The organism is Sphingobacterium anhuiense (assembly GCF_042686355.1).
Taxonomy (GTDB): domain Bacteria; phylum Bacteroidota; class Bacteroidia; order Sphingobacteriales; family Sphingobacteriaceae; genus Sphingobacterium; species Sphingobacterium anhuiense.
This window is the reverse complement of record NZ_JBHUPE010000018.1, coordinates 1-57,671: the sequence shown is the minus strand read 5'-3', so window position 1 is coordinate 57,671 and position 57,671 is coordinate 1. Positions and strand designations below refer to the sequence as shown.

Below are 57,671 nucleotides of genomic sequence, written 5' to 3'. Positions count from 1 at the left end.
AAGTAAGGATAGGGGTTTATAACGCAATATCTTCATCGTTTCTTCAGTACCATGAGCGAAACTGTGTAAGACAAAAGCGATGGATGCAACCAAACCTCCGACAAAACCACCTCCAGGGTAATAATGTCCTCTTAATAAAAGGAAGAACGAAAATAAAAGAAGTATAGGCAACAAATATTTTGACGCTGTTTGTAAAATAGTACTTTTCATATTATTCTTTCTCCGATGATTTTAAACGTAATTTTAATAAGCTGTACACACCTAATGCAGCGATCGATAATACAACAACTTCAAACATGGTATCAAAGCCCCTGAAGTCAACAAGTAGTACATTTACGACATTTCTACCTTTCGCTAATAGATATGCATTTTTACCATAGAAGTCACTGATGGCAATATTCGTAGGAACATGTAGCACGCGAATGGCGACCATAGCTAAGATTATCCCAAATATGATGGCAACTACCGCATCCCTTATCAGTACTCTTTTGTTGGCAAGATTTAGAAATGGCGGTAATTTAAAGAGAACAAGGACAAATAGAACTACTGTTAGCGTGTCTATTGTAAATTGTGTCATAGCCAAATCCGGAGCACTGTAGAATACGAAAAGTAAACATATACCGTATCCAATGACACTAGTTGAAACTACAGCAGTTAGTCTTGAAGAAGTGCTCAAGGTGAGAGCGACAGCTCCAAATACGATCAGAATCGTAACCACTTCGTATACGCTTACTGCTGATAGTAGTTCCCAGTTGATATGTAGTGGACCACCAAGGTAAAGTTGATAAGCTAAAAGAACCTCTGCAAATATGATGATCTTCAATAGGTAAGAGCGAAGATATCCGTTATGGAAATAATGCGAATAACTTGTCGAGAAATTGTAAATGGTCTGATAACATTTTTCAAAAATGGTAATGGGTGCGATGAAATTTAATTTTTCAATCCATTTTAATTTATGTTCACTTGGCTTATTGATAAAATAGATAACTGTGCCCAGTACGATAGTTATGGCACTTAATAGCAAAATAGTATTAAATCCATGCCATATTTTAAGTTGAAAATCACTTTTAACGGACATGATACTATTTACGGTTGGTTGTGCGATCAGATCGCCAATAAAAGTTGGGAAACAACCAAAAACGACTCCTAAGAGTGCAAGTATAAACGGAGGTATCCAAAGCGATTTTGCAGGAAGTTTTATTTTCTCAAAATTTTCAGGAAGTTTCCCAAAAAATGGTTTGATACCAGCCATGAAACCCGCAGATACCAATAGAATATTTGTTATCAGTGCCGCAGCAGTAAGGTAAATAGCTAAATGTTTTTCACTATGTAATGTTGCTTCATATATTAAATCTTTCCCAATAAATCCAAATGTTAAAGGTACTCCGGCACTGGATATAGCGGCTAAAAAACCAGCAATTGCCACAGGTAATAAAACCTTTCTCAAGCCTTGCAGTACAGAGAGGTCCCTAGTGTGGGTGGCGTGATCAATAATACCTGTAATTAAAAATAATGTTGCTTTATATAGTGCATGCACAACAATAAAAACGGAGGCAGCGATGATGGCATCTTGAGTACCAAGACCTAATAAAAAAACTAAAATACCTAATGCTGATATGGTCGAATAAGCGAGTACGCCCTTCATATCAGTTCTAAAAAGAGAATGAAAAGCTCCATATAGCATTGTGATTCCACCAATAATCATGAGACTATACGTCCACGCTGGATTATTACCTAAAATGGGATAAAAACGTGCAAGTAGGTAGATGCCCGCTTTTACCATAGTTGCTGAGTGCAGGTAGGCAGATACTGGTGTAGGCGCTTTCATAGCGCCAGGTAACCAAAAATGAAATGGAAATTGTGCAGATTTGGTCATAGCACCTAAGATGATCAAACCTAAGATATAAGGAAATAGCTGATGCTGCTGAATAAGTTGAGCCTTACTTACGAGCTCGGAGATGGAATAGGTATTGGCAATATTGCCGATTAAAACAAGACCTGCCAATAAAAAGAAGCCTCCTAGTCCAGTTACGCTTAATGCTGTCAGGGCACTTTTTCTTGATTCTATTTTTTCATTATTAAAACCAATCAAGAAGAACGAGCTGATGCTGGTCAGTTCCCAGAAGGTAAATAATAGAAAAATATTGTCAGACAGTACAAGGCCGAGCATAGCTGACATGAACATACATAAGTATCCAAAAAAGCGATCCACATAAGGATCATCTTTTAAATATGATTTAGCGTAAAAAAATATGCAGGTTCCGATTCCGGTGATTAATAAAGAAAATAGGAGTGATAATCCATCTAGTCTAAAATCAAAATTTATACCTAGCGAGGGTATCCAATCAATATGCTGCACATATGATTTATCCCAATTTATTAATGGTAAATATTGGAGATAATAAAGAAATAAAAGTAGCGGTATGAATGCGAGAATAATTCCCCATTTAGTTTTTACGAATTTGCCAAATGGAACAATAAGGCTCGATGTTATTAGTCCTATTAGAACGGTAAATAGCATTTAGTCTTTGTTTTTAATATTTGTGAAAGGCTACAATATAAGAAAAATTGACGATTTTTTAGTCTTGAAATCTAAACTTTGACAAAAAAATAATTTAAAAAGACTATAGTATTTAACAAAATTTAACATTAACTTCGTTTTACAGTAACATGCTAATCCGTTTGCCGACAACTTAAATATTACTTTCTTACTTCACTAGATTTTGTGTTTTTAAATGAACAGTAACGTCCATAAACAATTATTTGAAGAACATTATAGAAGCCTATGCCATTTTGCATGGAAGCTATGTGGGGACGCTACAGAAGCTGAAGATCTGGCACAGGATGCATTCATTTCTTATTATAACCATGAAGATCATATTTCTACACATCAGGGTGCTATAAAGAATTATCTTTATACTTCTGTGCGGTATGCATTTTTAAATAGCAAGCGGAAAGAAAGGGTTGTTGAGAAGTATTGGTTAAATTCTCCATTTAACGAGTGCAGTCACGATTCTTTAGAATTAAGTATTATTCATTCGGAAGTTATTGCAGAAGTGTATAAAATAGTGGAAAGCATGCCGGTTGGTTGTCAGGTCGTATTTAAGATGGGTTATTTCGAAGGATTAAGTAATCAGGAGATATCTAAAGAATTAAATATAAGTATCAACACGGTAAAAACGCAGAAACAACGTGGGTTAAAAACAATTATGAAGAAAATGAATCCTGAGTTTTTACCCTTAGCGTTGATTTTTTACAGCATGTTCCGATAAATGGTTCTCCGCCTTTTATATAAATCCTCCTCAAATTGATTTTTCTCTTAACGGTATTTTATTAGTAAAAAGTAAGTTATTTTGGTGATATCGTATCTCTTATGAATCGCCGTTATATATTTATGTTAATGGTATTATAATCCTGTTTTATTTTATTATTTCAAGAAATTTATTTCTTTTTCAAATTGTTGTCACCCATTAGGGCGGGCAAAGTTTCTTTATTATATATTATGAAGAGTAAACCTTTTATTATTGCTGAAATCATCAAAAAATCTTTAGTCGGGGAACTGTCTAATGAAGAAAAAACTGTGCTTGAAAATTGGATAAACTTAACGGATGAAAACAAAAAATTGTACGATAGTTTTAAGCAATCCCATAAAGTTAAAGCTGATTTAGAGTTTTTAAGATCAATTGATGTTAATCAAGCGTGGAATAATTTAGAAAATAAACGGGAGAGCGACGTAAAGGTAAAAAGTAATTTTAATCTTAAAATTTGGATCCCATTAATTGCGTCATGTTTTATTTTATGTTTTTATATTTTTTATTTTAAAGAGAGTTCAATACAGCCTGATACCAAGATTATAGCGATTCAATCAAACATTCATAAGAATGATGTAAATCCTGCATCCAATGAAGCTGTTTTAATTCTAGACGATGGAAATACACTAGATTTAACAACCGTTCATAGTGATTCCATTGGAACAAATATCAAACTTAAAAATGATCAGTTGGAATATGTAAAAGGAATGACTTCGGAAGTGGCCTTGAAGTATAATACCCTCATTGTACCCAAGGGAGGATACTATAAAATTGAACTTTCAGATGGTAGTAAAGTTTGGCTAAATGCAATGTCAAAATTGAAATTTCCAGAATTGTTTTCTAGTGGAGAGCGTCGTGTTGACTTAGAAGGAGAAGCTTATTTTGAAATTTCAAAAGATGCCAATCGTCCTTTTATAGTGCATACTGAAGGAACTGATGTAAAAGTTTTAGGAACTCATTTTAATGTCGATGCATATGGAAGTGTCGTGAGAACAACCTTGAAAGAAGGAAGAGTAGAGGTTGCAAGTGCAAGTAGAACGATGATATTAAAGCCTGGAGAATTTTGCGAATCTTTGGATGGTTATCTGAAAAAAGGTTTTGCTGATCTTGATCGGGACTTAGCCTGGTATAATAACGAATTTTATTTCAAGAAGGATAATCTTCAGTCTATCCTCAACCAATTATCCAATTGGTATAATGTAGAAGTACAATTTAATAAGACCGTTAACAAGAATAAAATGATCACAGGCTCTATAAGCCGTGATGTAAAACTCTCTCAAGTATTGGAGATGATAGAATATGTAAGTGATATTAAGTTTAAAATAGACGGGAATAAATTAATCGTAAACAATAAATAATGAATATGGAGAACTGATACTAGAATCAATAAGTCAATAAAAGAGTACAGAGATGTTGCAGCATCCCTGTACCTATTCTTAATTAAGAAGCTAACCAGATAAAATTAACTCTTTAACCAAATGTAAATGTATGAATAACTTACCATTTGGCAAAAAACGACCTTGGGATTCTCAAGACTCGTTATTTTGCAAACCTATACGTATTATGAAAATTAGTACCTTTTTAATGTTTGCTTTTGTTACCGGTGTTCAGGCTAATGGTATCGCACAAAAGGTCAATCTTAACCTTAAAAATGTTAAGATTGAGGATGCGTTGTCTGCTATAGGCAAACAAACAAAGCATCGCTTCCTTTACAGCAATGATGTCACAAAAGGGGCAAAACTTATTAATTTAAACTTGAAAAATGTGAGTCTAGAAGACGCACTTGAACAAGTTTTAAATGAAAACAATTACTCGTATAAAGTAATTGCCAATACGATTACGATCAATAATATTGTAAAAAATAGTGATAAGTCATCTGAAGTGTCATCTCAGAATGCTGTTACAGGTACAGTAAGAGATAAGGATGGTAAATTATTAAGTGGGGCTAGTATAACGGTGAAGGGAAGCTCCGTCGCCACTCAAACAGATGAAAGAGGTAATTTTAGAATTAATGCTCCAGAGAATGCTGTTTTAATAATTCGCTATGTCGGATATAAAGTTGAGGAAGTATCGATATCATCAAGATCTACGATTAGTATTACTTTAGAATCCTTAGATAATCAATTGGACATTGTCGATGTTGTATCCACAGGTTATCAAAATATTAATCGTAAGCTCTTCACTGGCGCAGCTACAGCATTAAAAGGAGCAGATGTTAAGCAAGATGGTATAACAGATGTAAGTCGTATGCTTGAGGGGCGAGTTGCAGGTGTTTCAGTGCAAAATGTTTCAGGAACTTTTGGAGCAGCACCAAAGATACGGGTGAGGGGGGCGACCTCTATAACTGGAGATAATAAACCTTTATGGGTTGTTGACGGTGTAATCTTGGAGGATGTTGTTAACATATCTAATGAGCAATTATCATCTGGTGATGTAAGTACTTTAATTGGATCGTCTGTTGCGGGAATTAATGCCGATGATATTGAGAGTTTCAATATTCTAAAAGATGCCGCAGCAACTGCTCAGTATGGAGCACGTGCCATGAATGGTGTAGTTGTAATTACGACAAAAAAAGGAAGGATCGGTAAACCGTTAGTTTCATATACAGGAAATTTTTCAACTTATTTAAAGCCGAGCTACGACAATTTCAATATTATGAATTCCTCGGATCAAATGTCGGTGTATTCAGAGTTGGCGCGTAAAGGATGGCTGAATCATTCTAGTGCATCTAGAGCCACAGACGGCGGAGTTTTTACTAAAATGTATCAACTTATTAATACCTATGATGCAAGCAGTGGACAATTTGGACTAGCTAATACTCCTGAAGCTCGAAATAAGTTTTTATCGCGTTACGCTACAACAAATACAGATTGGTTTGATGTTCTTTTTAAAAATTCACTTATTCAAGAACATGGTATTAGTGTGTCTTCAGGATCAGAAAAATCACAATTGTATTTTTCAACAAGTTATTTAAACGATAACGGATGGGCAAAGGGAAATAAAGTAGAACGTTATACATCTAATGTCAATGCTATATTTAATTTGACAGATAAACTTTCTCTGAACTTTATTACCACGGGATCTATTCGTAATCAACAAACTCCGGGCACAATTGGACGTGTTAGTAATCCTGTAGAAGGAACTTATTCTAGAGATTTCGATATTAATCCCTTTAGTTATGCGCTTAATACAAGCCGTACTTTAACCGCCTTTGACGAAAATGGTAATCGAGAAAATTTTACAAGAAATTTTGCTGACTTTAATATTCTTAATGAGTTAGATAATAATACACTCGATCTTAGTATGTTGGATTTTAAATTGCAAGGAGGAGGTGGTTATAAATTCTCTAAGCACTTTAAATATGATTTATTGGCTTCGATGCGATATGTTAAAAGTGGGAATGAACATAAAGTAAGAGAAAACTCGAATATGGCCAATGCTTATAGAGCAAATGGTGATTCATATATTCAAGAAAATAATCGATTCTTATTCCGTGACCCAGAACATCCAGAGTTACAGCCTGTAGTTGTGCTTCCATATGGAGGATTCTACAATACAACAGATGATTTCTTAAAATCTTATATGGTTCGAAATTCAGTTGAATATGATAATACTTTCAATGAAAAGCATTTATTTAATGTTTATGCATTTCAGGAGACACGAATAGCAAATCGGCAGGCACGAAGTATGATCGGATATGGCTACCAATTTGACAAGGGTGGTGTTCCTTTTATAGATCCGAATATTGTTAAGCAATCTGTATTAAGCAACCTTCCTTATTTTTCAATGAATAATAAGTATGACCGGTTTTCTGCCTTTATGACCAGAGTTGCATATTCATTCGATGGTAAATATTCTTTCAATGCCACGGGTCGTTATGATGGTTCCAATCAATTGGGCAGTTCGGCAACAGCTAGATGGTTACCAACTTGGAATATATCAGGAGCTTGGAATGTGGATGAAGAAGATTTCATGAAACATCAAGATATTGTGAACAGATTAACTGTGCGAGCAACTTATGGTTTGACTGCAAGTTTGGGAAATGCAACAAATTCTGCGTTAGTGCTAAGAAACGGAAGTGCCTTACGCCCTTACATATACGAGACAGAATCTGTAATGAATATCGAGTATATTGAAAATAAAGACCTAACATGGGAAAAACAGTATGAAACGAATATTGGTTTCGATCTTAGTTTCTTTAAAAGTAAGTTAAATTTAACGGTTGATTTATATAATCGAAATGGTTTTGATTTAATAAGTCCTTTAAGAACTTCAGGTATCGGTGGACAATTTTTGACCACTGCCAATTATGCGGACATGAACTCTAAAGGTATTGAGGTTACGTTGAGTGGTCCCATCATTAAAAATGATGAATTCAGTTGGAGAAGTAATTTCAACTTTGGATATAATAAAAATAAAGTAACAAAGCTTTCCAGTCCACAAACTATCTTCAATTTAGTAACAGCTGATGGTGGACCTCAAGAAGGTTTTCCATACCGAGGATTATACTCAGTGGACTTTACCGGTTTAAACCCAACGACAGGAATACCTGAATTTATAAATGAAAAGGGAGAGAAGAGTATGGATGTTTATATGCAAAGTTTGAATGCAAGTTATTTGAAGTATGAAGGTCCGACAGATCCAAAATTGACAGGAGGTTTTTATAATACTTTGAGTTATAAAGGCTTTACTTTTAATGCTTTGTTGACATTCTCTGCTGGAAATAAGATTAGATTAAATCCTGCTTTTGCAACTCAATATTCAGATTTGGATGCTATGCCAAATGAATTTAAAGATCGATGGACTTTACCGGGTGATGAGCTTATCACCAATGTTCCATCAATTTTGGATGTCGAAGCTGCAAACAACATTGCAGGAACATACCCTTATAATACCTACAATTATTCAAATGTTCGTGTTGCCGATGGTGGTTTTATTAGATTGAAGCAGTTAGCACTTTCTTACGCATTACCGGCTTCAACATTGAAATCTTTTGGAGCGAATAATGTTTCTTTAAGTTTAGTCGCGAATAATTTTTGGTTGATCTATTCCGATAAGAAATTAAAAGGCCAAGATCCAGAATTTTTTGCTTCGGGAGGGGTGGCTTTACCTATTCCTAAACAATATACGGTTTCTTTAAAAGTTGGATTCTAGTTTAAATTGAAAGAAAATGAAAAAATATAAAATATTTATATATATAATAGCGCCAAGTTTATTTCTGTCTGTAGGTTGTAATAAATTTTTAGAACACCAACCAGATGATCGGACAGAGCTAACAAGCCCAGTCAAAGTAGCGGAGCTGTTAGCAAATGCGTATCCTCATGGAAATTATATTGCTTTTGCAGAAGCTATGAGTGATAATGCAGGAGATAAGGGAATAAAAGAGCGTCTTTTGCCGAATTCATCACCATGGAATTATATTGATCAGATCGATGCGGAATCTGAAGACACTCCTTCATTTTATTGGAATGCATGCTACAAAGCTATAGCTGCTGCAAATTATGCTTTGGAAGCTATAGAAAAAGCTGGTAATACTGCGGAATATTCTTCGAGCAAAGGCGAGGCTTTAGTTGCGCGTGCGTATGCACACTTTATGCTGGTTACTTTCTTTGCGAAACCCTATGATCCGGCAACAGCTTCGTCATCTCTAGGTATTCCTTATGTAATATTACCACAAAGAACCGTAGAAGGTGACTACAATAGAGGTACTGTGGCTTCTGTTTATGAGCAGATTGAGAAGGATTTAGTTGAGGGAATACCATTGATTCAAAATAACAAATATAGAATTCCGAAATATCATTTTACTACACAAGCTGCTCATGCTTTTGCTACACGTTTTTATTTATTCAAGCAAGATTATCAAAAAGTAGTCGATCACGCAAATTTGGTTTTTCCAGGGTCTACTGCTGTTAATAATTTGAGAGATTGGAATACAACATATACCGGACTTGGGTATTATGAGTTACAAGCATTATATACGAATTCGACTGAACCAGCGAATTTATTATTGCAAGAAGCAGCATCATATTGGGGCAGGAGCTTCGCTGGCTATAATTATGGGTTAAGTTCTGATGTTAGGGCAACTGTGTTTAATGCTTCGAATAATCCGTCACGCAAAGCTTTGGCCATGAGTACTAAAGTTTTTGGAGGTACGGAAACGGTTTATAATATTCCGAAATTTAAAGAGCATTTTGTAAAACAAACGATCAATGCTACCTCAGGTGATGGTTATAATATGGTCCCTTTATTGACAAGTGAAGAGGTTCTATTTAATAGAGCTGAGGCTAATGCACTGCTAGGAAATAGTACACAGTCAATAGCAGATCTGGATTTGTATTTGTCGAAAAGAATTGTAGGCTATTCTGTGGCTGTAGATAAATTTACAGAAGCTAAAGCACTGGCATTTTTTCCTACATTATCTATTAAAGAAGCTTTAGTTGGTACAGTTTTAAATTTTAAGCGCATGGAATATATGCACGAAGGATTAAGATGGCTGGATATTCTTAGAAATAAAATCGTTGTTGAGCATGTAAATATAAATGGAAAAGATAAGATTGTTTTAGGAGCCGATGATCCGCGTAGACAAATCCAGATTCCTCAAGATGCAATTGCTGCAGGACTAGAAGCAAATCCTCGTTAATTCTAATAATAAAATTATGAAAAAGACATTATTTAAAATATCATTATTTGCTTGCATTGTTATTTTTCTAACGGGATGCAGTAAAGATGAAAAATTAACATCTGATATCGTTGGGCTTGGAGGTGATACATGGGAAAAAGGACCTATTGATGAGTGGATAAGTACCAATTACACCAATCCGTATAATATAGAGGTTAAATATAAATGGGATCGTTCTGAATTAGGAGAAATCTATAAGAACGTTGTGCCGGTAAAAGAAGAACTTGTTATACCCGTAATGGATATTATAAAGAAAACTTGGATAGATCCATATATTGCTATAAAAGGAGAAGATTTTATAAAAACATATAGTCAGAAACAGTTTTATCTGGCAGGTAGCCCTTCTTATAATAGCAACGGTACGATTACTTTGGGTACGGCAGAAGCAGGGCGTAAGATTGTTTTATTAGATTTGAATACATTTGATACCAAAAATAAGGCCGCTGTTAAGCAGATTTTGCATACTATGCATCATGAGTTTGGTCATATTTTGAATCAAAATATTGCTGTAACGGCCGATTATCAACGAATAACCCCAGCTGACTATACGGCTACTTGGTTCAATATTTTCAGAGGTGCTTATTCAGCAAATCCGGTAGAAGATAAAATTTTATATGAAGCAGATTTTTGGGGGAAAGGTTACATAACTCCATATTCTAGATCTAATAAAGATGATGATTTTGTAGAAATGTTGGCAACTCTTCTAGAAGGCGGAGAAGCTAATTTTAATAACATCATCAATAATCTTTTTATTTATGATGGTTTGTATATCAAGCGTAACGGAAAAGGTATTTATGAAGAAAATAGTGATGCCAGAGCTAAATTATTAAAGAAGAAAGCTATAGTAGTGGCCTATATGAAAGATAGCTGGGGCATTAATTTAACAGATTTACAGATAAAGACCCAAGAAGCAATTGATTTAAGCTCTCCTGTTGCCGACTTCAATAGTTTATTAGGTCCAGGAAAAACGTATAGTAGAATTGACATTAATCCTCAGAAATTAACAGGATTATCATCCAGCTTCTTAACTGCATATGATAATGCAAATACTGGTTTGCAAAATGGAATGGGATTATATATCGATAATATTTCATTGCTTTTTACTACGGCAAACAGAATGACACTCCGTGTTAACTTTATGGATCCTACAATTGCATTAGGTGCCGGTTATAATGCTGATTTTACTTTTACCACTACAAATAATAATGGAGTACTTTCATTAACTTATACAAATCCACAACCAACAAATGGTAATGCAAGAGCAATTGAAGCGTCAATTCCTTCTTTATTAGCCTATTTCAATAATCAAACTTTTCATGTGCGTTGGGTGGAAGATATTATTCCGCAATCTAAAAGTATATTTGGAGGTCTTGTGAAAACAACTAATCCTAATTCTTATTTATTTGGAACATTGTAATAATTTAAAAATAACAAGATGAAAAAACATTTATTATATTTTTTCTTTTTTGCAATGGCATTCAGCTCATGTAAAAAAGAAAGTACAGAACCTATTATAGGAGATGTCGATGAAAGGTTATCAGAGGTTTTAGCTTCGTATCAAGATCAGTTAATTGATGCTGAATTTGGATGGAAGGGCTATTTGTTGACTGATAATGAAACTCCAGCAACTTTTTTGTTCAAATTTAATGATAAAAACAGAACAGTAATGGCAGCGGACTATAAACCTACTGAGGTAGAAAGTTCATATCGTCTAAAAGCTTTGCAAAGACCAACCCTAATGTTTGATTCCTATTCAACACTACATTTAATTGCGGATCCAACATCAAGTGTTTTTGGAGGTGAGACTGCAAATGGTTATTTTTCTGATTTTGAATTTGCCTTTTTATCAGCAAGTGCTGATACCATAAAATTAGAAGGTACTTTCAATAAAAGTAAACTGATATTGATAAAATCAAAATCTGCTGAAGAAAGTGATGCTGTATTTACTTCGTTGCAAGAGGTTGGCAACACTTTGTCAAAGCTTAAAACTTATTTTAAGAGATCTACTATTGGAGGTATTGAATGTGAAATAAAGTTGGATGGTCTAGCTCAGATTTTAGCATTTTCTTATTTAGAGGGAGAGGTATTGAAAACTGTGAAATCAAATTATTATGTTTCTGGTAAAAATATAGCATTATATGAGCCGCTAGTTATTGGTAGTGCAACTGTTTCCGAATTGAAAGATATAAATTTTGTGACAAACACAGGTATGATAAATGCGGTGATTAACGATGACCCTGTTCAGATCAAAGAAGCCATAGAACCTATGAGTTATGACAAATCTGCTGTTGAGAGATTTTGGAGAGATGGTAGACAATTAAGTTTTACCCCCTGGGTTAAAGATGGGATAAGTGATTACCTCAATGATGCTAGTATTACAGCGGGAACTGGACTCAATCAACGAGTAGCATGGTTCGGTTATGGTGATGGCTTTGATTTAATTGGTTATGCCGCGAGTTTTCAATTGAGATTTGGAGTTGCCATTTCTTCTAATATTGATAAAACAACTGGACTGATCAAATATGAATATTATGGTGCTTTGGGAACTTTACCCCCTGCATACCGCAATATTATTCTTCAAACAGGACTTGATTTTACAGATCCTAAAGGTCTTTATGTAATAGAGACTGGAATAAATAAATATGATTTGATTTCAGCCACTGATGCTAGAAAATGGCTTAGCTTTGAACCGTTGTAAAACAAGATCTTGTTTAAAAGGTAGTTCTTTTTGGACTACCTTTTAAATTGATTAAGATAAAAATATATAATTGATAACCTTTTTCCAATTTGCAATTAGTATTTTGTATATCGCTGAATCTATTTTAGAATAGAATATTAAATGTTGAATCTTGATGTTATAATGAAATTATAAATTAATTTCAATTTGTGGCATCCATGATTACTTTAATTATTGATTATGATCATTTTTGAAGAAAAACAGAAACTTCCTAAATTTATTCTGATTATATATAGTATTCAATATGTGGTATTAACACTATATTATTTAAAAATGGGTCTGATGCCAGTGCACTATCATTTTCCAGCGATAATCATAGGTTTTTTATTATTTGGTTGCAGATCTAAATTAATTTTGAACGATGATGGTATTCTAACAAATTCTTTTTTTTATTTTTTTAAGAGAAAGTATGATTTAAAAAATACTGACAGTTGCAAATTTGCTAACATATCTGCTTTAGGTAATTTTGGTGGCTGGGGAATAAGATTTAGTAAGAATTATGGTTGGTCTTACATTTTTAGTTCAGATAATATTGTTACTTTCTGTTTTGAGAATAAGAAGAAAGTCACCTTTTCAATACAGAATATAACTAAACTAAAAACAGCGTTAACTAATTTGGATATTTATTTTGAATAGTTCTCACTTTTGTATGCGCAGATATCTTTTATGATCAAGGTGAGGATTTCGATTCGAAGGTCTATTATAATTGATTTTTTCAAGCTCTCATTTCTATATTATTTTTCTTTGGAGCGCTTTATTTTTTTCTTGAGAGAATATAGGTGAAAAGATCTAACTAAAGAAGCCTGCGCATGCGCAGGCTTCTTTAGTTAGAAATATAATATAATTACTTACTCATTTTTTCTGCACCTTCAATGATTGCTTCAACTACAGCTGGATCTTGAAGAGTGGAAGTATCTCCCAAATTGGATCTTTCACCTTCAGCAATTTTTCTAAGAATGCGACGCATGATTTTTCCAGAACGTGTCTTAGGAAGATCAGATACAAATTGGATGATATCTGGTTTCGCGATAGCACCAATTAATCTTGTAATAGTCTGCATAATATCTTTACGTGTACTTTCTTCATCAATATGATGATTGGCGATAACGTAAGCATAGATACCTTGTCCTTTTACTGGGTGGGGGTAACCAACAATAGCTGATTCTACAACATCAGAGTGCATATTGATTGCATTTTCTACTTCAGCAGTTCCGATGCGGTGTCCAGATACGTTTAATACATCATCCACACGACCTGTAATTTTGTAATAACCCTCAGGGTTTCTATAACAGCCATCACCTGTGAAATACATATTTTCGTAAGTTGCGAAATAGGTCTGACGGCAACGCTCATGATCTCCCCAAGTGGTACGTAACATACCTGGCCATGGGAATTTGATACATAAATTTCCGGAAACATCATTTCCTTCAATTTCTTTTCCATTTTCGTCCATAAGCGCAGGCTGAACCCCTGGTAATGGTAACATCGCATATCCAGGTATAGTTGGTGAAATACCAGCCATCGGAGCGATTAAGATACCTCCATTTTCAGTTTGCCACCAAGTGTCAACAATTGGAGCTTTTCCTTTACCAACTTTGTTGTTATACCAGTGCCAAGCTTCCTCATTGATAGGCTCACCAACAGATCCCAGTTTGCGGATACTGCTCAAATCCTTTCCATCAATGTACGAATCTCCAAAGGCCATCAGTGAACGGATAGCTGTTGGTGCTGTATATAAAATATTGACTTTATATTTATCAACGATATCCCATAAACGGCCAGCGTCAGGATAGGTTGGTGTACCTTCAAACATTAATGAAGTAGCTCCTTGTGAAAGAGGTCCGTAAACAATGTAGGAGTGACCTGTAATCCAGCCAATATCTGCAGTACAGAAATATACTTCACCTTGCTGATATTGAAATACGTTTGCAAAAGTATAACCTGTATAGACCATGTAGCCACCTGTGGTATGGACAACACCTTTTGGTTTGCCTGTAGAACCAGAAGTATACAGGATAAATAGTGTATCTTCCGAATCCATTTCTTCTGCGGGACAAGCAGGATTTCCTTGTGTTTCTACTTTCTTTATTTCATCTTCCCACCATACATCACGACCTTTAATCATGGAGACTGGTGTACGTGTTCTTGTTAATACAATGACTTTTTCAACAGAATCACATTGCATTAATGCATCATCAACAATGCTCTTTAATTCTAATACTTTTGGACCACGGTAACTACCATCAGAAGTCACTACTACTTTACATGCCGCGTCATTGATACGGTCAGCGATAGATTGAGCGGAAAAACCTCCGAAGACTACGTTGTGAATTGCACCGATACGTGCACAGGCTAAAGTCGCAATAACCAATTCGGGAACCATTGGTAAATATATACATACACGGTCTCCTTTACGGATATTGTTATTTTTTAGAACGTTGGCAAATTGCTCAACTTTCTGTAAAAGTTGTTTGTAAGATAAAATGCGGTGTGATTCATTTGGGTCATTTGGTTCCCAAATAATTGCAGGTTTATCTCCTAAATTATAGATATGGCGGTCTAGGCAATTTTCTGTAATATTTAATTTTCCACCTTCGAACCATTTTACATTAGGCTCTGTAAAATTCCAATTCAGAACATTTGTCCATTTTCTTTTCCAAAAAAAGTTTTCCGCTATCTCTCCCCAGAAAGTTTCCGGACTTTCTACACTTTTTTTATAAACGTCTTGATATTCTTCAAATGATTTGATTTGTAGACTCATATTTTGGTTTTATTAAATTCAATCCCTTAAAACTTATTTGGTTGATTAAACAAGTTCATTTGGAATCAGCTAATTTAGTTTTTTTTGAGACAATTGCCAATTTATAAAATTTATAATTTGAAATTTAACTTTTTTATAACACTATTGTTATATTGCTCATGATATAATAGATTGATCTATATGGATGTATTAAAAAAAATGTACTATTTTTTAATTTTTAGCAATATATTAATTGCATTGGCGGCAGCTTCGCAGTGTGTGTTGACGTACATTATACTTGATCAGGAGATTAATGGTTATATCGCATTAATTGAGGGAGCGGCTACACTTGCGCTTTACAATTTTAGCTTGATTTTATCTAAACCACAATATCCGGAAAAATCAATTTATGCCCGTACCAGGTGGGTTTTTAAATATGAACGTATTTTATGGATCAACACATTTATAGCAACAGGTATTTGCATATGGTGTCTTTTTCATATCCACGTTTACTCTATCTTTTTCTTAGGTGTTATTGGATTGGTCAGCGTATTGTATAGTCTTCCTATTATTCCTTTAAAAGATCGATGGGGGGGATTAAGACAAATTCCGGCAATGAAAATCTTTCATATTGCATTGGTCTGGGTGTTGAGCAGTGTTTTTCTTCCCTATATAGAGCTTTACTGTAATGCTATTCTTGTAAACTTGCATTTATTGTATTACCTCGCTGGTTTGAAGTTCGTTTTCTTGATTATCTGTACGTTGCCCTTTGACATTCGTGATATCAAGCAGGATTCTTATTATCATCTCCGAACATTGCCCAATATGCTAGGAGAGGGGAGAGCAAAGAGCCTATGTTACATCTTACTGTGCATACATAGTCTCTTGATTTTATGTGCTCCTTATTTATTGATTATAAAAGTTGGTCTTCTTTTTACGAACACAATTATTTACCTTATTTTAAGATTTATTGTTTTCAGAACAAATGAACACTATCATTATGCTTATTTACTAGATGTTAGTCTCGTGCTCCAATTTTTAATCGTTGTGTTTATTAAAAATTTTGTGTGATTTTATTTTAAGATGATTACTTGTTTAAAAAAGAGATAATCTTATCCGCAACTACATCAGATAATTTATAGTAACTTTCAAATGTCCATCCTGCAACATGAGGACTTAAAATTACATTGTCTCTACTTGTTAGATCTGAAAACCAGGATTGCTCTTTAAGACCAGGAAAATTCTCTACAGGAAGAACATCAAAAGCAGCTCCTATGATTTTTCCTTCATCCATTGCCTTTAATACAGCAGGAATTTGAACAATACCACCACGCGCTCCTAAAAGGAAAAATATGGGTTTACGAAAATGATATAAATATTCTTCGTTGATCAATCCTTTTGTCTCTTTGGTTAGCGGAATGTGAAAACTAAGTATATCTGCCTGTTTGACAACTTCTTCCATGGAGACTTCCTTCGCGAATTGATCTGAAAAGCCAGTTTTGTACTTGTCATATGCAATAACTTTTACACCAAAGCCAGAGAGTTTCTTTGCCATAGCCTGTCCATTGTGACCATAACCAATAATGGCAACAGTTCGACCTTGTAACTCAAAGCCACGGTTGGCCTCACGACGCCATAAACCGGTCTTAATTTCCTGATTGGCTCTGTTAAGGTGATTCATAAGAGAAAGCAACATACCGATCATATGTTCACCAACGGCATCACAGTTTCCTTCATTTGCACTTATGAGTTCAATTCCTTTTGATTGTGCATAAGCCTCATCAATATTATCCATACCAGCTCCGCAACGTGCTATAAATTGGAGATTATTTGCTAAATCTATAAAGTGCTGATCGACTTGAAATTTAGATCTGATGATTAATCCCGTATAATCAGAAATGTATTTTTCAGTATCTGCGCGATCGAACTCAGGTTTGTAATCGTAGGCAATTCCAGCTTGATCCAATTTTTGAGTAAGCACTGCATGCGCGTCATCAACGATTAATACTTTTGTTTTCATAATGATTATTTATTTTTAACATTAAAATAAATTATAGTTTAGTAGCAATGAAGTGATCATAAACCGGACACACATACTGGTTTATGCGATTCAATTAATTACAATTTCATGAAATCAACACTTAGCAGTTTTTTCAGCTTGTACTGCTTAACTTCTTCAGGTAATATGCGCATCAATGTATCTCGGATGATAATACTAATCGGATTCTCCCATTGTGCTACCTTTCCGATAGACCATGATGTTTCGGTAATATAACGTGTTCTTTTTAACCTCCTTTTTTCAAATATTTGAAAAGCAAGAGCAACATCTGTCGTTTTCTTTAATTCGTCTATCAATACGGCTACATCTTCAATTGCCTGACATGCACCCTGACCCATATTGGGGGTTGTTGCATGTCCTGCATCGCCAATAAACAAGATATTACCAAAAGCTAGATTTTTTAGAGGTTTAATATCAATGATATCATTCCAGATCAATTGCTGGTCATTTGTTTCAGCAAGAATGCTTGTAATCGGATCATGATAAGACGTAAAGTTTTGTTGCAGATCCTTGATTGTGTAACGACTGAATACTTTGTTATGAGCGGGAGAATTTATACAAGCATACCAATAAATCTTGTTTCCAACAAGAGGAGTCATGCCAAAGCGTCCTTTATTTCCCCATGTTTCCGAACCTGTGCTGAGGTTTATATTAGCATTATCAATGGTTGCACGCCAACAGGTATAGCCTGCATAACGTGGTGCTGAACAAGGAATCAATTGTTGTCTTAATCGAGAATTAACACCATCAGCAATAATCAGATAGTCCGTTTGGTGTATGGTTCCATCTTCAAAAAAGATGTCAATTCCTCCATCTTGGTATTCTATTTTAAGAGCTCTTTTTCCAAGATGTAAGTTTTCATGTTCAATTTGTGCGAGTAGAAATTGATGTAAATCTGCACGGTGTATAGCAAAATTATCCTGTTCGTACTTGTTACTAATGGTTTTGGTTTCTGGAGCTGCAAGAATCCTTCCTTGCTTATCCAGAATATTATAGTTTTCTAAATAATGTCCTAGGGGGATGACACCTGCTTTAAGTTCCAAGTATTCTAATGCCTGAATGGCATTGGCAGCTAAACCAAAACCAGCTCCAATTCCTTTTAATGCCTTAGCACTTTCAAAGATAGTGGCCTGTATACCAATTTTGTTGAGGCCGATTGCTGCAGTCAAACCAGCAACACCACCTCCGATAATGGTAAAGCGTTTCATGTAGCTAGATCTTAGGCATTCGCAATTTCGTTTGTTAAAACGATGAAGTCATTAACCGTTAATCGCTCAGCGCGTAATTCATATAATGGATTGTCCGACATTTTATCTTTTGTAACTACCGCCGACAGCGAGTTTCTTAAGGTCTTACGTCTTTGGTTAAAAGCAGATTTTACAACTCTCCAAAATAATTTCTCATCACATGCCAGCTCAGTGCGATCATTTCTGGTCATCCGAATGACACCTGAAAGTACCTTTGGCGGGGGATTAAATGCACCAGCCTTTACGGTGAATAAATATTCTACATGATAGTAAGCCTGTAAGAACACACTTAAAATACCATATTCTTTACTACCTGCCTTTGCTGTACAGCGCTCTGCAACTTCCTTTTGAAACATACCGGTCATCTGCACAACACGGTTGCGTTCATCCAATATTTTAAATAAAATTTGAGAAGAAATATTATAAGGGAAATTGCCGATAACGGCCATCTTTTCGCCAAAATGTTGTGAAAAATCCAAGTTTAAAAAGTCACCATGAATCAGACGGTGTTCCAGCTGTGGATATTTATCTGCTAAAAATTCAATAGATTCATCATCCACATCGATCATCCATGTTTCGTAAGCATCGTTTTGTAGAAGAAAATCGGAAAGAACACCCATTCCAGGACCGACTTCAAGTACCTGCGTGAATCCTAATTTTGGATCCAAAGCATCAACTATTTTTTTTGCCGCATTTTTATCATTCAAAAAATGTTGTCCTAAATGTTTCTTGGCTCTTACTGTACTCATATATGCTCGAATTTGGTACAAATATAGTTAACTTGTGGAGGATAATAAACAGGTAAGGTAAATGAGTGGCAATTTATCATCTGTTTCTCTTAAAGGTGGTTTATATGAATTGGAAATTAAAGTGATGCTTGACTATTTCATATAATTTTAATTACTTTTGAGTCAATAATTTCATTTTTTACTATGGCTGACAAATTAAAAATAGGTATTACAGTAGGCGATATCAATGGTATCGGATTGGAAGTAATTATAAAATCATTATTGGACAATCGTGTTTTAGAATTTTTCACTCCGATTGTTTACGGTAATACAAAAGTTGCGTCATTTCATAGAAAAGCATTAGGTGTCAGTGATTTTAGTTTTAATGTCATCAATGATCCTGAGCAGGCAAATCCTAAACGCGCTAACATGATTAATTGCTGGCAGGAGGATGTCAAGATAACTTTAGGCGAAGAAAATGAGATCGGTGGTAAATATGCTTTTATTTCATTAGAAAAAGCGGTTGAAGATCTAAATGCAGGAAAGATTGATGCTTTGGTCACTGCCCCTATTAATAAACATAACATCCAGCAGGAAGGGTTTCATTTTCCAGGACATACGGAGTATTTGCAGGAAAAAACAAATGCGGATGATGTGTTGATGTTTATGATCTGTGATGAGTTGCGGGTTGGTGTTGTTACAGGCCATATACCTGTAAAAGATGTTTCTGATCATATTACAGAAGCAGCAATTTTAAATAAATTGGAGCTGATGAATGAGAGCCTTAAAAAAGACTTCTGGATTCAGAAACCTAAAATTGCTGTACTCGGATTAAATCCACACGCAGGCGATAATGGTGTTATTGGTGTTGAAGATGATATGATTATCCGACCAACGATAGAAAAAGCAAAAGAAAAGGGAATATTGTGTTTTGGACCCTATCCTGCAGATGGTTTTTTTGCTAATCATGCTTACGAAAAATTTGATGCGGTATTAGCTATGTACCATGATCAAGGCTTGATTCCTTTTAAACATATTGCAAATCGTAATGGTGTAAATTTTACTGCAGGTTTGCCGATTGTTCGTACTTCACCAGATCATGGAACTGGTTATGATATTGCTGGACAAAATGTTGCCGCTCATGAGTCTTTCATGGAAGCTATATTTCAGGCAGTTCACATCGTAAAACGTCGCCGTGAACAAGCAGAGCTATCTCAAAATCCACTAGCTTTCCGCAAGCTTTCTCGCGATCGCGATTAAATATAAAGAAGTAATATTATTAGTCTTGTGCGCTTATATCGCAAGACTAATATCTATTTTATAATAAATTCCTTACTTTTGCATCCTAGTGTTTTTTTAAGGACCTAGATTCATGCTATGAGTGATAATTTACAACATCCTATTTTCCCAATCATTAAAGAGTTAGCCGAAACAACAAATACGGAGTGCTACGTCATTGGCGGTTATGTACGCGATCATATTATGGGACGGCCTTTTAAAAATGATGTGGATATTGTTGTTGTTGGAAGTGGAATTGAGTTTGCTACAGCTTTAGGAAATAAATTGAAAACTAAAGTTGCTATTTACAAAAGTTTTGGAACAGCAATGTTAGTTTTTGAAGGATTAAATGTGGAATTTGTAGGAGCTCGTAAAGAATCTTACCGTGCTAATTCCCGAAAACCAATTGTTGAAGATGGAACTTTAGTTGATGATCAAAATCGACGTGATTTTACCATCAATGCTATGGCATATTCACTGAATAAGGATAATTATGGTGAGTTGCTTGATCCATTTGATGGAGTAAGGGATATTGAATTACGTACTATACGTACACCATTAGATCCAATCGTGACATTTTCCGATGATCCTTTGCGTATGATGCGTGCTATTCGTTTCGCTACACAATTGAACTTTAAGATTGATTCAAAGGCGATTCAAGCGATCACAGATACCAAAGATCGTATTCGTATTATATCAAAAGAGCGCATCACTGACGAAATTAATAAGATTATCTTGTCAGAAAAACCCTCTATTGGATTTAAGTACTTATTTGATACAGGGCTATTGGCTTTGGTTTTTCCTGCAATGCAAAACTTATACGGTGTAGAAATTATCGATGGAAAAGGACATAAAGATAATTTTTACCATACGCTGGAAGTTTTGGATAATGTCTGTGAAACAACAGATGATCTGTGGTTAAGATGGGCTGCTATTATGCACGATATTGCAAAACCTCCCACAAAAAGATTTGATAAAAAGCTAGGATGGACCTTTCATGGTCATGAAGATAAAGGGGCACGAATGGTTCCTAAATTATTTGCTGAGTTAAAACTTCCATTGAATGAAAAGATGAAGTTTGTTCAGAAACTAGTTTTATTACATCTAAGACCAATTGTACTGGCTCAGGATATTGTTACTGATTCTGCTGTACGTCGTTTGTTATTTGAGGCCGGTGATGATATTGATGCTTTGATGCAATTGTGCCATGCCGATGTAACAACAAAAAATGAATATAAAAAGAAGAAATATCGTCAGAATTTCGAATTGGTCAAGCAAAAACTAAAAGATGTTGAAGAACGTGATCAGATCCGAAATTGGCAACCTCCAATTTCTGGAGAAGATATTATGGAAGTTTTTGGTATTGGGCCAGGTCGTGAAGTTGGGAAAATAAAAAATGCAATCCGAGAAGCGATCTTAGAAGGAGAGATTCCTAATGCTAAGATGGACGCATATCATTTTATGGTCAACAAAGCTCAAGATTTGGGCTTGACTATTAGAAAGGCATGGGATTTGAATACAACAGTTAAATAAAAAAAGTATCTTTAATCGCTTCAATTCTTATTGAAGCTCATCTTGTTAACAAACAAAACGAATATTAGAAATGGCTATTTATAGATTCAGAATCACTTTTGAAGATTATGAGGATGTGTATAGAGAAATCGATATGCTTTCGAAACAAACTTTCTTAGAATTACATGAGGCTATTCATAAGACAACTGCTTATGAAGCTGACCGTTCATCTTCCTTTTATGTTAGTAATGATCAATGGAAAAAAGGAACTGAAATTGCTCTTTTACCAACTGCTCGTAAAATTTCAGATGGTGTTTTACTAATGGAAAATATTCGTTTAAGCAAGTTTATTGACGATCCTCACCAAAAGTTTTATTACATCTATAATTTTGATAGACCTTATGAATTTCATGTGGAATTGATCAAAATTTTAAAAGAAGAGGAAGGCAAAACTTATCCTACTGTTTTTAAAACGGTGGGTCAAGCTCCAAAATCTTTAGCAGCAGCGAATTTTCCTGTTGCAGATCCTTTGGATGACGATGATGACGATGAAGTTTTGGTAGATGAAACGCAATATGGCGTTGATGATGACGAAGAATTTGATTTGTTTGACGGTGATGATGAAGAAGAAGGTGGAGAAAAGTCTGAAGAGGAAAGTAGTGGTTCGTTTGACGAATATTAATGTTAGGTACCTCAGATCAACATAATAAAACTTTAATTGCTATAGTGGGGCCTACTGCAGTAGGGAAAACTGCTATGGCAATTGAGCTTGCTCAATATTTTGATACGGAGATTATTTCTGCTGATTCAAGACAGTTTTACCGTGAAATGAGTATTGGTACGGCCAAACCTACTGCATCTGAATTAGGTCAGGCGCCTCATCATTTTATTGATTCACATTCTATAGAAGAGGATTATTCTGCCGGTGATTTTGAAAAAGAGGCATTAGAAACAATAAGCTCGCTGTTCAAAAAAAAGGATATAATCATTATGGTAGGCGGGTCTGGTTTATTTGTGAGAGCAGTATGTGAAGGTTTGGATAATTTACCAAAGGCCCTTCCGGAAACAAGAGAACGGTTAAATAACAGATTTGATAACGAAGGAATTGTGCCACTTCAAGCTTATTTAAAACAAGTCGATCCTGTTTATTATGATCAGGTAGATATTTCAAATGTTCAACGGGTAATTCGAGCCCTGGAAGTATTTGAAACTACTGGATTACCATTTTCTAACTTTCTTCAAAAGACAAAAGCAGTGAGACCCTTTAAGATCATGACAGTTGGACTTACAATGGACCGAACAACTTTATACGAACGCATTAATATGCGTGTCGATCTGATGGTGAAAGATGGTTTATTGGATGAAGTAAAGTCATTAATATCTTTTAAACATAAACCTGCTCTAATGACTGTCGGTTATTCTGAACTTTTTGATTTCTTAGATGAGAAAATATCTTGGGAAGAAGCAATAGATAAAATTAAGCAAAACTCGCGACGGTATGCTAAAAGGCAACTTACCTGGTTTAAGAAAGATAAAGATACAGTTTGGTTTGATCCTAAGGACAAAAACCAGATTATAGATTATATTCAATCATAATTTTAAGCGATATCAACAGAGTTATCCACATTATGTTAATAACTCTGTTGATAACATAAAAAGGGCTTGATTACAATGGTAATCAAGCCCTTTTTTCTACGAAATGAAATATAATTATTCCACGATCAAATTCCATCCAAATTCGTCAGCAATTCTGCCATATCGAAGATCATCTAAATAGGTTAATACTTTTTTAGAGAAATCGCGACCTTCTACAGGAGGTAATTGAAACAATTCACCTTCATAACCAATAGTGGCAATTGGTGTTAATGTTGCAGCTGTACCAGCAGCAAATGCATCTGTGACAATTCCTGCTTTGATTCCATCAATAAGTTCTTTGACAGATACCCTACGTTGCTCAGTTTTATATCCCCAGCTTGCCGCCAGTTCCATAATTGTACGTCTTGTTACACCATGTAGGATCGTATCACCGTGAGGAGTAATAATACTGTCACCGATACGGAATATTAGGTTGGCTGTTCCAGCTTCTTCAATATATTTATGTTCCGAAGCATCAGTCCACATCAATTGATCAAAACCTTCATCATTTGCCAAACGAGTAGGGTACAATGACAATGCATAGTTACCTGCATTTTTTGAGAAACCTACTCCGCCTTCTGCGGCACGGGTATAATGTGTTTCTACCTTTAATTTTAAAGGATTACTATAGTAAGCACCTACCGGGCTAGTGATAATTATAAATTTGTAGGAATTAGAAGGGTGTACTCCTAAAGCCGCTTCAGTACCGAACATAAACGGACGGATATATAAAGATGTGCCTGGAGCATTTGGAATCCATTTGTTATCGGTGGCTAATAATTTTTTTAATCCACCTAAAAAGATTTCTTCAGGAACTTCAGGCATCTCCAAACGTGCTGCAGAAGTATTGAATCTTTCCCAATTTTTGTCAGGGCGGAAAATACTAATGGTACCATCTTGAAATTTGTATGCTTTAATACCTTCAAAGATAGCTTGGCCATAATGTAAAGCCGACATAGAAGGGCTTACATTAATATCCCCGTAAGGCACAATACTGACATCAGTCCATGCTCCATCTTCATAGGTTGCGACCAACATATGGTCGGATAATATTTTTCCAAATTTTAGATTGTTAAAATCTACTTGCGAGAGTCTCGATTGTTGTGTGGGCTCTACGCGAATTGAATAATTTTCTGTCGCGCTCATTGTATTTTAATTACAAATGCTAAAGTATGAAAAAAACCACGAATTTGAATGATAAACCTCTTGTTTGTCAAATATTATTCTGTGTGAACATAATTTATTATTACACAGTAAATTTGTCTATTTTTTAGGATCTTACGTTTTATTTTATGGACAGATAATCATTTTAACAAGTATAAGTTATAATTTTTTAGGCGTTTTTAGTTGTTTTGTTACCTTTCTCTTTATTCTGTGTTAATTTTAGATGAATTAACACAAAAATTGTAAAGTGGCATGTTATTTGGATTAACGGAAACACTAATCTACCATCAAAATTGGTAGGTTTTAAAAAGGGCTAACACTTCTAAACAGATATTCACTAATAAAAAACAAACTAAACGATTAAAAACCATGCACCGATTAAACAGTAAAAACAATGCATTGGAAAATGATGAATTAGAGTTTGATCAAAAAACAGCTGTGGAGGAAAAAGGATTTTCACTAAATTTTATTTTAGGCTTTTTTGTTTTTCTTTATAAAACGGCTATCAAACCCTAGGGTATTTTATTATTTTTCAAATTTAGTAGGTACTAAAAAATTGAAATGAGATTGCTCATAAACTGATCAATCTCATTTTTTATTAAAATCTTTCCCTATAAACTTTTAAGGTAGATTACTTCTTTATTATGTCCAATATAGGCTCAAGATAATCACGATTATTTGACAGTCGCGGTACTTTATTTTGTCCACCAAGCTTACCCTTTGATTTCATCCATTGAAAGAATGTGTATGCAGGGGCATTGTGAATAACGGGAAATTGTAATGCCATATTTTTATATCGTTTAGCATCATAATCCGAATTGATCTCTCTCAATGTTTGATCCAATATCTTACAAAACGTTTCAAAATTATCAGGTTGTTGTTCAAATTCAATAATCCATTCATGAGCTCCAGCCTCACCTTCTTTAAAGTAAATCGGTCCAGCAGTATAATCTTTCACAATTGCATGTGTACTTTCACTAGCCTTCTTTATAGCATCCTCAGCATTATCGACGATAAGTTCTTCGCCAAAGGTATTGATGAATTGTTTTGTCCGTCCTGTTATTTGAATACGGTATGGGGATAGCGTTACAAATTTGATGGTATCACCGATCATGTACCGCCATAAACCAGCATTGGTCGAAATGATCAAAGCATAATTTTTATTTAATTCTACTTGATGTAATCCTAATGTTTGCGGATTCTCATCATATAAATTTTCGATCGGTAAGAATTCGTAATAAATGCCGTAGTCAAGCATTAATAATAATTCTTCTGAGTCGGGCAGATCTTGAAGAGCAAAGTATCCTTCGGATGCATTATAATTTTCTAAATAATACATATTATCAGAAGGAATCAGTTTTTTAAACTGTTCGCGATAAGGTTTGAAACTTACACCACCATGTGTATAAAATTCTAGATTAGGCCAGACTTCAAGCAAATTATTCTTACCTGTGATTTCCAATATCTTTTTTGCAAGAACAATATTCCATGTTGGAACACCAGCTAGATTGGTGACATTCTCATGAATAGTGATATTGGCCACCTTTTCTATTTTTTCCTCAAAATCAGGAAGTAAAGTTACTTCTAAATTTGGAGTACGCTTAAATTCAGCCCAAAAAGGGAGATTTCGCAATAGAATAGAAGATAAATCACCATAATAAGAGTCTGAACTAAAACTGTTAATCTGAGAACTCCCTCCTAATACGACCGATTTTCCACAGAAAATCTGGCTTTCGGGTTTATTGTTGAAGTAAATGGTCAACATATCTTTCCCACCCTGAAAGTGACACTCTGTTAAAGACTCTTCACTGACTGGGATAAATTTGCTACGGTCTGCGGTCGTTCCCGAAGATTTGGCGAACCACTTGATGTCAGATGGCCATAGTATATTTTGCTCGCCTTTGATCATCCGATCGATATAAGGCTTCAATGAATTGTAATCTTGAATTGGAACTCTGTTTTTAAATTCCTCAGGCGTTAAAATACTATTGTAATCGTATTTTTTTCCCCATTCTGTTGCTTCGGCTGATGATATTAAACTTTGAAACCATTCTTCTTGTACATCGTGTGGATATTTCATGAATAATTCAATCTGATGAATCCGTTTTTTCATGAACCAAGTAAGTAGGGAGTCTAATATTGCCATATAAAGGTAGAATTAACGTTAAATAATAATCTTTTTGCGACGGAGTTCAAAATGTTGGCCTAAATAGAATGTACGAGCCATTTCATTACTGGCAATTTCTTCAGGAGTTCCAGCAAGCATAATTTTACCTTCTGTCAATAAGTAGGCCCTATCTGTAATGGATAACGTTTCTTGTACGTTATGATCGGTAATTAAAATTCCAATATTACGTGTTTTTAGCTTTGCAACAATCGTTTGAATTTCTTCCACCGCGATTGGATCGACACCCGCAAAAGGTTCATCTAACAAGATAAAAGATGGGTTTGCCGCTAATGCCCGTGCGATCTCCGTACGACGTCTTTCTCCTCCGGAAAGAAGATCACCTCTATTTTTACGGACACGGTGCAAGCTAAATTCGGTTAAAAGTTCTTCCAGTTTTTCTAAGCGTTCCTTTTTATTAGGATAATGGATCTCCAGTACAGATAATATGTTGTGTTCAACCGATAGTTTTCTAAAGATGGAAGCTTCTTGGGCAAGATAACCGATTCCTTTTTGAGCGCGCTGGTACATGGCATCCTGTGTGATTTCTTGATCGTCTAAATAAACATGACCCTCATTAGGTTTTATTAATCCAACAATCATATAAAAAGAAGTCGTCTTTCCCGCTCCGTTAGGTCCTAGAAGACCAACAATTTCTCCTTGCTCTACCTGGAAAGAAACATCGTTTACAACAGTGCGTTGCTTATATTTTTTGATGAGATGTTCTGCTCTTAGTATCATTTGATTCGTGTTTTAACTCAAAAAAACAATCTGATAATTACAAATATATTTAATATCGGATTCCTTTTATATTTAATTGCAAATTCTTTTTACCTCGCCATACATTTTCTTCTATGCTATAACAGATGTCAAATGGCTTACCACTATTAATAGCCTGTATATGTTCAGATAATCCAAAACCAATGCAATCAAAAGAAGGAGAGTTCTCTTGTTTGATGGTCATTTTTAAGTGATTGGATCCGACTAAATAAGCAGGTCCAATTAAACTAACTTTTTGACTAAGAAAAATGGGGCTTTCATTTTGAGGCCCGAATGGTTCAAATTGACTTAGAATTCGGTGAAATTTGGCATCAATATCTTGTAGGTTTAGTTTCGTATCAATCAATATCTCTTGTATTAACATCTGAGGAGTAATGAGTTTAGAAACAACCTCTTCGAAACGATCCTGAAATAATTTGATATTTCCGATCTGCATCGTCAACCCTGCTGCATATTTATGCCCTCCAAATTGATCTAATAGATCGCTACATTCACTTAAGGCTTCATATAAATCAAACCCGATAACAGATCTACAGGAACCTGCGATATGACCATTGGTTTCGGTCAGAATAATCGTTGGTCTATAGTATTTTTCAGTCAACCTTGATGCCACAATGCCGATAACACCTTTATGCCAATCTGATTTATAGAGCACAGTTGATTTTCGTGTTTTTAGCGAGTCATTTTGATCTATAATCGCTAGAGCTTCTTCGGTTATTCTAAGGTCAAAATCTTTACGAACATTATTTTGATCATCAATATTGATACTAAAATCTTTTGCTTCTTGCAGTGATTTTGATATCAATAATTTTACCGCATCTTTTGCATGATCAATACGACCAGAAGCATTGATCCGTGGACCTATTTGAAAAACAATATCATTTACTGTGAATGTCTTTGTTTTATTGGTGGATAAATCAACAAGTGCTTGAAGACCGCAGCAAGGATTAGTATTTAATTTAATGAGTCCGAAATGCGTCAGAATTCTATTTTCTCCAGTTATAGGTACAATATCTGATGCAATACTTACCGCAACGAGATCTAAAAATTGATAGCAAATATCCAAAGACATATCATTTTTCATGATAAAGGCTTGGATAAGTTTAAATCCTATACCGCAGCCCGATAATTCTTTGTATGGATAAGCACAGTCTTTTCTTTTTGGATCAAGTACAGCAAATGCTTTTGGAAGTTCATCTCCAGGTAAATGGTGATCACCAATAATGAAGTCGATATTCTTAGAATTGGCATAGTCAACTTTATCGTTTGCTTTTATACCACAGTCAAGTGCAATGATCAATGAGAAACCGTTTTCTGCAGCATAATCTATACCTTGTGTAGAGATACCATATCCTTCAGCATAACGATCAGGAATATAGAATTCAATGCGCGAGTGAAACTCTCGAAAAAAACTATACACAACAGCTACAGCAGTAGTACCATCTACATCATAATCTCCATAAATTAAGATCTTTTCATTCTGGCCGATTGCGGTCGTAATTCGCGCAATTGCTTTTTCCATATCTTGCATTAAGAATGGATTGTGCAGTTGGTCTAGAGAAGGTCTAAAAAACTGTTTTGAAGTATCAAAAGTCTCAATATTTCTACTGACTAACAATTCTGCTAATACTGGATTAATACCAAGTTCATTGCCTAATTGATTAACTTTTTTGACCTCACTTTTAGATTTTAGTACCCACCTTTTTTGCATATCTTTGCATCGTAATTATGTGTAAATATACGTTTTGTCTATTGACTAACCTAATTATACACTAGGGTAATCATAGCGTTGTGTCTAACACGCAAGTTTCCAATAAATTAAAGATGTTACAAGCATATTCCTTATTCGAAGGCTCATTTTCGGTCGATGTTTCTAAAAAATTTATTCCCTTTGACCCTGCTGTTGATAGTAAAAATGATCGTCCAGCTTCTATGTTTATTCAAGTGCATCCGTTTCTAATCGAGACCGCAAATGGATTGGTTTTATGTGATACTGGACTTGGATTAACAAACAGTGATGGGAAACTACTTCTCTATGAAAATATTGAAAAATTAGGTTATTCCCCCAAAGATGTGAAATATGTATTGATGTCACATTTGCATAAAGATCATGCTGGTGGTATGGTGAGTTTCACTGATCACGTCGGAAGGATTGCATTTCCCGAAGCAGAGTATATAGTGCAACGAGGTGAATGGGAAGATGCTTATTCTGGAATCAATAGCTCTTACCGTACTGAAATTTTTGATGTTGTGCAAAGGAGCGGTAATCTGAATCTTGTTGAAGGAGATGGTAAAGTTAATGAAGAAGTTGAATATTGTTTAAGTGGCGGGCATACTCAACATCATCAGACCTTCCACATTAATTATGGAAAAGATCATTATTTTTTTGGAGGAGACGTCCTTCCGGAACCAGAGATGATCTTTCAAAATCATAGCGCAAAATATGACTATGATGGACATTTGTCAAAAAAGTTACGTCAGGAGTACTGGGAAAACGGAGCTTCAAACGATTGGATTTATCTTTTTTATCATGCCACAAGTATAGCAATAGGAAAGCCTACCATGCAGTTTGATAGAAGTTTTACAGCGATTGAAGCAAAATAAAAATCAAGAAAAGATAAAAAATAACGCATCTTTTCTTAATTTAAGGAACATCTGTGTACAAGGACTTCATTGTATGTGTATTGAATTAATCCGATGGTCACGTCATATAAATTCTATTATGACTGGATTTTTGGTTAAGTTTGTATAAAGCTGTATAGTATGCCTTTTTACTTCAGCTATTGAAAAATTAAGTTTTATAATAAAGCAAAAAAATATGTCTATTGTAAGAGAGTCGGATCTTATTGGTATTGGAAAAAAGTATCAAATTGAAACTGAAGCTGGAGACAATATGGTCGTGGTTATTCATGACGATGGTCGAAGAGAATTATATCGTTATGATGAGGAAGAGAGTGAGTCTCGCTGTGTCATGACCTTAAGCGATGAGGAATCAAGACAGGTTGCCGGTATTATCGGAGGATTGTCCTATAAGCCTAAAGCTTTAGAAACAATTGAAGTCGCTTTAGATGATTTAAGAATTGAATGGTATAAAGTTGAAGGAAAATTTGAAGGAGCCAATAAAACGATTGGCGAATTGGAAGTTCGTCAACGTACAGGAGCATCTATTATAGCAGGAATACTAGGTGATAATACGGTTATTAATCCAGGACCTGATTATATGATTAGTCCAGGGACTACCTTAGTTATTGCCGGAAAAAAGAATAATATTAAATTATTGAAAGAGATATTATTGTAAACATTGTAAACTAAATAAATATATATGCCATCACACACACTTATTTTAGAAATTGGAATCGCAGTAGGCCTTGTCGCATTTGTTGGTTTAATCGCCAATAAGTTAAAGTTTTCAGTTATTCCATTTTTTATATTGATAGGTATGGTGTTAGGCCAGCATGCTCCCCAAATTGGTCATATAGACCTGACATTTACTGAAAGTAAACCGTTTATTGATTTTATGGGGCGCTTAGGCGTACTTTTTCTGTTGTTTTATCTCGGACTGGAATTCTCGGTTGGCCGATTAATTAAGTCCGGAAAATCAATCGTGACAGGTGGAACAGTGTATGTTTTACTCAATTTTGTGTCTGGATTACTCATTGGATGGATGATGGATCTGCCATTTAAGGAGATGATGGTACTTTGTGGTATTATGACAAGTTCTTCCACAGCCATTGTCGCAAAGGTATTGACAGATTTGAAACGGACTGCAAATCCTGAAACAGAAGTGATTATGGGAATGATTATGTTTGATGATTTATTTATTGCCATGCATATTTCTTTCCTTTCGGGATTGATTCTAACGGGAAGTAGTTCCTTTTGGACTGTTGCCGGAACTTCATTGCTAGCATTGGGATTTATTTTAACATTTCTAATTCTGGGAAGAAAGCTAGTTCCTGCAATTGATAAGCTATTGCAGGTTAAATCTTCTGAGCTATTTGTCCTTGTTATCTTTGCACTACTATTTATAACAGCTGGATTTTCTGAAACTATTCACGTTGCGGAAGCCATTGGAGCATTAATGGCAGGATTAGTTTTAGCAGATTCGCAATATATTAAGAAGATTGAAGCGATGGTATTGCCCTATAAAGATTTTTTTGGAGCAATGTTCTTTTTTAGCTTTGGTTTATCAATAGATATACTATCCTTGGGTGGTGCTGTATTATGGGCCTCAATTGCTGCTCTGGTTACTATCCTCGGTAATTTGGCTTCAGGATATTTTGCGGCAAGGTTCTCAGGAATGAAGAATAAAACAGCTTTTGATATCGGATTTACATTATCTGCTCGAGGTGAGTTTTCTATTATCATGGCCAATATTGGTAAGGCAGGAGGGCTATTGCCTGTTATCCAGTCGTTTGTCGTTGTGTATGTGTTGATTCTGTCAATTTTATCACCACTGTTAACAAAAGAATCACGTAATCTATGGACAAAATTATTCGGTAAGGATGAAATTAAACCCAAAACAATCAAAAGACTAAGTGATCTGGAGTCTGGTCAAACATTATAAGAAAAGGGAATCTATTATAGATTCCCTTTTTTACCATTACAAGAAGCCTAATTCTAATTTTGCTTCTTCGCTCATCATATCCCTTGTCCACGGTGGATCGAATGTTAGCTCAACAAGAGCCTCTGTAACACCAGGTACAGCAGCAACCTTACTTTGTACCTCATCCATGATCTGACCAGCAACTGGACATCCTGGCGCAGTTAATGTCATCACTATCTTAGCGGTTCCATTTTCTTTGGTTATGATTTCATATACCAATCCTAAATCGACGATATTTGCCGGTTTTAATTCTGGATCATAAACAGTTTCTAATGCTTCCTGGATAGCTGGCGCAATATTTAACTTATCTAAAATTATAATACTCATTTTAAGATCGTTTTATGTTATCTTCAATTGCTTCATTATATATTTCAAGCAATTTCTTTTTATTCTCTTCTGGAGTAAAATTACTAAAATAGAACTCTTTTGTTGTTTGTCTAATGTTATATTTTTCTTTAATACTGTAATTTTTCCATTGCTGTACAGTTTTTAACATATTATCCACACTTTGTGGGTTAAATAGTAATCCTGTCTTATCTGGGATAATTAATTCGCTTAAAGCCCCAATATCACTGCCGATCACTGGGGTTCCGACTGAGAAAGCCTCTAAAATCGTCATTGGCATTCCCTCAAACCATACTGAGGGCACGAGCAATGCTTCGGCTTTTTCAACTAATGGCAGTATTTCATCACGGGTTCTAAAACCCATATATTTTATATTGGCATGACGATTTGCAGTACCAACTACTGTTTGTTTTAAAGGTCCGTCACCTATAATGATGATTTTGCTATCTGTTTTTGAAAATGCTTTCAAAAGATTTACGATACCTTTTTCTTCTGTAAGTCTTCCGATATATATAAAATAGTCTTCCTGAGCATCGATTGTATCTTTAATAGGAAAGGTAAAGTTTGGTTTGATTGTAAATTTTTGTGCAGGAACATGTAAGGTTGAATCTATAAAAAGTTTTTTCGCAAAACTTGATAAAGCTATATATCGATCTACCATATTCCATGTTCCAATTCGTCTATGAAACCAATAGTTCAATGCAAGTACAAAAGTCTTGACAGTAGATCCGTCTAGTACTTTCTTTTTAATGGCTGTCCATGGAAAATTTTCTTTTAAACTGGAAAGAAATAGCTGATGCCCATGATATAATATAGCAGAAGGACAAAGAATACGAAAATTGTGCAAGGTCATGATGAGTGGAACGCCCAATTTGTGAATTGTCCTTATAATGATAGGACCACTTGCATAATGTGTATTATGAATATGGACAACCTGAGGTTTAAAATTATTAATGCACTTTCTTACGCGATAAGCCGCTGCAATATTCCAAAAAGAAAAAAGTGTTTGCAAAGCGCCTTTCCATCCTTTTTTATTTTGAAAGGTAAGCGTCTCCACATCATGATCTATAGCGAGTAATTCACTTTCCTGTTTGAAAACGGTGTCTTCACCTCCTGGCCCTTGATAAAAAGTATGGATGATTAGAATACGCATATATGCTTGCTTTTTTACAAACTTAGATAAATTTGTTTTATGTGCAATTTTAATTCCAGTGAAGAACAACAAATGTAATCGATCCTAGGTAAGGTATCTATCTGCTCACGATTCATTAACTTTAAATATTTTATCTTTTTCTCACTGAGAAAGTAGGTGTAGGAGATAAATACTATTTTAAATGAATTAAACTGTTTTCAACGGTACTTAGCAAAAGTTTGTTTTTATAATTGTTATCTTCGCGTATCATTAGGAGAAGATGAATAGATACTATGCAGCATTTACAAAAACTAATCTCTGACTCGATTCAAAACAGTCAATTTCCGAATCAACCGACTAATCTTTACGATCCAATTCGCTATTTTTTAAGTTTAGGTGGTAAACGTATTAGACCGGCCTTGACATTGGTTGCCGCTGAAATGTTTGATATTGGGGAAATCACAGATGCTTTACCCGCTGCAAAATCGATCGAATATTTTCATAACTTTTCTTTAGTTCATGATGACGTTATGGATAAAGCACCTCTACGAAGAGGGAAAGCAACCGTTCATGAGAAATGGGATTTAAATGTCGCTATCCTTTCAGGAGATGGATTATTAGTAAAAGCTTATGATGAATTGGCTAATAGCAATCCGCTTTATATAGCAGATCTCCTTAAAACTTTTAATAGAGTTGCTATGCAAGTCTGTGAAGGCCAACAACTGGATATGGATTATGAACATACTGATAAAATTAGTATGGATCAATATATTGAGATGATTAGGCTTAAAACTTCAGTACTGTTAGGAGGTGCACTACAGATGGGGGCAATATTGGCCGAAGCAAATCTTAGTGATCAAAAATTAATTTATGAATTTGGAGAATATATAGGAATAGCTTTCCAGCTTCAAGATGATGTCCTAGATGCTTATGGTAATCCTGAAACTTTTGGTAAACAGATTGGGGGAGATATTCTAATTAATAAAAAGACTTATCTGTTGGTCAAATTAATGGAAATTATAAAGGAAGAGGATCTTCCAAGGCTTCAGAATTTGTTAAACGCAACAATCCAAGATAATCCAGACAAATTGCTTGATATGTTATCACTATACCAAAGCTATAACATTAAAGAATATGCAGACAAATTAAAAGATGCATATACACAACGTGCATTTGAAAGATTATCGGCGATTAATATACCAAAACACAAGAAAGAGACGTTAATAACATTATCGACTCAACTCCTCATCAGGGAACAATAGTAATAGCTATTAATTGTCTATTTAATCTTTATTTATTTAAAAAATTCTTAATTTGTAGACTTAGGTCATCATTATTTACGAAACAACTACAATGGAACCGTTAAAAGTAACAATCTTTCAAGCATATATCTTTTGGGAAAATGTCGATAAGAACTTAAGTAACCTCGCACTTAAACTCTCGAATTTAAGGGAAAAAACGGATCTTATTATTTTGCCTGAAATGTTCAATACTGGATTTACAAATAATGTAGAAAAGTGTGCAGAACCAGCTGATGGTAAAACCATGCAGTGGTTGTTTCATATGTCCCAAAGTCTAAATTGTGTGATAGCAGGTTCACTGATTATAACAGAAGACGGGAAATACTTTAATCGTTTTGTATGGATGTCTCCAGATGGAACTTACGTAAAATATGATAAAAGACATTTGTTTGCAATGGCAAAAGAAGACCTATATTTTACAGCGGGACGAGAACGTATTATTGTAAACATCAGAGGTTGGAATATATGTCCTATGATTTGTTATGATATACGCTTTCCGGTATGGTCAAGAAATATTGGTGGCGCTTATGATTTATTGATATATACCGCAAACTGGCCAGACAAACGTTCTGCACATTGGAGAACCTTAATTCCAGCACGTGCTATAGAAAATCAAGCTTTTGTTATCGGTGTGAATCGTGTAGGACACGATGGTAATGATATTTATTATTCAGGTGGTTCCATGTGTATCTCTCCATTAGGAGATGTGGTATATTATAAACCTGAAGACGAGGATTTATATACGTTTACTATTCACCCCAAAGATCTTCATGAAGCAAGAAAGTCTTTTCCTTTTTTACAGGATGCAGATAGCTTTACGATAGATTAATGTCTTTATTTGTAAGGTCTATCAAGAATGATAGACATCATGACTGCTTTTCTTAAATCAAAATCTTCTGTTACTGTAGGCTCTTTTTGTAAGGATTGGGTTAACTTATTTTTTTTATTCAAAGCTAAGCGGTGCTCTTCTCTTTCTTTTTTAAATCGCTGAATTTCGTTTGTATCTTTTATTTTTTCTGAGTAAAAAGGTGGTGGGGTAACCACATTCTTTTCTTTCTGAGAGGGTTGATATGCAGGTGGTTCTGCTTTGCTTTTGCTAGGAATAGGGGCATTTGCCTTTCTTCTTTTTAACGCAGCCTCTTGCTCTTTCATATAGTTCTGATATGACTTAAAACCAAAGATTGCTAATGCAATTAATAGGGGTATCAACTTTTCCATAGCATGAAGATAACAAAAAAAAACAATTTAATTTTTGTTATACCATGTAAAGCATTATATTTATAATATAAACCTATTTGGCCAACGAGTTATAGTTAATTTTATCTTTTTTGAAAATAAATATCCGTTGGCTAAAAAGTACGATATAGTATAACCTAAAAAGACTTTGATTATTATGCTTAATGAAGATTTAATTGGAAAGATAGAGTTCTATGATTTTCTAACTGGAAAAGCGACTACAGCCATATCGCGTAGAATGCAGCGTAATTTAAAAGATGTGGGAATCAATATTACGGCTGAGCAATGGAGTATTTTGTACAATTTATGGCAAGAGGAGGGACTTACACAACAAGAGTTAGCCATTAGAACCTTTAGAGATAAACCAAGTATTACGCGTTTAATTAATAATTTGGAGAAATTAAATTTAGTTATCCGAGTAAATGATAAAGATGATCGTAGATCAAATTTGATTTATTTAACTAAGTCTGCCCGTAAGTTAAAAGAGATGGGCATGCAACAAGCTAATAAGACTATTGCTGAAGCATTGGATGGGGTATCTCCTGATACAATTGATATGGCGCAAGTAACACTTCAACAAGTTATCTGCAATTTGAGAAAATAATAAAGAAGGGCTTTTGTTTTATGAAAAGCCCTTCTTTATTATTAAAATATTTTTGCCTCAAAATCAGTATGACTTTCGATTAGACGACCTTCTCTTCCAAAATAGATGTCTTGAAAACTTAATGTGTTAACAGCATCAACTTTTCTGAAAAATTTATCGGCACTGACATCGGATAAAGTTTTAAATCCACAAGCTTCCATAATCTCTACAGTGGCACGTAAAGTGTTACGATGGAATTGTGCGACACGTACATATTTATCGTTAACATCTAATCCTTTATATAAGTGGGGCTGTTGTGTTGCAACTCCTACAGGACAAGTATCTTCATTACATTTCAAAGCTTGAATGCAACCTAATGCAAACATCATTCCTCTAGCACTATAACATGCATCTGCTCCGAGAGCAATTACTTTTAACAAATCAAAACCAGTGACAATTCTACTCGAAACTAAGAGCTTGATATGTCTTTTAAGACCAAAAGCAATTAAAGTCTTTGTAACAAAAGCTAAAGCATCGTATAAAGGCATTCCTAGATTATCTGTAAATTCGAGTGGCGCCGCACCCGTTCCACCCTCGGAACCATCAATAGCAATAAAATCCGGGAATATCTGTGTTGTTTGCATTGCTCGACAGATTTCAATAAACTCTTGTTTATCACCAATACACATTTTGAAGCCCACAGGTTTGAAGTCACTTAATTCTTTCAATCTATGAATGAATTCCATCATTTCAATTGGATTTGAGAATGCACTGTGTGCAGGAGGTGACATGACATCTGTACCTGGGATGACGTGGCGAATTGCAGCAACTTCTGGCGTGTTTTTGGCTGCAGGTAGTATACCTCCATGGCCAGGTTTAGCACCTTGTGATATTTTTAGTTCAATCATCTTGATGTTGGGACGTGAAGTTTTTTCTCTAAAAAGTTCACCATCAAATTTACCGTCATGCGTACGACAACCAAAATAACCCGTACCTACCTGCCAGATCAAATCGCCACCACTGTTATGATAGTCACTGATGCCACCTTCTCCGGTATTGTGGGCAAAATTTTGTAATTGAGCACCTTTATTTAATGCTGTAATAGCTGTTTTACTCAATGCACCGTAACTCATAGCTGAAATGTTAAATACACTTAAACTATAAGGATGTTTACAAGCTGCATTACCTACAGTAGTACGTAAGTCATGATTATCAATGTGACAAGGAAAGACAGAGTGAGCTGCCCATTCATTACCGACTGTTTGTGGGTCTGTCTGCATACCGAAAGCAACAGTTTCCCGTTGGTTTTTAGCGCGTTGATAAACGATAGAACGTTGTCTTCTATTAAAAGGACGTCCATCAGTATCAGACTCCCAAAAGTATTGACGTAATTCTGGACGAATGGATTCAAAGAAATAACGGAAATATCCAACTAAAGGATAGTTTCTTAAAATTGCATGTTTATGTTGGAAACTGTGATATATCGCCACAAATAAAAGAGGCATCGGTATGACTAACAACCAAAACCACTGTGGTGTAAAAATAAGCCCAAAAGAGATTATAATCAAATTGATTACAGTCATGGTGCCAAGAATTAATTTTCTAACGGTCATAATTTAAATAGTATTTAGACTCTTACTTTAATAAAAATTTGATCAAATATCAATCAAATGTAATCGATTGATCTGTTACAATTTTAATGTTTACTATGCTTTCAAATATTGAACCAATGTTCATTTTATACAAAGCAAAAGTACTAAGTTACTTGTTGTAAAAGAAAATTAATGGCCGTTATGAAGAAGTTTTAAAATCTTGGTAAAGAAATGATATTTAGCTTTTTCTTTTTACAATCTCTTGTGATAATAGTTGATAGATTTGTTTCCAATCATCATGTTCGCTGATAAAATTTAAATGCTTTTTTATCGTGATTTCGTCATTTCTAACAGCTGGTCCGGTCTGAACCTGACTAGGGAGCTTAGATTGTACCTTTTGTGCAGTTTCAAGAATAATTGGCCTGATTATATCAAACGGTAAATCGTACTGCTGTAAGAGATCATAACTGATTTGAAAGAGCGCGTTTGTGAAGTTATTCGCAAATACTGAGGCTATATGAATAGCTAATCTTTGACTTGAGCTACAAGCGATAGATTTTGGTGCTACAGTAGCCATAAGCTTCATCAGAATATTAAATGTTATGGAGTCATTTCCTTCAATACAAAACGGAATCAGACTGAAGTCGGATTGATCATTTTTAGAAATGGACTGCGGAGGATATAGCACACCATAATGCTGAAATTTACTTAAAACTTGTATATCTGTAGCTCCAGAACAGTGTACCACGATACCGGAGATAGCTGTAGATATGGTTTCAATAAGTGATGGAATAGCATGATCCGGAATTACGATCATATAGAGATCAGCTTCTTTATTTATTTCTGATACATTAGAAATAGCCTCTGCATTTACAGCAAAGGCCAATGCTTGAGCATTGACCTTCTGTTGACTGAATATTTGCAAGATTTTGTGACCTTTGTTATGGAAGTTATGTGCAAAGTGTGTTGCAACATTTCCACTTCCTAAGATGACAATATTCATTAGCTTTGTTTTTTATCTAATCTTTTTGCCTCACTATTTCTTCTAAAAATAGACATGAAAAATCCGATTGTCATGACAATAGTTCCACACCAGAAGAAATTAATATATGGAAATTTAATCGCTTTAAATACAATCCATTTTTTTTCTGGAAGTGGTTTTTGGTAAACCATAACTTCTAATTTATCTTTTTTAGGTAAGATATTTGAAAAACGGAACCGTATTCCTTCTTCATTTACATCTTTATTAAAATCATATGAAGTACCATCTTTGATTAAAAATACCGGTTCTACGTTATATTCTTTTTTATCAGAAGCGATAACTTTGATTTTTAATCCTACAATGACATCTTTCTCTCCCTTAGGGATGTTTTCTAAATGAGCATTTCTGTTAATACCTTCAATGACAAAGAAACCATTTCTATAACGAAGGGTATCACCAACATTGACCTCATAAGTTGCCGGTTCTTCATAATCCTCAAAGCCTGTTTTCTGATCGGCAGGGATATTTGCATTTTTCGCCTGTAAGTCCGAAGCCGCCGCAGTTATTAGGGTGTAAATATCATGTGTGAAGTAGTGCTTTGTCGCAGGAGTACCGATCAAGCCTCCCATTTTCTCATTATTCTGAGCAAACGGCATAAGTACAAATGAATTTTTTACTTTTCCACTTTCCTCATCTATGGCTTCATATTTTATCTTATAAAACACATTGGGTTGTGCTACACTATCACCAATATAAGTGATGCGGTATTCACCCATCTGTACCGGTTCACCCTCTGTTAAGAACAGGTTGTCACCAGGTTTTTCAACTTTGTCAAATCCAGATACAGCAATATAACCCGTATTATTGATTGAAATCACTTCATTGGTAGATGCCGCTATCATGGCTCCGATTAATAATAATCCAAACCCAATATGCGCAATTGCTGACCCCGCTAATTTCCATTTCCCTTTTACGGCATCTGCTAGTACACGAATATTAGCGAGAATACAGAATAAAGAAGAGAAGGTAATTAAGATGAAAATTAAATTTGTATATGTTTTTGTGATGTAAGAAACTGCAGCAGTTAATACAATAGCTACGATTAAAGAAGCGATTGTTGAAGCGAAAAATTTTCTAGGATCTGTTTTTTTATACTTCAAGAACTGGGTGATTGAAGTTAAAATCATAATAATGACTGCAAATCCCGACTGCCATTTGTTATAATGTTGGATCGGATCTAAAGGTGGAGCAACCTTGGTTCCAAAAATAGCATTGAAGACTGGAATTGAAGTTGAAGAGATCATTTGAACGCAGGCAACAGTTAGAACCAAAGCGCCTATGAACAACCAAAATTCTCTTGAATAAATATCCTCCTCTTTTTGAGTCGTCGGCATTTGTTTTTTACGGACAGCCAACGCCACAACCATAATTATAAAGAAGGTCGCATTAAAGGCTATAAGCTGAACATTTAACCCCAAATCAGTAAATGAGTGCACAGATGTTTCTCCTAGAATCCCACTTCTTGTTAAGTAGGAAGCATAGATGACAAGAACGAAACTGATTAAAGCCAAGAATGTAGCTGTAAAGTAAGAATGCCCAGAGTTTTTATAAGCGATCATTACGTGAACAGCAGCAATTAAAGTAAACCAAGGAATAATTGATGCATTTTCTACAGGATCCCAAGCCCAAAAACCACCAAAGTTAAGTGCTTCATACGCCCAAAATGATCCCATAATGATACCTACACCTAATATCATGACAGCAAAAAGTGCCCATGGTAATCCTGGTGTTATCCACTCTTTATAACGTTTGGTCCATAAAGCCGCCGCCGCATAAGCAAAGGGAACAACCATAGAAGCAAAACCTAAGAATAGCGTTGGCGGATGAATTACCATCCAATAGTTTTGCAACAAAGGATTTAATCCTCGACCATCAGTTATTAATGATAAATAGTTAGGATCGCTAAATATTGGACCTTCCATTGCTTCTCTCAATAAAATGAAAGGTGAACTGCCGAGGTGAAAACCGAATATTTGGACGCCTACTATCATAGAAGCGAGAAATACTTGACACAACATAATGAATGTCATGACTGGGCCTTCCCAATCTTTAGCTTTAAAAAGTAAAACTGAGCCTAATACACTTTGCCAGAACATCCAAAGTAAAAAACTACCTTCTTGACCTTCCCAGAAACTGGAGATGATGTAATGTGTAGGCAATGATTTAGAACTATGCGCGTAAGCATAATGATATTCAAATAAATGAGTATGAATAATGAAAAAAAGCGTTGCAGCAATCGCAATGATTGAGGCGGCATTCGTCCAAAAAGCAATCCGGGCAATTTTTAACCAAGATTTCTCTTCTTTATTTGTAGTAGCAAAATAATAACTAATGAAAGATAGTAATGCCGCTCCGAATGAGAGAACAATAAAAAACTGACCTATTTTTCCAGGCAATAGATTCTCGCCTACGTAGTTTACGTCCATTTATTTGGTGATTATGAATATTAGTTATTAAATGCTGTAGCGTTTGTTTCTGTAACCTCGACTTTATCTTGGTTATATTTCGAAGGACATTTCATCAATATTTTAGATGCATGAAAAACATTGCCATCCATTTTACCTGTTAATACGATTTGTTCAGATCGTTCAATATCCTGAGGTTTTGAACCATTGAATACAATTTGACATTCTGTACTATCATTGTCATACATGTAAAATGAAAAGTGATTTGCATTAGTTTTTGGATCATAATGCAATGCTTTTTCTTTATTAAGTACGCCTACAACATAGAGTTCTGTTTTTTTCTCTTTCGCTTCAGTAAAAGTTGAATAGGTGGTAGAATCTGTGTAAATTACAAGAATCATCGCAATTGCAACAGCAATAAGGGCGATTAGAATAATGGAACTTTTTTTCATTAGAATAATTTGTTTAATAAATGAGCGTCAGCTTTCTATTTGTATTATTGAGCTCGCTAACACTCGGTTTTAAAGGCCATGAAGCTATCATGAGCAGTTATTCATTTTATTAATGAGCTGATTTAAGCTCATGATGGTTTCATTTTTAAAAAAATTAACACTTTATCGAATACAAAATTACGAATAGATTGGCGAAGTAACTAAATTTGCAACCGGGATCGTTTATTTATAACCTTTCTAAATAAATTCATAATGCATTGAAAATAGGTTTAAATCATTCTATACAACATACATTTAATCTTATTAAATATCTTTAATTTAGTTTATATCTTAATTTTTACAATCATTTGGATCGAATGAAAATAATCGTATTGCGTATTGTGTGTTTGCTCGTAGGGATATTGCCTTTACAACTTGCTTTATCGCAAAGCAAAATTTTAAAAAGTGAAATTGCTATCCAAAATGATAATGACGTTTATTTATTAACATCTCAGGACCGTTATTATACAAATGGAATCAATATAAACTATAGATTAGGTTTAAAATCAGATACTTCGAAAGTTAAAAATCGTGTGTTGGATATTGAGCTTGGACAAAAGATGTACAATGGGGTTAATTTGTATAATACCAGATCATCACAATGGGACAGGCCGTTTGCAGCCTATCTATACCTATCGGGTGAATTGAATCAGTATTATAGACAGGAACAGGTATTAAGTTTAAAAGTTGAATTCGGGCAGGTTGGACCACTTGCAAAAGGAAAGGAGGTGCAAAAAATTATCCATCAGGTATTCAATATTTATGAAGTATCTGGTTGGGAAGGACAGATCCCAAATGCATTTGGTGTTGATCTAGGATTAAAGTATCAAAGGCTGTTCTATAGATCATCTGGCAGAAGTTTCGAAATTTCGGGTGTAGGTTCAGGAACATTAGGAATGAACCATGTAAATGCAAATATTGGTTTGCCTATCAGATGGGGGCGCTTACGGTCATTTTATCATTCTGCATTTACTAAGGGACATGTTCAGAGTACGAAGACCGATCGAGAATTATTTTTCTATTATATACCATCCTTATATTATCACGGCTATAACTCCACTATTCAAGGCGGGATTGGAAATGATAAAACATTCAGAGATCAGTATACGATTGAGAAATTCATGCCTAGCCATAAAGTTGGATTTATGCTGGCAAGTGGTCGATCAACCCTAGGATTATCCTATGTCTTTCAATCACGAGAAGCGAAAGAAATGCTTTATGGTACGCATCAATATGGATCCTTGTTTTATGGATTACGATTTTAAAACCTCCGCTGTAACAACCTGATATTTATTTCCGGTAAATTTTGTCACGAGCATACTTGCTACAGTGTCTCCGGTAGAATTTAAGATGGTCGCTAATGGATCAACGAGCGTTCCGATAATCATTACAGCTGGAACGGCTTCTATTGGAAGGTCCAGCACAGAGATCATTAACATTTCTCCAATATATCCACCATTAGGAATTCCTCCTGCTACCACACTAACTAGAACAGTAATTCCGAGTGACATAACGAGCGTCATAGGATCAAAAAAATCTTTTCCTATTAACAAAAATGCAACGTATATTTTAAAAATAGAAGATATACTGGATCCTTGTTTATGTAGCGTTGTTCCCAAAGGAATGACCACATTAGCGATTGTATCTGGAACTCCAATTTTTTTTGCAGCCAGTAAGTTAGCAGGCATTGTTGCCAAACTACTGCAAGAACCTAATGCAGTCAGCGTGGGAACAATATTATTTTTCCAATAAGAGGTAATTCCATATTTGCCATTCGCAATAAATGCAAAGACAGTGAAACCTACAAAAAAATAACAAGTTCCAAATAAATAATAAAGCCCTAAGGGTTTGGCATAGAAACCAAAAAGTTGCGGTCCTAAACTACTGACTTGATAAGCAAAATAAGCACCTAAACCGATCGGTGAAATTTTCATGATTAAGATCAACAAATTTTTCATGACTTCATTTCCAGCATTTAAGAAAGATAGGAATGGCTGTGCAACAGCACTTGATTTTCGCGTAGCGATACCCACTAAAAATGAGAAAATTACAAGAGCAAGCATATTCTCTCGTGATAGTAGTTTACCAAACTCTGAAACCGTTAAAAAGCGAACCATCTTATCACTCCAGGTGTCATCAGGATTATTGTCCAGAAGTTCTGAGCCAGTTGGTACCATGGGAGCGTCAAGAGGAAAGAAATAAAGGACGGCAATCGTAGCACAGGCAGAGATGAGTACACCCATTAAAAAGACGCCGGTCATTGCCCCGATGATCTTGCCGAGTTGGTTTGTTCCTTCAATATTAGCTACAGATGATGAGATAGCAAAGAAAACTAGCGGAATGACAGCAACAAATAATAGATTCAAGAAAATATCACCTATAGGCTTGATATATGGAACTATGTTAGGTAAATATATCCCTAAGATACTTCCTACAAGGATCCCCACAATAAGTAGGATGATGCTGCCATAATTTTGGAGAAATATATTGGTTGAGTATGTCATTATGGATACTAATTTAGTTTTTTTTATTTATATATCATTTAATATATGGTTAAAGGAATTTATAATTCAAACTTTCAGTTTACAATGCATTGATTTTGAGTATCTAGTAATTAGATTTAGCTTTTGGTAAGTAGTAAATCAACAGTTTTCAATTTTAATATTTACTAAATGGTAAAGAGGTTTATACAACTTATCGGTGTTTTAATGCATTTGAACAGTTAACGGTATGATATGAGTGTTTTAAATAATTGTTAACAACTTGATATTCTAAAAAGTCTTTTCTATTTTAGTCCAAAATAGTGACTCTAACCTATGTATCACTTTAAAAAGATGCCTTTTCGTTTTTGTTGATTAAAATAGTCTAATTTCACACTGCCTTATGACAGATTCACAATTGATAGACAGTTTGAAAGGAGACGATCAAGCGGGATTTGTTGCTATCTATCATCGATTTTATAAGCAATTATTCTTTTTTATACTAAAGTATATCAAGGAAGCAGATGTTGCTGAAGAGATCGTAGCTGACGTATTTGTTAAGGTGTGGGATCGTCGGATGGATTTTCCCTCTATGGAAAACCTCCGAGCATTTATTTATATTTCAGCTAAAAATGCAAGTCTTAACACGATTCGTGCAAAACGGTCCAAAGGTATTCATGAATCTTTATCAGACTATGAAGATCTTTTAGTTGATGACAAGGATGCCTTTTCGAATTTGATACATGCCGAACTTGTTCATGCTATTTTTACAGAAGTAGAAAAATTACCTGAAAAACAAAAAGAAGTTTTTAATTTAACCTTCCTAGAAGATAAGACCGTTGAGGAAATTGCAGAAGAACTGGCAATGAGTCCTGCCGCCGTATACACTAACCGTTCTCGGGCAATTAACACAATTAGATACCTGTTAAAGACGAAAAATACATTAGCACTTTTTGCTTTTTTATCTTTTGTTGGCCAAAAGTAAATATAAATTTTATTTAACTCATTATTAGATATTTAGCTATTTTTCTCAAATATGCTGTAAGATTGTGAAGTTACTCGTGTTTCTATTATCAAAATGAATAATGGCAAACACGAAGCATCATATAGACAACACCTTAATCCTATTGCAAGAATATTTGAAAGGGAATATTCATCCAACTACAGATAGAGAGCTTCGGATGCTTTTTCAACAATATCCAGATTTACGAATCATGGTAGAAAAGTTGGAAAATGCTGATCATTTGCGTCAAGAACTAGAATATTATAGTGTGCACGTCAAAGATATCGAAAAAAGAGAATCTCGAGTACTCTCTAATATCATGACAAAAATTGAGAAACCATCTTTAAAGAAAACGATAAGTTATAAAAAGTTACCACTATGGTATACAGCTGCTGCTTGTTTCATTGGATTAGCAATATTTGGCATTTGGACCATCAAAAGTAAAGATCACAATAACAATATTGATGTTACAAAATTAGCAGAAAACCTGCACCCTGGTGGAAACAAAGCAACACTTCATTTTTCTGACGGGAGCAGTTTAGGATTAGATCAAAGCCATAATGGAATCGTTATAGGTAGTAATATCACCTATAATGATGGTTCCGTAGCCATAGGTAGCTCAACGGATAAAAGACAGATGATGACCTTATCAACTCCGCGGGGAGGGCAATATGAGATTCAGTTGTCGGATGGTACAAAAGTATGGCTAAATGCATCTACAAGTCTAAAATACCCGGATAAATTTACAGAACAGCAACGTTTAGTGGAATTAGACGGTGAAGCCTACTTTGAAGTAGCGAAATCACAAGGTAGACCCTTTATTGTTATTACAGAAAAGGAAAAAATAGAAGTGTTAGGAACTCATTTCAATGTCTATTCTTATCCAAATGAGAAAGAATCCAAAGTTTCTTTAAAAGAAGGTAAAGTTAAAGTTTCTGTTCCCACTGGCGAAGAGAAAGTACTTGCACCAGGCGAACAGGCAGTGGTCAATGGAGAAAACCTTCGTGTGCAACAAGTCTCTATAGATGAAAGTATCTCTTGGACAAATGATGAGTTTATGTTTAATAATGAACCTCTAGGTACAGTGCTGACACAGGTCGCAAGATGGTATGATATAGATATCAATATAGACCCTAGTCTTTCAAAAATTACGCTATGGGGATCCGTTTCCCGACTTGATACTTTTGATAAAGTGTTAAAAATTATAAAAATGACTGACGATAAAATTAAAATTCAAATCGAAGGGAGGAGGGTAAAGCTTATGAAATAATGATTACACTCAGAATCTAATATTTCGTAATCTCAAGTAGCTGAGGAAGGTGGTACTTCCCCAGCAATTGGTTCGAAAATTAAAAAATACTTGCTAACTATTTATTAAACTAACAAAACCAACCAAATGTAATGAAAAAGTATAAATACCTCATTATTATGAAAATGATTATTATGCTTCTTTTGTTTACCGTAGGACAGCTTCATGCAGGAAGTTTTGCTCAAACGGTACGTATTAAGAAGAAGAATAGTGCTATTGTTGACGTATTCCGTGAAATAAAAAAGCAGACTGGATATACAGTTCTTTGTAAATCGGAAATTATCAACAATACGCCTTCTGTAAGTGTAGATTTTGATAATGTAACGTTAGACCGTGCCCTTTCCGAGTTGCTAACTCCACGTGGACTGACTTATATTAAAGATGGAAAGTCTATCGTCGTTAAATCGGGTAAACCTGATTTTGATAACCAACAAACTATTAAGAATTCCAAAATCACAATCTTAAGCGAACAAAAATCGGTACATGGACAAGTAACAGACCAAAGTGGACAGGTGCTTTCTGGTGTCAGTGTTTCGATTAAAGGAACAAAAAATACTGTAGGAACCGACCAAAATGGCAATTATTCGATTGTAGCATCACGAGGATCTATCTTACAGTTTAACTTTTTAGGTTATGAAAGAAAAGAAGTAGAAGTTGTTTCTGAGACCGTAAATGTGAGCCTGCAGTTTAGTCAAGCAAATTTAGAAGAGGTTGTTGTAACGGGGTATGGTACGTTTAAGAAATCAGATTATACTGGATCTGCTTCAACAATCCGTACTGAGCGCATGTCCGACGTGCCTGCTGTCGATTTTTCGACAATGCTTCAGGGAAATGCGCCTGGGGTGCAAGTTAATTCACTTTCCGGTCAGCCAGGTGGTGCTACTGATATCCGTATTAGAGGAATGGGATCTATTAATGCTTCTAGCAAACCTTTGTTTGTCATCGACGGCGTTCCGGTAATGTCTAATGATATTTCATCAAGTAGTTCAAACAATGCTGGATTGGATGTCATGTCTACTTTGAGTAATGCCGATATTGAGCAGATTACAGTAATTAAAGATGCCGCAGCAGCTTCACTTTATGGATCACGTGCTGCTGGTGGAGTAATTTTGATTACAACAAAGTCTGGAAAAGCTGGAAAGCCAGTATTCTCATTTAAGGGTGCTTATGGTCTTTCAAGTCAAGCAACAGATTTCCGTGAGGTTATGGATGGTCCCCAACGACGCGAGATGCTTTTGGAAGGACTTCGAAACCGTGCTCGTTACATCGATAAGGTGGTCGATGCTAACTTAATAGAAGAATATGCACAAGCGAATATCGATAAGTATGCACCTAAACCTTGGAGTGGTTGGACAGATTGGAAGAAAGAATTGTTTCGCCAAAATTCTCCTTTTAGAAATGCAGATCTTTCTGCTTCAGGAGGTGATGGTAAACTCTCTTACTACACTTCGATGGGGTATGTCAATCAAACAGGTTTGTCTTATCAATCTGGTTTTGAGCGTATAACTGGCCGTTTGAATGTTAAATATAAAATGAGCGATAAAATAGAACTTGGAGCTAATATTCTATACTCAAACATTGCTCAAGATGTGAATTCAGAAGGAGGAGCTTATACTTCACCGATCTATTCAACTCGTCATAAGATTACAGCTTCGGAGCCGGTGTACAATGAAGATGGTTCATTTTTCACAGATTTCTTTTCTAATGGACCGCGTAATCCTAAAGCAACTTCCTTGTATAATTACCGAAGAGAACAGGGTGATCGTTCTTTTAATACCGTATTTGCCAATTATAAGTTCTTTGATGGTTTAGTCTTTAATACAACTTTTAGTTTAGACCATACCAATACCAAATATAATTCTTGGTCAGATCCACGTACATCAGACGGTGAGAAAACAAATGGTTCTTTAACTACAAGTTTTACAGATTATAATCAGATCGTATGGCGGAATAGTTTAACTTATAATAAGACTTTTGCTAACAAGCATCATTTGGATATATTGGGCGGATATGAGGTTAATAAATTTCGCAAAGATGGAATTGATGGTGCAAAAGATAATTTTCCTTCAGTAGATAAAGTTGTTCTTTCAAATGGTTCTGTCATTACAGATCTTTCTGGTTCCAATTCAGAATGGCGTTTGTTGTCTTACCTTTCCAGAGCAAACTATAATTATGATGATAAATATTTCTTTGGTGGTAGCGTTCGTATGGATGGTAGCTCTCGTATTCATCGTGATAGCCGTTGGGGGAAATTTTGGTCCTTATCAGGAGCATGGAAGTTTTCAAAAGAAAACTTTATGGAATCAATAGGTGACGTTGTAACTGACGGTAAGATTCGGGTGTCATATGGTACTAATGGTACTCTACCCAATACGTATTATACTTATATGGATTTGACCGGTTTTGGTTTTCCTTATCTTAATAATCCTGGTATAAGAGAAACTCAGATTGGAAACCCGGCTTTACAATGGGAGAAACAAAATAATCTAAATATTGCATTAGATCTTCGTCTTTTTGATCGTTTGGGAGCTACCTTCGAATGGTACAGACGCCAGTCGTCAGATCTATTGAACGATATGCCTACGTCCTATACAACAGGTTTTTCTGCTTATCTAACCAATATTGGAGCACTTCGTAACTCAGGAATAGAAGTTGATTTGAATGCAGATATTTTAAGAGATTCTGAATTTAAATGGACTTCAAATCTAAATTTTGGAATGAACAGAAATAAGACTGTATCATTAGCTGATGGAAGTTCTGAGTTAAGGGACGGTACATTGATTCACCGTGTCGGCCAACCATGGTATAGCTATTATCTGATCGAATTTGCGGGGATAAGTAAGGAAACTGGTGTGCCACAATATTACATCAATGATCCAGCTAATCTAGATTCAAGAGATATCACAGAAGATTATACCAAAGCAAACAGAATTCTTTATAAAAGTGTCGATCCTAAGTTGATCGGTGGTTTTACTAATACCCTTCGTTATAAGATTTTTGATCTAAACTTTACATGGACATATTCTCTGGGTGGTTATTCATACGATAGCGGTGCGAGTAAAACAGAGCTTGCTGGAAAAACGGGTTATGATAATATTCCGCAATATTATGAACGCAGATGGCAAAAGCCAGGTGATGATACCGATATAGAGATGTTTATGGTTGGAAATACTTACGATATGAGCAGTGTAGCCAATACACGTCGTGTTCATTCAACAGATCATATCCGATTGAAAAACTTGACTTTTGGAGTATCTCTTCCGCCACACATTGCCCGTCGTCTTAAAGTGAGTAATATCAGAGCATATTGTTCAGGAGTCAATCTTTTGACTTTTGCAGCTTACAATAATTATGACCCGGAAGTACCTGTAAATGGTACAGTATATTTTGAATCCCCAAAACTGAAGACTGTTACTTTTGGTTTGGATATTAAATTCTAAAAAAGACTATGAAACTTATATTATCAACAGTTCTGATATCTTGTACTTTGTTGGTTGGATGTGGGGACCAGTGGCTGGAGAAATCCCAGCCAAGTACTTCTACCGAAAGTTCAGAAGCAATTAAATCTGCCCGAGAAGCTCAATATGCTTTAAATGGCATTTACGATATTCTACGTGGTTCTGAATATTATGGAGCTCGTATGACCTATTATGGCGATGTAACCGGAGAAGATATGTTGTCAAATGGCGATACAAAACGTGCCGCAAAATATTATCTTTTTGATTTTAACAAGGACAATACTCCTTCATCACTGTGGTATCAGCCTTATCGTGTTTTAAGAAATGCGAATGGTGTTTTGGCCTTCGTTAATGGAGTTGAGAAAGAACAATTGACCGATGAACTCAATGACATAAAAGGACAGGCGTTAACACTTCGCGCGTTGGCACATTTTGATTTAGTTAAAGTGTTTGGAGATCCTTATGCAAAAAACAACGGGGCCTCACTAGGTGTACCGATTGAAATAGAAAAACATAATTCAACTAATAAACCTGCACGTAATTCAGTAAAAGAAGTCTATACACAGATTGTAGATGATTTGGAAAATGCTGTAACCTTATTGAGTACTGCGAAAAAAAATGGCAAACTTAATAAATTTGGTGCACAGCAATTATTATCAAGAGCTTATCTTTATATGGGCGAAAATTCCAAAGCTTTAACTGTCGCGATGCAATTGATCAAAGAAGCGGAAACAACACAGAGCTCGACTAAAGGTCAATATCTGTTATGGACAAATAGTGAATACGCTTCTGTTTGGTCAAAGGATTTTACAAATGAAGTTTTGTTTCAGCTATCTATTGTAAAGACTGAAAACGGTCCTGGAAAAGAAGGAATAGGGTACCTATTGTGGAGAAATGGATATAATGACATTATTTTATCGGACGATTACATGAAGTTAATCAAAGATGACTCCAATGATGTCCGTCATAAGGTCATTACAAGATATACCAGTAAACAGGTTGACTATTATTATTTGAACAAATATCCTGGAAATACTGCTGATGGTGAAAATCCTGAATTTGCAGATGTTCCTGTTCTTCGTCTTTCGGAGGGATATTTAATTGCAGCTGAAGCAGCAGTTAAACTAAACGACAATGCAAATGCTTTGAAGTATCTTAACGCTATAGTTTCTCGTGCTAATCCTGCAAAATCTGTTTCTGGTGTCGTTACTCTAGAACGAGTTATGGAAGAGCGCCGTCGTGAACTTGTAGGTGAGGGGCATAGACTATTTGATGCATTACGAAACAATATGCGCATAGAACGTAAAGGTAGTGCTCATAATTCGCCATCACTAAGACTGGAGACCAAATCGTTTGATCGCACATTTTTCAAAACGTTAATGGCGATTCCACGAATTGAGATTGATGCGAATAAAAATATCGTTCAGAACGACGGGTATTAAACTATATTATGATGTATAATAGCATTAAATTTTTTTTAAAAACGAGTTATACTGATCCTTCTAGGATCAGTATAACTTGTGCTTTGACAGCGGTATTTATTCTTTTTCAGATTGCCGATACACATAGTCAAACGACATTGGGAAATAACGATGGCCCCTATTTCTTTTATGAAAATGGAGGAACGAAGCTCGTGCGTGTCGAGAATGGTGATATTCGAAGTGAAGTGCCGGTCAATTCATCATTTAAAGTAATGACAGAAGATGGTGAACATCAATTTGAAATAAAGCGACACCCGGTTAAGACACCTAGCTGGAATTCTCCAAAAAGTAGTAAGATCCTTGTTTTGTCAGACCCTCACGGCGATTTTCAATCTTTTTATGCTATTCTAAAAGCGCAGAAAGTAATAGGAAGTAATTATCAATGGACTTTTGGAAAAAATAACCTTGTCATTATCGGAGATGTATTTGATCGCGGTAAAGACGTTTTACCCATCTTTTGGTTAATCTATAAATTGGAAAACGAGGCTGAAAAAGCTGGCGGTAAGGTGCACTTCCTTTTGGGCAATCATGAAGAAATGATCTTACGAGGTAATTATAAATACACCCAAGATAAGTATAAAATGCTTGCTGACGCTATTGGAAAAGATTATCGTGATTTCTGGTCATTAGATACTGAATTAGGAAAATGGCTACAAAGTAAAAATACGATGGAGAAGATAGGGGATCATCTTTTTGTACATGCAGGACTTAGTCATACCATGCTAGATCCACAATGGACAATACCTGCAGTAAATGATTCTGTTCGTTTTTATTTGTTTCAAACCAAAGAAGAGAGACATAAGTCGCGTGCAGGTACTTTTCTATTTGGTAGTGAAGGACCTTTGTGGTATCGCGGCATGGTTCGTCAAGAAGAAAAGTATCACCCTTTAAGCGAAGCAGATTTAGAAAAAATACTGCAGATTTACAGTGCAAAAAGAATATATCTTGGACATACAATTTTTCCAGAAGTTACCTCTTTTTATAAAGGTCGCGTTGTTGCTGTAAATGTGAATAATGAAGCAAATAGATTAGGAGGCAAAAGTCGAGGATTACTTATTGAAGGAAATAAGACCAGCATCATTTATGATGATGTAAAGAAGAATAAGAGATTAGCACAATAAAGTACTATTGTTTTATAATTGAATTTTTAGGCTGGGACTTTCCCAGCCTATTTGTTAAAATTTATTTTTGACCTAATAACAGACGAACCTGAGAGCCCCATCCGCCGATCACCATATCAGCTATTCCATCAGCATTGACATCGCCAACTGCAATACCCCAGCTTCTACCACGTGTAATTTCAGGGATTGTTTTGTCAGTAACAAAAGAAAAGTGCCCCTTTCCATCGTTTCTTAAAGCTTGCACTTGCATCTCTTCAAAAGGAGGAATCTTGATTGCACTCAGTATAATGTCTAAGTGTCCGTCATGATCAAAATCAATTGCAGTAGCCGCATACGTAGAAAATGTTTGTTCAGGCATTCTAGAATCTGTTTCATCTACAAAATGACGGTCACCCTGATTTATAAGCAATCGGGCTCTGGGATCTTTATCTTTTGCGCCCCCATTACTTGTTAGATTGGCGAAAAGTATATCTGGTTTCCCATCGCCATTTGCATCAAACACAATCACCTCGCGCGTGTGTAAGGGGACCATGAGCGGTAATCCTGCAGTATGTTCTATGAAATTTCCTTTTCCATCATTAAATAATAAACGATTTGGTGGAGTTTCGTTACCAATAATCATATCCATGTAACCATCTGCGTCCAAATCTGCAAATTTGACGGATTGAGTTTGATCTTCAACCTGTGGAAGTGAAATTGAAGTATGGTCTAAAAAATAACCAGGTCGTTTAGCATCATTTATCCATAAAAAATTTTGTGGTGATTTACCCGAATTGCCGATAACAATATCCATTAGGCCATCTCCGTTGACATCTGCTATGTCTAGGCCGTTAGCTTCGCTTTTGCCTAACAATCGATCGGATACATCGATAAATGTGCCATCACCTTTACCTAAATAATACTCATGGTTCTGATCATCCTCAGCCACAAAAATAAGATCTATAAAACCATCTTTATTAAAATCTGCCGCCCTTACATGCTCGGTATCATGTGGTTTTTCAGCAAAAACACCTTTCTTCCAGGAGAAGTTTCCTTTTCCGTCATTGAGGTATAACCTGTTCGGTTCAGATTCTAGAGCCAGTACAAGATCAAGATCTCCATCTGCATCAACATCGATAAGGATTACATCCAAAGCATGAGCTTTTGCATCTTGTGGAATATTTGTTAACGTCACATCATTAAAATATTTCTGTTGAGCCACACTACATTCCGTAGTGCCAAACAATAGGCATATGCTGCTATAAATAAGTGACTGTTGGATGTGATTTTTCATAATCTTTTTGTTTGTAATGTGTTAATATATAAATAATTATCCTTTTTAATGACAGGGTTTTAAATTTTCTTGTTACGAACAAATGATTTTATGAGCTATTGTTTTTTACTTTTAATACCCTTGATGAAATATAAAGACTGATTATATGGATATCCATAGCAATTAAGTTCTTTTTATTCTATTTTTGTTATATATGCGTGAAATGGAATTTGTAACAACAGGAGATGGTTCAAAAACATTGTTTAATGAACAAATAGGAGAGTGCTACCACTCCAAACATGGAGCTGTTCAAGAAAGTAAACATGTTTTTATTCAGACAGGACTTGATTATTACCTTCAGAAACACTCCTTTAAGGATATCGCTATTTTGGAGGTAGGTTTTGGAACAGGCTTAAACTTTACGCAAACGCTCGATTATACATCCGGTAAAGAAATTTCGGTAGATTATGTAGGTATAGAAGGCTATCCATTGTCACTGGAAGTTATTCAGCAAATTGGTTATGATGCATTCGTTTCTGAAGAAAACTGGAATAATTATATATCAGGATATAAACAAGCTTTGAATGAAACTACGCAAATTGATTCAAATACAAAATTATATATCGATCATACCTTATTGATGAATTTTAGTTCAGATAAAACTTTTGATTTGGTATACTTTGATGCCTTTGCTGCTATTCATCAACCCGAAATGTGGTCAGACGAGGCTTTGGCCCATGTTGCAAAATTTGTAAAACCAGGAGGTGTATTTGTTACCTATGCTATTACCGGCAATCTCAAAAGAAGCATGAAAGCACTAGGATTTACGATCGAAAAAGCACCGGGAGCACCAGGGAAGAGAGAGATGTTACGGGCGACAAAGGTTTAAGGCAATGATTCATAATAGTAGGTTGTGAATATGAAAGTTACAACAATATGATTATAAAGACAAATCTTAAAAAATAGGATTTAGCTAAAGTTTTTTAAGCTCATAAGTTATAGGTTTGTGAGTTGGGCGATTCGGTGCAGTTACGCCACAGATAGGAAGATGTTTTCCATATTCTTCTTTCATTTTGTCCTTGGGGTCTCGATCATTTCAAGTCAAGAATATATACCAAGTAACTGTCATGACCATTTTATGGTTTGGTGACAATTAGGAGTCAGACTACTTTGAAATGAATAAGAAGGATATGTAGTATTTGCGGTAATTATACTAGAGAACACGCTATGGAGGCTATGAGTTACGCTTCATTTTAGAGTTATTGCAAAATAAGAGCGTGGTTTCGCATTATGGCGGAAGGCTTTCAACAAAGGAAAAAACGATTCCGCCACAGGGGTAAATGAAACAGACAGGTGGCGAAACGAGTTTCCCACGTAAGGAAATGGCAGGGACAGGCGACGAAACGATTTTGTCACGTGGGTAAATGATTTTTACAAGCAACGACACTATTCCATAATATGTGAAATGATGCAGTCATAGGACAAAACGATTCTGCCACGTGGGGAAATGAAACATAAAGTGGTCAATACGATTCCGCCACGTGCGCAAATGTCATATACTGGCGACGAAATGAAGCCGCCATAGCGCGAAATCGATGAATAATTGCAATTTCTCTTCTAGCTGGAATAAATAATCAACAATCAGAAAGTTAATTCCTTTCGTAATTTCAAGTGCATCTTTGACTATGATATTCTGAGCATAGAATCCTAAATAACTGGGATCCTCTGCTTTGAGATGCTGTCAAAAATCGAATGTTAAGGTTATCTTTTTAAGTTAAAGTGTTGATAATGTCTTGTATATTAATCAGTGTTCACAAAATAAAATGAAATTCCTTCATTTTTAAAATTTCCATTAGGTAAGGTTGGTGTTTTCTCACTGCTTAAATTTGCTGTAAAATTAAAGAGCATTAGCGCTCCTGCAGTAATGTTTAAAAGCACCTTAAGTAGCGACAAATTGATCGGCATTTTAATGAAAGGATCTGTAGACATCTAAGTGTAAGCTATCCCTGCTGGAGGACGGTATCGGACCTCTGTGTTTTTTAATATTTTGACTGAATTGTGTTTCGTATTAATAAAGGAGAGACCAAGTGGAATGATGTCCTGATTATAAAGGTTGCATTATAGTTTTTTATAAAAATACTGATGGAGAGATCTATGATAGCAAAAAGACGGGTTGATTGCCTAAAGTAGATGATGTTGTTGTGGGACATCGTTTTGTTAATTCTCAGTGGATAAACATTTTGGACAGAGGGGGGCAGGAACCATATTACATTAGCTACTGTGAAATCAAGAGTTATCAAAACGAATTAGCTCAAACTCGGTATTATTAAAGATCAGCTAAGCTAAAGCTTATATAAGTTTTGGATCTTATAATGTACGGTAAATAAATTTTTAACCAATAAGACTGTAATGTGAATTGTAAAACTTGGTAGGATTTAGAAGAATGTACATACTGCTAAAAATTGACTTTTGTGATAGGGTAAGTAATACATAGTCATATGAAAAAATATTATATAAAAATTAGGATTTTCATATTTTTTTATAGTAGTGTAATCTTTGCGACTAAATACCTTAGCGGATAAAAAAAATTTATTAATTTAATTTCTTTTAAATGTAAATGTTTTTATATTTGCATTAATTAAATAAAAATTTAAATTATAGTGTGAAAAAAATTCAAATTGTAGCACTTTTACTCGTTTTGGTTAGTACATTTTCTTGTCAAAAGAATAATGAAACGATTGACGTGAAAAGCAGTGAAAAAACAGAAGATAACAACATAAATCTTCTTAGGGATCATTTAAGC

Annotated in this window: 46 protein-coding genes (1 of these 46 running past the window's edge); 26 read left to right on the top strand and 20 right to left on the bottom strand. The window is 35.1% G+C overall.

Going from position 1 to position 57,671, the window contains the following annotated elements:
* Both ACFS6I_RS23245 and mbhE read right to left on the bottom strand, forming a co-directional pair.
* Positions 1–210, bottom strand: partial view of a Na+/H+ antiporter subunit B gene (locus ACFS6I_RS23245; protein WP_021190427.1) — the 5' portion only. It extends 204 nt beyond the left edge of the window; the window shows 210 of its 414 coding nt (coding positions 1–210); it begins with the start codon at positions 208–210; its stop codon lies off the left edge, out of view.
* 1 nt (position 211) lies between these two features.
* Complete coding sequence (gene mbhE, locus ACFS6I_RS23240) at positions 212–2,521, bottom strand: hydrogen gas-evolving membrane-bound hydrogenase subunit E (RefSeq protein ID WP_380924137.1); 2,310 nt, start codon at positions 2,519–2,521, stop codon at positions 212–214.
* A gap of 214 nt (positions 2,522–2,735) precedes the next feature.
* Here mbhE and ACFS6I_RS23235 point away from each other — a divergent pair, with 214 nt between their 5' ends.
* The 7 genes from ACFS6I_RS23235 (at position 2,736) to ACFS6I_RS23205 (ending at position 13,363) form a co-directional block, all read left to right on the top strand.
* Positions 2,736–3,272, top strand: coding sequence for an RNA polymerase sigma factor (locus tag ACFS6I_RS23235; protein WP_380924135.1), 537 nt, complete (start codon positions 2,736–2,738; stop codon positions 3,270–3,272).
* 230 nt (positions 3,273–3,502) lie between these two features.
* Entirely contained in the window at positions 3,503–4,669 is a 1,167-nt protein-coding gene (locus ACFS6I_RS23230; protein WP_380924133.1) for a FecR family protein, read from the top strand.
* A gap of 205 nt (positions 4,670–4,874) precedes the next feature.
* Complete coding sequence (locus ACFS6I_RS23225; RefSeq protein ID WP_380924131.1) at positions 4,875–8,465, top strand: SusC/RagA family TonB-linked outer membrane protein; 3,591 nt, start codon at positions 4,875–4,877, stop codon at positions 8,463–8,465.
* A 16-nt stretch (positions 8,466–8,481) separates the two neighbouring features.
* The gene (locus ACFS6I_RS23220; RefSeq protein WP_380924129.1) at positions 8,482–9,951 is read left to right on the top strand and encodes a RagB/SusD family nutrient uptake outer membrane protein; all 1,470 of its coding nucleotides are present in this window, start codon (positions 8,482–8,484) and stop codon (positions 9,949–9,951) included.
* A 16-nt stretch (positions 9,952–9,967) separates the two neighbouring features.
* Complete coding sequence (locus ACFS6I_RS23215; protein ID WP_380924127.1) at positions 9,968–11,407, top strand: substrate import-associated zinc metallohydrolase lipoprotein; 1,440 nt, start codon at positions 9,968–9,970, stop codon at positions 11,405–11,407.
* An 18-nt stretch (positions 11,408–11,425) separates the two neighbouring features.
* Complete coding sequence (locus tag ACFS6I_RS23210; RefSeq protein WP_380924125.1) at positions 11,426–12,688, top strand: DUF4302 domain-containing protein; 1,263 nt, start codon at positions 11,426–11,428, stop codon at positions 12,686–12,688.
* A 219-nt stretch (positions 12,689–12,907) separates the two neighbouring features.
* On the top strand, positions 12,908–13,363 hold the full coding sequence (locus ACFS6I_RS23205; protein ID WP_380924123.1) for a hypothetical protein: 456 nt from the start codon (positions 12,908–12,910) through the stop codon (positions 13,361–13,363).
* A 208-nt stretch (positions 13,364–13,571) separates the two neighbouring features.
* Here ACFS6I_RS23205 and acs read toward each other — a convergent pair whose 3' ends face one another.
* Positions 13,572–15,488: an acetate--CoA ligase gene (acs, locus tag ACFS6I_RS23200; protein WP_380924121.1), complete on the bottom strand. Its 1,917-nt coding sequence runs from the start codon at positions 15,486–15,488 to the stop codon at positions 13,572–13,574.
* Positions 15,489–15,686: 198 nt separating this feature from the next.
* Here acs and ACFS6I_RS23195 point away from each other — a divergent pair, with 198 nt between their 5' ends.
* The gene (locus ACFS6I_RS23195) at positions 15,687–16,538 is read left to right on the top strand and encodes a hypothetical protein (RefSeq protein WP_380924119.1); all 852 of its coding nucleotides are present in this window, start codon (positions 15,687–15,689) and stop codon (positions 16,536–16,538) included.
* 16 nt (positions 16,539–16,554) lie between these two features.
* Here the strand turns inward: ACFS6I_RS23195 and ACFS6I_RS23190 are convergent, their stop codons facing one another.
* The 3 genes from ACFS6I_RS23190 to rsmA form a co-directional block, all read right to left on the bottom strand.
* Positions 16,555–17,487, bottom strand: a complete 933-nt coding sequence (locus ACFS6I_RS23190) for an NAD(P)-dependent oxidoreductase (protein ID WP_380924117.1) — start codon at positions 17,485–17,487, stop codon at positions 16,555–16,557.
* 98 nt (positions 17,488–17,585) lie between these two features.
* Positions 17,586–18,734 carry an FAD-dependent monooxygenase gene (locus ACFS6I_RS23185; protein ID WP_380924115.1) on the bottom strand — a complete coding sequence of 383 codons (1,149 nt, stop codon included), beginning with the start codon at positions 18,732–18,734 and terminating at the stop codon, positions 17,586–17,588.
* Between the two features lie 11 nt (positions 18,735–18,745).
* Complete coding sequence (gene rsmA / locus ACFS6I_RS23180; RefSeq protein WP_132841162.1) at positions 18,746–19,522, bottom strand: 16S rRNA (adenine(1518)-N(6)/adenine(1519)-N(6))-dimethyltransferase RsmA; 777 nt, start codon at positions 19,520–19,522, stop codon at positions 18,746–18,748.
* A 183-nt stretch (positions 19,523–19,705) separates the two neighbouring features.
* On the opposite strand from rsmA, the gene pdxA reads away from it, so the two are divergent.
* The 4 genes from pdxA to miaA all read left to right on the top strand — a co-directional run bounded on the left by pdxA (position 19,706) and on the right by miaA (position 23,887).
* On the top strand, positions 19,706–20,761 hold the full coding sequence (gene pdxA, locus ACFS6I_RS23175) for a 4-hydroxythreonine-4-phosphate dehydrogenase PdxA (RefSeq protein WP_132769118.1): 1,056 nt from the start codon (positions 19,706–19,708) through the stop codon (positions 20,759–20,761).
* A gap of 117 nt (positions 20,762–20,878) precedes the next feature.
* Positions 20,879–22,312 carry a CCA tRNA nucleotidyltransferase gene (locus ACFS6I_RS23170; protein ID WP_380924112.1) on the top strand — a complete coding sequence of 478 codons (1,434 nt, stop codon included), beginning with the start codon at positions 20,879–20,881 and terminating at the stop codon, positions 22,310–22,312.
* A 70-nt stretch (positions 22,313–22,382) separates the two neighbouring features.
* Entirely contained in the window at positions 22,383–22,973 is a 591-nt protein-coding gene (locus ACFS6I_RS23165; protein ID WP_380924110.1) for an IS1096 element passenger TnpR family protein, read from the top strand.
* Positions 22,973–23,887, top strand: coding sequence for a tRNA (adenosine(37)-N6)-dimethylallyltransferase MiaA (miaA, locus tag ACFS6I_RS23160; RefSeq protein ID WP_380924108.1), 915 nt, complete (start codon positions 22,973–22,975; stop codon positions 23,885–23,887). The genes ACFS6I_RS23165 and miaA overlap by 1 nt, the downstream gene beginning before the upstream one ends.
* 114 nt (positions 23,888–24,001) lie before the next feature.
* Here miaA and ACFS6I_RS23155 read toward each other — a convergent pair whose 3' ends face one another.
* Positions 24,002–25,072, bottom strand: a complete 1,071-nt coding sequence (locus ACFS6I_RS23155; protein WP_021190447.1) for a branched-chain amino acid aminotransferase — start codon at positions 25,070–25,072, stop codon at positions 24,002–24,004.
* A 387-nt stretch (positions 25,073–25,459) separates the two neighbouring features.
* On the opposite strand from ACFS6I_RS23155, the gene ACFS6I_RS23150 reads away from it, so the two are divergent.
* Positions 25,460–25,606, top strand: coding sequence for a hypothetical protein (locus ACFS6I_RS23150; RefSeq protein ID WP_380924106.1), 147 nt, complete (start codon positions 25,460–25,462; stop codon positions 25,604–25,606).
* A gap of 115 nt (positions 25,607–25,721) precedes the next feature.
* Here the strand turns inward: ACFS6I_RS23150 and ACFS6I_RS23145 are convergent, their stop codons facing one another.
* Genes ACFS6I_RS23145 through recJ form a run of 3 tightly spaced genes read right to left on the bottom strand, consistent with a single transcriptional unit; the run spans position 25,722 to position 29,745 of the window.
* Complete coding sequence (locus tag ACFS6I_RS23145) at positions 25,722–27,236, bottom strand: GH3 auxin-responsive promoter family protein (RefSeq protein WP_380924104.1); 1,515 nt, start codon at positions 27,234–27,236, stop codon at positions 25,722–25,724.
* A gap of 18 nt (positions 27,237–27,254) precedes the next feature.
* Positions 27,255–27,995 carry an LPS export ABC transporter ATP-binding protein gene (gene lptB / locus ACFS6I_RS23140; protein WP_021190449.1) on the bottom strand — a complete coding sequence of 247 codons (741 nt, stop codon included), beginning with the start codon at positions 27,993–27,995 and terminating at the stop codon, positions 27,255–27,257.
* Positions 27,996–28,044: 49 nt separating this feature from the next.
* A complete protein-coding gene (recJ, locus tag ACFS6I_RS23135; RefSeq protein WP_021190450.1) occupies positions 28,045–29,745 on the bottom strand; it encodes a single-stranded-DNA-specific exonuclease RecJ in 1,701 nt (566 codons plus the stop codon).
* Positions 29,746–29,858: 113 nt separating this feature from the next.
* Between recJ and ACFS6I_RS23130 the strand changes: the two genes are divergently transcribed.
* The 3 genes from ACFS6I_RS23130 to ACFS6I_RS23120 all read left to right on the top strand — a co-directional run bounded on the left by ACFS6I_RS23130 (position 29,859) and on the right by ACFS6I_RS23120 (position 32,598).
* Positions 29,859–30,638 (top strand): MBL fold metallo-hydrolase, encoded by a 780-nt coding sequence (locus ACFS6I_RS23130; protein ID WP_380924102.1) that lies wholly within the window; start codon positions 29,859–29,861, stop codon positions 30,636–30,638.
* Positions 30,639–30,852: 214 nt separating this feature from the next.
* Positions 30,853–31,332: a cation:proton antiporter regulatory subunit gene (locus ACFS6I_RS23125; protein ID WP_021190452.1), complete on the top strand. Its 480-nt coding sequence runs from the start codon at positions 30,853–30,855 to the stop codon at positions 31,330–31,332.
* A 24-nt stretch (positions 31,333–31,356) separates the two neighbouring features.
* On the top strand, positions 31,357–32,598 hold the full coding sequence (locus tag ACFS6I_RS23120; RefSeq protein WP_380924099.1) for a cation:proton antiporter: 1,242 nt from the start codon (positions 31,357–31,359) through the stop codon (positions 32,596–32,598).
* A 36-nt stretch (positions 32,599–32,634) separates the two neighbouring features.
* Here the strand turns inward: ACFS6I_RS23120 and ACFS6I_RS23115 are convergent, their stop codons facing one another.
* Positions 32,635–32,964: a metal-sulfur cluster assembly factor gene (locus ACFS6I_RS23115; protein WP_021190454.1), complete on the bottom strand. Its 330-nt coding sequence runs from the start codon at positions 32,962–32,964 to the stop codon at positions 32,635–32,637.
* 1 nt (position 32,965) lies between these two features.
* Positions 32,966–34,135 (bottom strand): glycosyltransferase family 4 protein, encoded by a 1,170-nt coding sequence (locus tag ACFS6I_RS23110; protein ID WP_380924097.1) that lies wholly within the window; start codon positions 34,133–34,135, stop codon positions 32,966–32,968.
* 272 nt (positions 34,136–34,407) lie between these two features.
* Here ACFS6I_RS23110 and ACFS6I_RS23105 point away from each other — a divergent pair, with 272 nt between their 5' ends.
* Entirely contained in the window at positions 34,408–35,376 is a 969-nt protein-coding gene (locus tag ACFS6I_RS23105) for a polyprenyl synthetase family protein (protein WP_380924095.1), read from the top strand.
* A gap of 91 nt (positions 35,377–35,467) precedes the next feature.
* Positions 35,468–36,244, top strand: coding sequence for an amidohydrolase (locus ACFS6I_RS23100; protein WP_315402652.1), 777 nt, complete (start codon positions 35,468–35,470; stop codon positions 36,242–36,244).
* A gap of 5 nt (positions 36,245–36,249) precedes the next feature.
* Here the strand turns inward: ACFS6I_RS23100 and ACFS6I_RS23095 are convergent, their stop codons facing one another.
* Entirely contained in the window at positions 36,250–36,633 is a 384-nt protein-coding gene (locus tag ACFS6I_RS23095) for a hypothetical protein (protein WP_380924093.1), read from the bottom strand.
* 175 nt (positions 36,634–36,808) lie between these two features.
* On the opposite strand from ACFS6I_RS23095, the gene ACFS6I_RS23090 reads away from it, so the two are divergent.
* Positions 36,809–37,255, top strand: coding sequence for a MarR family winged helix-turn-helix transcriptional regulator (locus ACFS6I_RS23090; RefSeq protein WP_021190462.1), 447 nt, complete (start codon positions 36,809–36,811; stop codon positions 37,253–37,255).
* Between the two features lie 41 nt (positions 37,256–37,296).
* Here ACFS6I_RS23090 and ACFS6I_RS23085 read toward each other — a convergent pair whose 3' ends face one another.
* The 4 genes from ACFS6I_RS23085 to ACFS6I_RS23070 form a co-directional block, all read right to left on the bottom strand.
* Complete coding sequence (locus ACFS6I_RS23085; protein ID WP_021190463.1) at positions 37,297–38,847, bottom strand: FMN-binding glutamate synthase family protein; 1,551 nt, start codon at positions 38,845–38,847, stop codon at positions 37,297–37,299.
* Positions 38,848–39,064: 217 nt separating this feature from the next.
* A complete protein-coding gene (locus ACFS6I_RS23080) occupies positions 39,065–39,829 on the bottom strand; it encodes a Rossmann-like and DUF2520 domain-containing protein (RefSeq protein ID WP_380924091.1) in 765 nt (254 codons plus the stop codon).
* Positions 39,829–42,294 (bottom strand): heme lyase CcmF/NrfE family subunit, encoded by a 2,466-nt coding sequence (locus tag ACFS6I_RS23075; protein ID WP_380924089.1) that lies wholly within the window; start codon positions 42,292–42,294, stop codon positions 39,829–39,831. Before ACFS6I_RS23075 ends, ACFS6I_RS23080 begins: the two co-directional genes overlap by 1 nt.
* 20 nt (positions 42,295–42,314) lie before the next feature.
* On the bottom strand, positions 42,315–42,725 hold the full coding sequence (locus tag ACFS6I_RS23070; protein ID WP_380924087.1) for a cytochrome c maturation protein CcmE domain-containing protein: 411 nt from the start codon (positions 42,723–42,725) through the stop codon (positions 42,315–42,317).
* Between the two features lie 356 nt (positions 42,726–43,081).
* Between ACFS6I_RS23070 and ACFS6I_RS23065 the strand changes: the two genes are divergently transcribed.
* Complete coding sequence (locus tag ACFS6I_RS23065) at positions 43,082–44,029, top strand: lipid A-modifier LpxR family protein (RefSeq protein ID WP_380924085.1); 948 nt, start codon at positions 43,082–43,084, stop codon at positions 44,027–44,029.
* On the opposite strand, the gene ACFS6I_RS23060 is transcribed toward ACFS6I_RS23065, so the two are convergent.
* Positions 44,018–45,268, bottom strand: coding sequence for a dicarboxylate/amino acid:cation symporter (locus ACFS6I_RS23060; RefSeq protein ID WP_380924083.1), 1,251 nt, complete (start codon positions 45,266–45,268; stop codon positions 44,018–44,020). The two genes, ACFS6I_RS23065 and ACFS6I_RS23060, sit on opposite strands and share 12 nt — an antisense overlap.
* A gap of 379 nt (positions 45,269–45,647) precedes the next feature.
* Here ACFS6I_RS23060 and ACFS6I_RS23055 point away from each other — a divergent pair, with 379 nt between their 5' ends.
* The 5 genes from ACFS6I_RS23055 (at position 45,648) to ACFS6I_RS23035 (ending at position 53,616) form a co-directional block, all read left to right on the top strand.
* A complete protein-coding gene (locus tag ACFS6I_RS23055) occupies positions 45,648–46,229 on the top strand; it encodes an RNA polymerase sigma factor (protein ID WP_380924081.1) in 582 nt (193 codons plus the stop codon).
* A gap of 100 nt (positions 46,230–46,329) precedes the next feature.
* Positions 46,330–47,517: a FecR family protein gene (locus ACFS6I_RS23050; protein WP_380924076.1), complete on the top strand. Its 1,188-nt coding sequence runs from the start codon at positions 46,330–46,332 to the stop codon at positions 47,515–47,517.
* A gap of 131 nt (positions 47,518–47,648) precedes the next feature.
* A complete protein-coding gene (locus tag ACFS6I_RS23045; RefSeq protein ID WP_380924074.1) occupies positions 47,649–50,996 on the top strand; it encodes a TonB-dependent receptor in 3,348 nt (1,115 codons plus the stop codon).
* 8 nt (positions 50,997–51,004) lie between these two features.
* On the top strand, positions 51,005–52,456 hold the full coding sequence (locus tag ACFS6I_RS23040) for a RagB/SusD family nutrient uptake outer membrane protein (RefSeq protein WP_380924072.1): 1,452 nt from the start codon (positions 51,005–51,007) through the stop codon (positions 52,454–52,456).
* A gap of 8 nt (positions 52,457–52,464) precedes the next feature.
* On the top strand, positions 52,465–53,616 hold the full coding sequence (locus tag ACFS6I_RS23035) for a metallophosphoesterase (RefSeq protein ID WP_380924070.1): 1,152 nt from the start codon (positions 52,465–52,467) through the stop codon (positions 53,614–53,616).
* A gap of 61 nt (positions 53,617–53,677) precedes the next feature.
* Here ACFS6I_RS23035 and ACFS6I_RS23030 read toward each other — a convergent pair whose 3' ends face one another.
* Complete coding sequence (locus tag ACFS6I_RS23030) at positions 53,678–54,889, bottom strand: FG-GAP repeat domain-containing protein (RefSeq protein WP_380924068.1); 1,212 nt, start codon at positions 54,887–54,889, stop codon at positions 53,678–53,680.
* 202 nt (positions 54,890–55,091) lie between these two features.
* Here ACFS6I_RS23030 and mnmD point away from each other — a divergent pair, with 202 nt between their 5' ends.
* Entirely contained in the window at positions 55,092–55,757 is a 666-nt protein-coding gene (mnmD, locus tag ACFS6I_RS23025; RefSeq protein WP_380924066.1) for a tRNA (5-methylaminomethyl-2-thiouridine)(34)-methyltransferase MnmD, read from the top strand.
* A gap of 911 nt (positions 55,758–56,668) precedes the next feature.
* Here the strand turns inward: mnmD and ACFS6I_RS23020 are convergent.
* Positions 56,669–56,857, bottom strand: coding sequence for a hypothetical protein (locus tag ACFS6I_RS23020; protein WP_380924064.1), 189 nt, complete (start codon positions 56,855–56,857; stop codon positions 56,669–56,671).
* Between the last annotated feature and the right edge of the window lie 814 nt (positions 56,858–57,671).

What these genes read in the sequence shown, in the direction of transcription:
- mbhE (WP_380924137.1), bottom strand. Translation starts at nt 2,521, where the DNA reads ATGCTATTTACCGTTCTAATAGGACTAATAACATCGAGCCTTATTGTT.
- ACFS6I_RS23235 (WP_380924135.1), top strand. Translation starts at nt 2,736, where the DNA reads ATGAACAGTAACGTCCATAAACAATTATTTGAAGAACATTATAGAAGC.
- ACFS6I_RS23230 (WP_380924133.1), top strand. Translation starts at nt 3,503, where the DNA reads ATGAAGAGTAAACCTTTTATTATTGCTGAAATCATCAAAAAATCTTTA.
- ACFS6I_RS23225 (WP_380924131.1), top strand. Translation starts at nt 4,875, where the DNA reads ATGAAAATTAGTACCTTTTTAATGTTTGCTTTTGTTACCGGTGTTCAG.
- ACFS6I_RS23220 (WP_380924129.1), top strand. Translation starts at nt 8,482, where the DNA reads ATGAAAAAATATAAAATATTTATATATATAATAGCGCCAAGTTTATTT.
- ACFS6I_RS23215 (WP_380924127.1), top strand. Translation starts at nt 9,968, where the DNA reads ATGAAAAAGACATTATTTAAAATATCATTATTTGCTTGCATTGTTATT.
- ACFS6I_RS23210 (WP_380924125.1), top strand. Translation starts at nt 11,426, where the DNA reads ATGAAAAAACATTTATTATATTTTTTCTTTTTTGCAATGGCATTCAGC.
- ACFS6I_RS23205 (WP_380924123.1), top strand. Translation starts at nt 12,908, where the DNA reads ATGATCATTTTTGAAGAAAAACAGAAACTTCCTAAATTTATTCTGATT.
- acs (WP_380924121.1), bottom strand. Translation starts at nt 15,488, where the DNA reads ATGAGTCTACAAATCAAATCATTTGAAGAATATCAAGACGTTTATAAA.
- ACFS6I_RS23195 (WP_380924119.1), top strand. Translation starts at nt 15,687, where the DNA reads ATGTACTATTTTTTAATTTTTAGCAATATATTAATTGCATTGGCGGCA.
- ACFS6I_RS23190 (WP_380924117.1), bottom strand. Translation starts at nt 17,487, where the DNA reads ATGAAAACAAAAGTATTAATCGTTGATGACGCGCATGCAGTGCTTACT.
- ACFS6I_RS23185 (WP_380924115.1), bottom strand. Translation starts at nt 18,734, where the DNA reads ATGAAACGCTTTACCATTATCGGAGGTGGTGTTGCTGGTTTGACTGCA.
- rsmA (WP_132841162.1), bottom strand. Translation starts at nt 19,522, where the DNA reads ATGAGTACAGTAAGAGCCAAGAAACATTTAGGACAACATTTTTTGAAT.
- pdxA (WP_132769118.1), top strand. Translation starts at nt 19,706, where the DNA reads ATGGCTGACAAATTAAAAATAGGTATTACAGTAGGCGATATCAATGGT.
- ACFS6I_RS23170 (WP_380924112.1), top strand. Translation starts at nt 20,879, where the DNA reads ATGAGTGATAATTTACAACATCCTATTTTCCCAATCATTAAAGAGTTA.
- ACFS6I_RS23165 (WP_380924110.1), top strand. Translation starts at nt 22,383, where the DNA reads ATGGCTATTTATAGATTCAGAATCACTTTTGAAGATTATGAGGATGTG.
- miaA (WP_380924108.1), top strand. Translation starts at nt 22,973, where the DNA reads ATGTTAGGTACCTCAGATCAACATAATAAAACTTTAATTGCTATAGTG.
- ACFS6I_RS23155 (WP_021190447.1), bottom strand. Translation starts at nt 25,072, where the DNA reads ATGAGCGCGACAGAAAATTATTCAATTCGCGTAGAGCCCACACAACAA.
- ACFS6I_RS23150 (WP_380924106.1), top strand. Translation starts at nt 25,460, where the DNA reads ATGCACCGATTAAACAGTAAAAACAATGCATTGGAAAATGATGAATTA.
- ACFS6I_RS23145 (WP_380924104.1), bottom strand. Translation starts at nt 27,236, where the DNA reads ATGGCAATATTAGACTCCCTACTTACTTGGTTCATGAAAAAACGGATT.
- lptB (WP_021190449.1), bottom strand. Translation starts at nt 27,995, where the DNA reads ATGATACTAAGAGCAGAACATCTCATCAAAAAATATAAGCAACGCACT.
- recJ (WP_021190450.1), bottom strand. Translation starts at nt 29,745, where the DNA reads ATGCAAAAAAGGTGGGTACTAAAATCTAAAAGTGAGGTCAAAAAAGTT.
- ACFS6I_RS23130 (WP_380924102.1), top strand. Translation starts at nt 29,859, where the DNA reads ATGTTACAAGCATATTCCTTATTCGAAGGCTCATTTTCGGTCGATGTT.
- ACFS6I_RS23125 (WP_021190452.1), top strand. Translation starts at nt 30,853, where the DNA reads ATGTCTATTGTAAGAGAGTCGGATCTTATTGGTATTGGAAAAAAGTAT.
- ACFS6I_RS23120 (WP_380924099.1), top strand. Translation starts at nt 31,357, where the DNA reads ATGCCATCACACACACTTATTTTAGAAATTGGAATCGCAGTAGGCCTT.
- ACFS6I_RS23115 (WP_021190454.1), bottom strand. Translation starts at nt 32,964, where the DNA reads ATGAGTATTATAATTTTAGATAAGTTAAATATTGCGCCAGCTATCCAG.
- ACFS6I_RS23110 (WP_380924097.1), bottom strand. Translation starts at nt 34,135, where the DNA reads ATGCGTATTCTAATCATCCATACTTTTTATCAAGGGCCAGGAGGTGAA.
- ACFS6I_RS23105 (WP_380924095.1), top strand. Translation starts at nt 34,408, where the DNA reads ATGCAGCATTTACAAAAACTAATCTCTGACTCGATTCAAAACAGTCAA.
- ACFS6I_RS23100 (WP_315402652.1), top strand. Translation starts at nt 35,468, where the DNA reads ATGGAACCGTTAAAAGTAACAATCTTTCAAGCATATATCTTTTGGGAA.
- ACFS6I_RS23095 (WP_380924093.1), bottom strand. Translation starts at nt 36,633, where the DNA reads ATGGAAAAGTTGATACCCCTATTAATTGCATTAGCAATCTTTGGTTTT.
- ACFS6I_RS23090 (WP_021190462.1), top strand. Translation starts at nt 36,809, where the DNA reads ATGCTTAATGAAGATTTAATTGGAAAGATAGAGTTCTATGATTTTCTA.
- ACFS6I_RS23085 (WP_021190463.1), bottom strand. Translation starts at nt 38,847, where the DNA reads ATGACCGTTAGAAAATTAATTCTTGGCACCATGACTGTAATCAATTTG.
- ACFS6I_RS23080 (WP_380924091.1), bottom strand. Translation starts at nt 39,829, where the DNA reads ATGAATATTGTCATCTTAGGAAGTGGAAATGTTGCAACACACTTTGCA.
- ACFS6I_RS23075 (WP_380924089.1), bottom strand. Translation starts at nt 42,294, where the DNA reads ATGGACGTAAACTACGTAGGCGAGAATCTATTGCCTGGAAAAATAGGT.
- ACFS6I_RS23070 (WP_380924087.1), bottom strand. Translation starts at nt 42,725, where the DNA reads ATGAAAAAAAGTTCCATTATTCTAATCGCCCTTATTGCTGTTGCAATT.
- ACFS6I_RS23065 (WP_380924085.1), top strand. Translation starts at nt 43,082, where the DNA reads ATGAAAATAATCGTATTGCGTATTGTGTGTTTGCTCGTAGGGATATTG.
- ACFS6I_RS23060 (WP_380924083.1), bottom strand. Translation starts at nt 45,268, where the DNA reads ATGACATACTCAACCAATATATTTCTCCAAAATTATGGCAGCATCATC.
- ACFS6I_RS23055 (WP_380924081.1), top strand. Translation starts at nt 45,648, where the DNA reads ATGACAGATTCACAATTGATAGACAGTTTGAAAGGAGACGATCAAGCG.
- ACFS6I_RS23050 (WP_380924076.1), top strand. Translation starts at nt 46,330, where the DNA reads ATGGCAAACACGAAGCATCATATAGACAACACCTTAATCCTATTGCAA.
- ACFS6I_RS23045 (WP_380924074.1), top strand. Translation starts at nt 47,649, where the DNA reads ATGAAAAAGTATAAATACCTCATTATTATGAAAATGATTATTATGCTT.
- ACFS6I_RS23040 (WP_380924072.1), top strand. Translation starts at nt 51,005, where the DNA reads ATGAAACTTATATTATCAACAGTTCTGATATCTTGTACTTTGTTGGTT.
- ACFS6I_RS23035 (WP_380924070.1), top strand. Translation starts at nt 52,465, where the DNA reads ATGATGTATAATAGCATTAAATTTTTTTTAAAAACGAGTTATACTGAT.
- ACFS6I_RS23030 (WP_380924068.1), bottom strand. Translation starts at nt 54,889, where the DNA reads ATGAAAAATCACATCCAACAGTCACTTATTTATAGCAGCATATGCCTA.
- mnmD (WP_380924066.1), top strand. Translation starts at nt 55,092, where the DNA reads ATGGAATTTGTAACAACAGGAGATGGTTCAAAAACATTGTTTAATGAA.
- ACFS6I_RS23020 (WP_380924064.1), bottom strand. Translation starts at nt 56,857, where the DNA reads ATGTCTACAGATCCTTTCATTAAAATGCCGATCAATTTGTCGCTACTT.